Below are 56504 nucleotides of genomic sequence, written 5' to 3'. Positions count from 1 at the left end.
GGGAAGAAGCGAAGTACGCGGTACTCGGCGCCATGTACGGAGCGACGACCGGCGACAGCGGACGTCTCGTGCCGCAGTTGCGCAAGGTGTTCCCGCGCGCGATGGGACTCGTCGACGAGGCCGCTCGCACGGGCGAAGACGGCGGGCGCGTGTCGACGTGGCTCGGACGTTCGTCGCCCCGGCCTCCGGGGGAGTGGACGGCGTTGCAGGCAGCCGCGAGCTCGGCCGACGCCGACCCGGCGGTCGTGGCTCTCGCGCGTCGGCGGGCTCGGGACTGGGGCCGGTTCACCCGCAACTTCGTCGTGCAAGGGACGGCCGCGGAGTGGTCGCTCATCTGGTTGGCGGAGATCCGGCATCGGCTGCGGGCACTGCCGTCCGCCGCGCATCCGGCGCCCGCGTCCGGGCCGTTCGCAGGGGAGGCGCACCTCGCCTTCTTCCTGCACGACGAGGTGGTGCTGCACGTGCCCGCCGAGCAGGGGGAGGCGGCGGCGGCCGCGGTGCGGGAGGCGGCGGTCGTCGCGACGCACCGCCTGTTCGGGTCCTTCCCCATCGAGGTCCCCCTCGACCTGCGGATCGCCGACTCGGCGCAGAAGTGAGGGTCGCGCGCGTAGACTGGTGGACACGAATGGGTCGGCTGGACGGTCGCGTGGCGGGAGACCGCACCGAGGAACGTCCGGGCTCCACAGGGCAGGGCGGTGGGTAACACCCACCCGGAGCAATCCGCGAGACAGTGCCACAGAGAGTAGACCGCCTCGGGCCGAGAGGCCGCGGGGTAAGGGTGAAAGGGTGGTGTAAGAGACCACCGGGGGGCATGGTGACATGTCCCGCCAGGTAAACCTCGTCCGGAGCAAGGTCAGACAGAGGATGTTGACGCGGCTCGCCGAGTCCTCGGGTAGACCGCTGGAGCGGCACGGCAACGTGTCGCCGAGAGAGATGGCCGTCGAAGGGGCGAAGAACCCCGGAACAGAACCCGGCGTACAGGCCGGCCCATTCGCCCCAGACCATGACGAGGGCCCCGCGACCGGGATGGTCGCGGGGCCCTCGTTGTCTGTCGGGAGGTCAGTCGCCGGCGAGCGACGCCGCGCCGATGATGCCGGAGTTGTTGCGATGAATCGCCGGGACGATCGGGGTCTTGAGGTCGAGGAGCGGCAGGAAGTCGCCGGCGTTCTTCGACACGCCGCCGCCGACGACGAACAGGTCGGGGCTGAAGAGGAACTCGATGTGCGAGTAGAACGCCTGCAGGCGCTCCGCCCACTCCGACCAGGTCAGTCCCTCGCGCTCGCGCGCGGAGGTGGCCGCCCACTGCTCGACCGACTCGTACGTGCCGAAGTGGAGGTGGCCGAGCTCGGTGTTCGGAAGCAGCACGCCGTCGTAGAGGAACGCGGAGCCGATGCCGGTGCCGAGCGTGGTGAGCAGGGTGAAGCCCCGCACGTCACGGGCTGCGCCGTGCCGTGCCTCGGCGACGCCTGCGGCATCCGCATCGTTGACGAAGACGATGTTGCGACCCAGGCCGTCGCGGAAGAAGCGCTCGGCGTCGAAGTCGACCCATTCCTTCGAGACGTTGGCGGCCGAGAGCGTCTTCCCGCGCTTCACGATCGCCGGGAAGGCAACGCCCAGAGGCAGGGTGGAATCGTGCACATCCAGCGTCTTGAGGACGGTCTGCACGGCCTGCAGGACATCCTGGGGAGAAGCCCCCTCGGGGGTGGGGACGCGCACCCTGTCGGATGCCATGATGCCGTGCTCGAGGTCGACGATTCCCGCCTTGATCCCCGTGCCGCCGATGTCGACGCCGATCGCTTTTGCCATGATCCTCAGCATAGCGACAGGCTCTCGCGCCACTAGGATCGATGACATCAGACGAGGAAGGGACCGGCCATGTCCGACGGTGATGAGAAGTACTGGTACAACCTCGAGACGGGGGCGGTCGAGTTCGGCATGATCTCGCCGTCGGCGGACCGCGTGGGTCCCTTCGACACCGAGGCCGAGGCGGCCCGTGCCCCCGAGAAGCTGCAGGAGCGTGCGCGCGCCTGGGCCGACGAGGAAGCCGCCGAATCGGGCTGGGACCAGAGGAAGGGCCAGGGCGCCGAGTGAGCATGGACAAGCAGAGGGACTTCGTCCTGCGGACGATCGAGGAGCGCGGCGTCAAGTTCGTGCGCCTCTGGTTCACCGACGTCATCGGCACCCTGAAGTCGGTCGCGATTGCGCCGGCCGAGGTCGAGGGCGCGTTCGCCGAGGGGATCGGCTTCGACGGCTCCGCGATCGAGGGTCTGACCCGCAGCTACGAGTCCGATCTGCTCGCGCAACCCGACCCGACGACGTTCCAGACGCTGCCGTGGCGCGGGGAGATCGATCCGACCGCCCGCATGTTCTGCGACCTCACCACCCCCGACGGTCAGCCGGCCGTCGCCGACCCCCGTCATGTGCTCAAGCGCACGTTGGCGAAGGCCGCCGACGCGGGGTTCACCTTCTACACGCACCCCGAGATCGAGTTCTACCTGCTGAAGTCGTCGACCTACGGACCCGAGGGTCCCGTCCCGGTCGACTCGGCGGGCTACTTCGACAACGTGCCGGGAGGCACGGCGCACGACTTCCGTCGGCGTTCGGTCCGGATGCTCGAAGACCTCGGCATCTCGGTCGAGTTCAGCCACCACGAGGGCGGCCCAGGCCAGAACGAGATCGACCTGCGCTACGCCGACGCCCTGACGACCGCGGACAACGTGATGACGTTCCGCACGGTCATCAAGGAGGTCGCGATCGAGCAGGGCGTGTACGCCACGTTCATGCCGAAGCCGCTCAGCGGTCACCCCGGCAGCGGCATGCACACGCACATGTCGCTCTTCGAAGGCGATCAGAACGCGTTCTACGAGGAGGGCGCGAAGTACCAGCTCTCCAAGACGGGTCGCCACTTCATCGCGGGTCTGCTGCGCCATGCCAACGAGATCTCTGCGGTGACCAACCAGTTCGTCAACTCGTACAAGCGGCTGTGGGGCGGAGACGAGGCCCCGAGCTTCGTCACCTGGGGGCACAACAACCGCTCGGCCCTCGTGCGCGTGCCCATGTACAAGCCGAACAAGGGGCAGTCGTCGCGCGTCGAGTACCGCGCACTCGACTCCGCCGCGAACCCGTACCTCGCGTACGCCCTGATGCTCGCCGCCGGTCTGAAGGGCATCGAGGAGGAGTACGAACTGCCGCCCGAGGCCGAGGACAACGTGTGGTCGCTGAGCGACTCCGAGCGCCGCGCGCTCGGGTATGCCTCGCTGCCCGCGAGCCTCGACCACGCCCTGGAGTACATGGAGGAGTCCGAACTCGTCGCCGAGACGCTCGGCGAGCAGGTGTTCAACTACGTGCTCCTCAACAAGCGCAAGGAGTGGGAGGCGTACCGCGGCCAGGTCACGCCGCTCGAGCTGAAGAACAACCTCGAGCTGCTCTGAGCCTGCGCATGGCCCGTCCGGACGATTCCGTCTCGCTGTCCGCGCTGGCCCGGCTCGGCTTCGACGAGCTCGGTGAGGCCCGCGCGGCCCTCGCCGAGCTCGCCGAGCTGGTCGGGCGCGACCGTGCGACGCTGCTCGCCGAGGCGGATGCCGCCGATCCCGATGCGGCGGTGCGCGGCATGCTGCGCGTCGCGCGGCGCGATGCGGGGCCCCTCGCCGAGCTCCTCGACGGCGGTGCCGCGCAGCGGCGGGTGTGGCGGGTGTTCGGCGCCTCCGAGGGGCTCGCCGACTTCTTCCTCCGGCATCCGTCCGAGCTCTCTGTTCTGGCGGAAGCATCCGAGACGCTGCCGAGCGCCGAGGCCCTGCACGCGTCGCTGCTCGCCTCGGTGGGGGCCGTCGACGGGTTCGCGCGCGCGGGAGGCGACGAGGAGGTGGTCGCCCTCCGCGTCGCATACCGCCGCGCGTTGGCGGCGATCGCGGCATTCGATCTCACGCGCGCTGCGCCGGTCGAGGTCGTCGCCGGTGTCGCAGCGGCGCTCGCGGATGCCGCGGGTGCGGCCCTGGAAGCCTCGCTCGCCGTGGCTCGCGCGCGCGTCGCCGAGACGACCGATCGTGCGGAGGTGGCGGCGACGCGCCTGTCGATCATCGGGATGGGCAAAGCCGGGGCGCGGGAGCTGAACTACGTCAGCGATGTCGACGTCATCTTCGTCGCCGGCACGGCGGACGAGGAGGTGGTGAGCGAGGCGCGAGCCGTCGACCTCGCCACCCGACTCGCCCGGGAGACGATGCGCGGACTCAGCGGCATCGAGACCGAGCCGCCGCTGTGGGAGGTCGACGCGAACCTGCGCCCCGAGGGCAAGCAGGGCGCACTCGTGCGCTCCCTGGGGTCGCATCTGGCGTATTACGACCGGTGGGCGAAGAGCTGGGAGTTCCAAGCTCTGCTGAAGGCCCGGCCGCTGGCCGGCGACCCGGTCCTCGGAGGCGACTACATCGCGGCCGTGCAGCCGAAGGTCTGGTCGAGTGCCGCACGCGAGAACTTCGTCGACAGCGTGCAGCGCATGCGCGAGCGCGTCACCGAGCACATCGATCCGAACGACGCCGACCACCAGCTGAAGCTCGGCCGCGGGGGACTGCGCGACATCGAGTTCACCGTGCAGCTGCTGCAGCTCGTCCACGGCCTCACCGACCCGACGCTGCGCACGCGGGGCACACTCGACAGCCTCGAGGCGCTCGTCGAGGGCGGGTACATCGGTCGCGCCGAGGCGACGGCCTTCGCCGACGACTACCGCGTGCTGCGCCTGATGGAGCACCGACTGCAGCTGCGCGAGCTCAGCCGTACGCATCTGCTGCCCCGTACGCCCGACGGTCTGCGCGTGCTCGCCCGCGCGACGGCCCTCGCCGACGACGGCCCGGGGATCTGGGCGCGCTGGGAGGCGGTGCGCCGTCAGGTGCGCGACATCCATGTGCGCCTCTTCTACCGGCCGCTGCTGAGCGCGGTGGCGGCGCTTCCCGAGGGGGAGCGCTCGCTCTCGACCGCGCAGGCGCACGACCGTCTCGCGGCGATCGGGTTCCGCGACCCGGCGGGAGCGCTGCGTCACATCGGCGCGTTGACCACGGGGCTGAGTCGCAAGGCCACGATCCAGCGACACCTCATGCCGGTGATGGTGCGCTGGTTCGCCGACGGCAGCGACCCCGACTACGGCCTCATCGCCTTCCGTCGTATCAGCGAGCGACTGGGCAGCACCCACTGGTTCCTGCGGATGCTCCGGGACTCGTCCGGTGCGGCCGAGAGCCTCACCCGCCTGCTGTCGTCGTCGCGCTACGTGGGCGAGCTCATGGAGTGGATCCCGGAGTCGGTCGCCTGGCTCGACAGCGCCGAGCTGCTGCGGCCCCGGAGCGCGAGCGCTCTCGACGACGAGGCGCGTGCCATCCAGATGCGCCACGGCACGGTCGCCGACGCCCTGCGCGCGGTCCGGGCCCTGCGTCGTCGCGAACTGCTGCGCACCGCGATGGGGGGCGTGCTCGACGTTCTCACGATCGAACAGGTCGCCACGGCTCTCACCGACATCACCTCCGTGACCATCCAGGCCGCCCTGCGGGCGGTGCGTCGCGAGGTCGTTCCGCCCGAAGACGATGCGCTCGACTTCTCGGTCATCGCGATGGGCCGGTTCGGGGGTGCGGAGCTGGGCTTCGGATCGGATGCCGACATCCTCTACGTGTACGACCCGAACGGTGTCGAGCCGGAACGCGCCCAGGCCCTCGCCGCGAAGATCGTCGCCGGACTGCGCGAGCACCTCACCGATCACCGCCTGCCGCTCGAACTCGACGCCGGTCTTCGCCCGGAGGGGCGCAGCGGGCCGCTCGTGCGGTCGCTGGCGGCGTACGCGACCTATTACCGCCGCTGGTCCCTGTCGTGGGAGGCCCAGGCTCTTCTCCGCGCGCGGGGAGTGGCAGGGAGCACGAAGCTCATCGCGCGGTTCATCGAGCTCGCCGACAGCATCCGCTACCCGGCCGACATCGATCTGCAGGGCGTCCGCGAGATCAAACGGATCAAGGCCCGGGTCGAGGGGGAGAGGCTCCCGCAGGGCGCCGACCCTCGTCGCCACCTGAAACTCGGACCCGGCACGCTCAGCGACGTCGAGTGGCTCGTGCAGATCATCCAGCTGCAGCACGCGCACGCGGTTCCCGCTCTGCGGACCACGTCGACGCTCGATGCGCTGGCCGCCGCCGTCGACGCCGACCTGATCCCGTCGGAGGCGGCGGAGCGTCTGCGCGAGGCGTGGCTCCTCTCCAGCCGGCTCCGGTCGGCCATCACGATCCTCACCGGATCGACCAGCGACGTGCTTCCGGCCGATCGGCGCCAGCTCGATGCGATCGCGCGCATCCTCGGCTACCCCGATCGATCGGCGACGCAGCTCGAAGAGGACTTCCTCGGCGTCACGCGGCGTGCGCGCAAGGCATTCGAGCACGAGTTCTACGGCTGAGGCCGTGTCGACTTGCGGTGGCCGCCCCCGCGCCACAAGCTTGGCCTCATGAGCGTTTCGAGCATCGGCATCGTCTGGAATCCCTCGAAGATCGATGGGGAGGCGCTGCGGTCCGCGGTCGACCAGGTCTTCGGCGAGAACGCCCCGATCCGGTGGTGGGAGACGACGATCGAAGACCCGGGACAGGGCATGGCTCGGGCGGCCATCGCCGACGGGTGCGAGGTCGTGGTCGCCGTGGGCGGTGACGGCACGGTGCGCGCGGTGGCCGAGGGGCTGGCCGGAACCGAGGTCGCGCTCGGCATCGTGCCCCAGGGCACGGGCAATCTGCTCGCCCGCAACCTCGGCGTGCCCTTGACGACGATGACCGCCGCGCTCGAACGCGTGCGCGATGCGACCCCGCAGCACATCGACCTCGGCTGGGTCGAGCTCGACGGCGAGGAGCGCGCCTTCACCGTCATGGTCGGGTTCGGCATCGACGCGCAGATGCTCGTCGAGACCAACGACGACCTGAAGGACCGGGCGGGCTGGCTGGCGTACGTCGAGGCCATGGGTCGGGCCCTGCAGGGCACCGAGATGACCGACATGGTCATCGAGATCGACGGCGGAGAGCCCGAAGAGGTCCGCGGGCACACCATGCTGATCGGCAACTGCGGCATGCTGCAGGGCGGCATCCGTCTGCTGCCCGACGCGCAGCTCGACGACGGCCTGCTCGACATCCTGCTGGTGAGTTCCGAAGGCGCGCTGCAGTGGATGAGCACGCTCCGCACGGTCGTGTGGGACAACGGCATCCGCCGCGCCCTCACCGGCAGCGACGAGGCGGTCAGCACCGACTCCGCCCAGCACCTCGCGGTCGAGAGCATCTCGGTGCGGCTCGCTCAGCCCCTCGTCTTCGAGATCGACGGCGAGGAGATGGGCGAGGTCACCGAGTTCGCGGTGCGGGTGCAGGCGGGCGCACTCACGGTGCGGTGAGCGCGGGCGGCGCCTTCTTGCGGTCCTGAGCGGGGAAGACGACCTTCTGCACGATGATGATGATGCTCGCCGCGACGGGGATGGCGACGAGCGCACCGAGGATGCCGCCCAACGCGCCGCCGGCCACCGCGGCGATGACCACGAGGGCCCCGGGCACGGCGACGGCCTTGTTCATGATGCGCGGCGAGAGCACGTAGGCCTCGATCTGCATGTAGACGAGGTAGTAGATGATGGCGATGAGCGCCGTCACCGGACTGACGAACAGGCACAGCAGCGAGTTGATGATCGAGGCCGCCAGCGTTCCGACCAGGGGGATCATCGACCCGATGAAGGCGATCAGCGCCAGCAGGGCGGGTACCGGGGCACCGATGAGGGTCAGGAAGATGAGGCTCAGGATGCCGTTGACGAGCGCGAGGCTCGCCTGGCCCATGACGTAGCGGCCGACGGCGCCCGAGACGTCTTCGAGGATCTCGCGGAACGTGTCGCGCTGGTAGGCGGGCACGAAGCGCGTCGCGACGTTCTTCATGCTGCGCAGCGATGCCATGAAGTACAGCGTGAGGATGAGCACGATGGTCACACCCGTCACGCCTCCGGCGATGCCGGCGCCGACGGCGAACACCCCTCCGCTGATGTTGAGGATGTTCCCCGGGTCCTGCACGAAGGTGAGCACACCCTGCGCGGCGTCTTCGAGGGTCGAGCCGAACTGCGCATTCACGTCTTGGAACCAGTCGCTGGCCATGAAGTCCTGCACCATCTTCGGTCCGTCGTCGATGAGGTTCGTGACCTGCTCGACGAGCAGCGGGACGATCGAGAGGATGATGCCCACGAAGGCGAGCAGCACGACGGCCACCACGATCGCGATCGCGGCGGGACGGGGGAGCTTGCGTTCGATGAGCCGCACGATCGGGTCGAGACCGAGCGCCAGGAACACGGCGACGCCCACGTAGACGAGCACGGTGGCGAGCTGACCCACGATGCTGCCGATGAGCAGGGCGACCAGCACGCCGAGCGCGCCGAGCAGGCCGAACATGAAGGGGTTCGTGCGGGCGGCGGCCGTCACCGATTCGACCCGACGCGAGGTTCGCGCCTCGGGGGGACCCGTCTCGATGGTGGTCGTCTGTGCGAACAGCCTCTTGCGACGCATGTGGTTCCCTCCGTGATGCCGACCTCTCAGTGTGTCGACGCCGACGGCACCCGGTCAAGCCGGGAGCCGGGGCTTGCGCAGACGCCGTTGAAGGGGAACGTGATCGGACCTATTGCGACGAGGATGCCGGGGGAGGACGATCGACGTATGACGAAGTACCTCCTCTCCTTCCCCGCCGCGGCGATGCAGCTCACCGAGGAGCAGTTCCCGGAGGTGGTCGCCGACAGCCACACGGTCATCGAGGAGGCCAAGGCGGCCGGGGTGTACGTGTTCGGCGGGGGGATCGATGCGGAGGTCGCTCCCGTGCTCGTCACGGGCCGCGGCGCGGTGAGCGACGAGACCTATCCGGATGTTCGGATCGACGGCGGCTTCCTGGTGCTGGAATTGCCGAGCCGTGCCGAGGCGGTCGCCTGGGCCGCCCGCGTCGCTGCGGCGTGCCGCTGCCCGCAGGAGGTGCGGGAGTTCGGATACGACCCGGCCAGCTGAGCTCGGGCACGCGTCGGCATGGAAGGCTGGGGGCATGAGCTCCCTCGCCGATCCGCGCTCGTACGACCTCGACGACGTGCGGCGGCGCGTCCTGCACGAACGCGCCGGGGAGGTCGACGACAGCATCCCCGAGTTGGCGGCCGCCGATCCCGACCTCGTCGCCCTCGCTCTCGTCACCGTCGACGGTGACGTCAACGCCAGCGATCAGGCCGATGTGCGTGTGAGCATCCAGTCGGCGGTGAAGCCGTTCCTCTTCGCGCTCGCGTTGCAGGACACCGGAGGCGACGCCCTCGATCGCGTGGGTATCGAGCCCACGGGGGAGGCTTTCGACGCGATCAAACTCGAGAGCGGCACCGGGCGTCCGCCGAACCCGATGGTGAACGCCGGCGCGCTCCTCACCGCATCGCTTGTCGACGGCGCCGACGCCGAGGGCAGGGCCGAGCGCATCCTCACCGGCCTCTCGGCGTTCGCGGGACGTGAGCTCGACGTCGACGAGGGCATCGCCGAGAACGAGCATCTGCTCGGAGACCGCAACCATGCGCTCGCCCATCTCATGCGCGCCGAGGGCACGCTGGCCGAGAGCGCCGACGACGCGGTCGCCGTGTACGCCCGCGCCTGCGCCGTGCGTGTCGACGCGCGCGACCTGGCGCAGATGGGCGCCACCCTCGCCGGCGGTGGCCGCAACCCCGTCACCGGGGTGCAGGTGGTCGACCCCGCAGTGGCCCGTGATGTCGTCGCGGTCATGGCGACGTGCGGCGTGTACGACGGTTCCGGACGATGGATGCGCCAGGTCGGCGTGCCCGCCAAGTCGAGCGTCTCGGGCGCGATCGTGCTCTCCGCGCCCGGTGTGCTCGGAGCGGCGATCATCAGCCCGCCGCTCGACCCGCGCGGAACGAGCGTGCGCGGCCACATCGCGAGCGACATCCTCAGCGAGGAACTCGGTCTGCACGCCTTCCGGATGCCGCCGCCCGGCGCCCGGTGAACGCGAGAGCGCCCCGCCGGCCGAAGCCAACGGGGCGCTCTCGAGCGTGCGTGATCAGACGCCGAAGTACAGCTCGTACTCGAACGGGTGCGGACGCTGCGCGATCGGCAGGATCTCGTTCTCGTACTTGTACGAGATCCACGTCTCGATGAGCTCCTCGGTGAACACGCCGCCCTCGAGGAGGAACTGGTGGTCAGCGCGCAGCGCCTCGAGCGAGTCGAGCAGCGAGTTCGGCACCTGCGGGATGCCCTTGGCCTCCTCGGGCGGCAGCTCGTAGAGGTCCTTGTCGACGGGCTCGTGCGGCTCGATGCGGTTCTTGATGCCGTCGAGGCCCGCCATGAGCTGCGCCGCGAAGGCGAGGTACGGGTTGCCCGAGGCATCCGGCGCGCGGAACTCGATGCGCTTGGCCTTCGGGTTCGAGCCGGTGATCGGGATGCGGATGGCGGCGGAACGGTTCCCGGCCGAGTAGACCAGGTTGACCGGCGCCTCGAAGCCCTTGACCAGGCGGTGGTAGCTGTTCAGCGTCGGGTTGGTGAACGCGAGGATCGCCGGCGCGTGAGCCAGGATGCCACCGATGTACCAGCGAGCGAGGTCGCTGAGCTGGCCGTAGCCCGCCTCGTCGAAGAAGAGCGGCTTGCCGTCGTTCCACAGCGACTGGTGCGTGTGCATGCCCGAGCCGTTGTCGCCGTAGAGCGGCTTCGGCATGAAGGTCGCGACCTTGCCCCACTCCTCGGCGGTGTTCTTGACGATGTACTTGAACTTCAGGATGTCGTCGGCCGCGTGCACCATGGTGTCGAAGCGGTAGTTGATCTCCTGCTGGCCGGCGGTGCCGACCTCGTGGTGCGAGCGCTCCAGGATGAACCCGGCGTCGATCAGCTTGAGCGTGATGTCGTCACGCAGGTCGGCCGTCTTGTCGACCGGGCTGACGGGGAAGTAGCCGCCCTTGTACGGGGTCTTGTTGGCGAGGTTCCCGCCCTCCTCCTCGCGACCGGTGTTCCACGCGGCCTCCTCGGAGTCGACCTTGTAGAAGCTCTCGCCGGCGGTGACGGAGTAGCGCACGTCGTCGAAGATGTAGAACTCCGCCTCGGGGGCGAAGAATGCGGTGTCGGCGATGCCGGTGGAGGTGAGGTACTTCTCGGCCTTCTTGGCGACCTGACGCGGGTCCTTCGAGTAGATCTCACCCGTACGCGGGTTGTAGATGTCGAAGATCATCACCAGGGTGCTCGCCTCGCGGAACGGGTCGACGTATGCCGTCGTCACGTCCGGGATGAGCTGCATGTCGGACTCGTGGATGCTGGCGAATCCGCGGATCGACGAGCCGTCGAACAGCTGCCCCTCGGTGAAGAAAGCCTCGTCGACCGTCGACGCGGGGATGTTGAAGTGCTGCTGCACACCCGGGAGGTCGGTGAAGCGGATGTCGAGGAACTTGACGTCGTTCTCTTTGATGTACGCGAGAACCTCGGACGAATCTTTGAACATGTACGACTCCTGAGATGCGGATCGATGGCTTCGGGGCCACTGTGCACAGTACGGACGGGGGATTACCCCACGGTATCCGCATTGTTTCCGGCGTGTTACGGAGCCGCGCCGGTCGGGCCCATCCCGGGCGCTCGGTAGGCTGGGGGAGTGACGGATGCTGTGAACTCCTACCCCGGTGAACGACTCGGTCTGCCGGAGTCGGGTCCGGGGAGCATCGGCCGTCCCGGTCGTCGCATCGGCGCCCTCGTCATCGACTACGTCGCCGCCACGATCATCGCCACGGCCTTCTTGGGTTACGACCAGTTCGCCCTGCCGACCGAGGCGGGTCTCACCCAGTTCGCTCCGATGGCGGTATTCGCCGTCCTGCAGATCCTCTTCATCCCCACGGCCGGCGGCAGCCCGGGTCACCGCATCCTGGGTATGCGGGTCGTGCGGCTCGACGGGGGATGGGTCGGCCTCTGGCGTCCGATCGTGCGCACTCTGCTGCTGATCGTGGTGGTGCCCGCTGTCGTGTGGGACGCCGATCAGCGCGGACTCCACGACAAGGTCGTCGGTACGGTGCTCATCCGCGCCTGAGCGCCGGGCCTCGCGTTGAGCTCGAACCGGAGACGCTCAGAGCCGTCCGCGGTTGCGCCGGCGCGTCTCGCGCGGCGCCCGTGCGCCGAGGAACGACCGCGCCGGATCGACCGAGAAGCCCTGTCGCAGCGCCTCACGGCCGATGAGCATGCGGAAACCCATCTCGTCACGGTTGCTCAGCGTCACTTCGGCCAGCACCTCGCGGTCGACGAGACGGATGAGCAGCTCCACCACGAGCCGCTCCTGCGCGTGGCCGGACGAGCTGCGCACCTCTCGGCGGTCGTGGATCGGCAGCTCGACCACGACGGCATCCTCCTGGCTGTCCTGCCAGGGCTTGACCTTGAACCGCACCCACGGCTCGCCGTCCTGAGTGAACTCGTGCACGTCGAAGGCGTGCAGCGAGGAGGTGCGCGCTCCGGTGTCGATCTTCGCCTTGATCCAGTCGACACCGAGATCGGGCAGGCTGACCCACTCTCGCCACCCCGTAAGGGTGTTTGAATGGGATGTCGGCGTCACCCCACCATCCTGGCAGGAAAACCCCCGTGAAGATCGCAGTGCTCTCCCGTGCGCCCCAGGCGTACTCCACCCAGCGCCTCCGTGCGGCGGCCCTCCAGCGCGGACACAACGTGAAGGTGCTCAACACCTTGCGTTTCGCGATCGACCTGACCGCCGACGAGCCCGACCTGCACTACCGCGGTCGGCAGCTCAGCGACTACGACGCCATCCTGCCGCGCATCGGCAACTCGATCACGTACTTCGGCACGGCCGTCGTTCGTCAGTTCGAGCAGATGGACGTGTACACCCCGAACACCGCGAACGGCATCTCCAGTGCGCGCGACAAGCTGCGCGCGAACCAGATCCTCTCGCGGCACAACATCGCGATGCCTCCGACGGCGTTCGTGCGCAATCGTGCAGACGTGCGGCCGGCGATCGAGCGCGTGGGCGGCGCGCCCGTCGTGATCAAGCTGCTCGAGGGCACCCAGGGCATCGGCGTCATCCTCGCGCCGCAGGTGAAGGTGGCCGAGGCCATCATCGAGACCCTGCACTCGACCAAGCAGAACGTCCTGATCCAGAAGTTCATCGCCGAGAGCCGTGGCCGCGACATCCGAGCGCTGGTCGTCGGCGATCGGGTGGTCGCGGCGATGCGGCGCTCTGCGGCCGGCGACGAGTTCCGGTCGAACGTGCACCGCGGCGGCTCCGTCGAGGCGATCGAGCTCGATCCCGTGTACGAGCGTGCCGCCGTGCGCTCCGCCCAGATCATGGGCCTCCGTGTCGCGGGCGTCGACATGCTCGAGGGCGAGGACGGGCCGCTCGTGATGGAGGTCAACTCCTCTCCGGGGCTGCAGGGCATCGAGACGGCCACCAAGCTCGATGTCGCCGGCGCCATCATCGACTACATCGCCGGGCAGGTGGCGTTCCCCGAGATCGACGTGCGCCAGCGTTTGACGGTGTCAACCGGGTACGGCGTGGCGGAGCTGATGGTGCACGGCGCCGCCGATCTGGTGGGGAAGACCCTGGGCGAGGCCGGGCTCTGGGAGCGCGATATCACGGTGCTCACGCTGCATCGGGGCGTCAGCGTGATCCCCAACCCGCGCAAGCACATCGTGCTCGAGCCCGATGACCGCCTGTTCTGCTTCGGCAAGCTCGAGGAGATGCGGTCGATGGTCCCGGAGCGCCGTCGCCGCCGCGCGAAGGTGCGGCGCCTGCCGCGTCAGCCGCTCTCGGAGTGACAGACGCCCGCCGGGCGGGACACGGGAATGAGAAGAGCGCGGCCGCCTCGTGAGAGGTCGGCCGCGCTCTTCGTCGTCCGGAGTGTGGATCAGCGCGGACGCTGCGCGCGCACCTTCGTGGGGTCGATGCCCTTCGGAATCGGCAGCGAGGAGAGCGACTGCGAGACCGACTCGATGCGTCGGATGACCGCGGCCATCGTGGCCTTGTCGATCGCCTTCGGCAGCTTCTTGATGGTCTTCGCGAGGTCGGCGATCGCGACGTCGTCGTCACCGTGCCCGACGTAGAGCACGGTCACCGGCACGCCGTGGGCCACGCGCTGCGCCTTGCTTCGCTCCTCGTTGATCAGACGGGTGAGGCGCCCGCGGGCGCCCTCACCGACGACCACGATCCCCCCGCGGCCGACCGCGCGGTACACGGCTTCCTGGGTCTTGGGGTTGATGCCGACCGGGGTGTCGGAGGCCTGCCAGCTGCGGCCGAGGCTCGTGCTGATCACGTGGCCGGTGGCACCCGGCATGCCGTCGATCTTGGTGTACATCGCCGAGGTCGACAGGCGCGTCATGAGGAACATCGCGCCCAGCACGCCCGCCATCAGGCCCGTGAGGCCCCAGAGCAGGAGCGTCCACCACTGGAGCGGCGGGATCAGGTAGCCGACGACGAGTCCGATGAGCACGCCACCGACGAGGATCGCGAGCTGCGCCCACGGCAGCCAGGGGTAGGCCTCCTTGGTGAACCGGAAGAGGGACTTGATCTGGGAGAAGAACCCAGGACGCTTCTCGGGTTCGGGAGTCTTTGCCATGACATCCAGCCTACCGACTCGGCGGGGCGTGCACGTCGCCGTTCGCGCCGGGCGGAGCGGGTGTGCGGGGCGCTCACTCGTCCTGCACAGGGGACCACATTCCCGATTCGCTCTCACATCCGTCGTCGATCGTTCCGACGGATGCCCCGACCCCGTGTGATGGAGGCATGACAGACGTCCACCTCGGGGAGAAGGCGCTTCCGCTCCTGTCGGAAGCGCACCGGGTCGTCCGAGCGCTCGATGCGTCAGACGGCCCCTTCGTCGGGCTGCTCGTCACCCGTGGGGACGGTGTGGCGGTGCAGCTCGACGCGGGGCGCCTGGCGGGGTGGGACGGCTGGCGCTTCGCCGGAAGCGAGCACGTGCTTGGTCCGCTCGACCTCGTGCGTCGTTCCGACGGACACGACGTGCTGGTGCCCTGGTGCCCCGAGACGGTCGCCGCCTGGGTGGGACGATCCCTCTCCGGCGGCGTGCCGCTGCATGCCGGGCAGTGCGTGACGGTGGCCGCGAGTGTGCTGCGGGGAATCGACGAACTCGGCGTTGCAGCCGCCGAGACACGGGGGAACTGGTGGGTCACGAGCGACGGTCGTCCAGTGTTCGTGTTCGGTGAGGGTGACGACCCTCGCGTGGGTGGGGCACGCGTGCTGTCGGCTCTGGCCGACGGATGCCGCGACAAGGCGATGGGGCGCCTGCTCGCGGCCGTGAGGCTGGGCCTGGAGGAAGACCTCGAGCGCCCCGGCGTGCCACCCGCGCGCATCGAGCGGTGGGAGCGGGACCTGTTCGAGCTCGCGGCACCGCGTCCGCTCCGAGGGGAGGCGGGCGTCGCTGGGGAGGTGGCCGTCCGTGGGGAGGCGGTTGTCGGCGGGCTGAGGGGAATCGGTGGGGCGGCGGGTGCCGGTCGGGCGAGGGGCGACGGTGGGGCGGCGGTTGTCGGCGGGGTGAGGGGCGTCGGTGGGGCGGCGGTTGTCGGCGGGGCGAGGGGAATCGGTGGGGTGGCGGGTGCCGGTCGGGGTGCCGAGGCGGACAGGGACACCTCGGGGGCAGCACCCGAGACCTCCCGCCGCACGGAGGGGGCGCCACGCTGGGGAGGGATGGTGTCGCGTACGGGCGCGGTGCCGCGGGCGGGCGGGGCGCGGCGACCGGCGACGGTCGCCGCTACCCGCCGGACGGCGGCGCCGCGAAGTCGCCGCGCAGCGAGAAGGTCCGCCGGTCTCTCGCACCTTCGCGAGCGGGTGGCACGGGCGTGGTTCGAGCGTCGCGACCGTCTCGAAATCGTGCGAACGGGCCGGAGCTCGCAATCCTCCGTCGACGCGCGCGGGTCCGGGGAAGCCGGCCGACGCGGTCGACGTCGCCCCCGGCGACGGGTGCTCGTGCTCGCGGCGGGGGCGGCGGGCGCCGTTCTCCTCGTGGGGCTGCTGCTGCCGGACGGGGGGAGCGACGAGGCGTCCGCGACGCCGGACCGTCCCGTGTCGGTAACGGGCGCGCCCGCGCCCACCGCCGAACCTCCGTCGCCGCGGGCAGACCGCGAGGCATCCGTCGGGGATGCGGATCCGGCGGTGGCGGCGACGGCGCTTCTCCGCGAAGGTGACCGATGCCGATCGCAGACGCAGCCGACCTGCGACGAGTTGGTCGTCGATGGTGCGGCAGACACGACTGCTCTGCGTGAGGAACTCGGATCGGTGGGCGAGACGCTCCCGACGACGCAGCTGGTCGACGAGTACGGCGACATCGCGGTCATCCGTGCCACGGGATCGGGTGACAACTCATCAGCCGGATCGCCCGGGCATCAGGGCGAGTGGATCCTGGTGCTGGCGCGCACAGACGAAAAATGGCTGGTCCGCGACGTGTACGACGTCGCGGACCAGCCATAGGGTGCTGCGGGTCAGGCTCCGAGCTGCGCCGCGAACTCGGCCGACTCGAGGCGAGCCTTGACGGCGCCGAGGAAGCGGGCGGCGTCTGCACCGTCGATGATGCGGTGGTCGTACGACAGCGCGAGGTAGACGTACGAACGGATCGCGATCGCGTCGCTGCCGCCGACCTTGACCAGGCCGGGACGCTTGACGACCGTGCCGGTGCCCAGGATCGCCGACTGCGGCAGGAAGACGACGGGCGTGTCGAACAGCGCGCCGCGCGAACCCGTGTTGGTCAGCGTGAACGTGCCGCCGGCGAGCTCGTCGGGCTTCAGCTTGTTGTCACGCGTGCGTGCAGCCAGGTCGGCGATCTCGTGCGCGATCTGCGCGATGTTCTTCGACGCGGCGTCGCGCAGCACCGGCGTGAGCAGGCCACGCTCGGTGTCGACCGCGATCGACACGTTCTCGGTCGCCGGGTAGGTGATCTGGTCGCCGTCGACCGTCGCGTTGACGATCGGGAACGCCTGCAGGGCCTCGGCGGCCGCGAGAGCGAAGAAGGGGAGGAACGACAGCTTGTCGCCCGTCTTCTCGAGGAACGACGCCTTCACGCTGTCGCGGTAGTCGGCGAGAGCCGTGACGTCGACCTCGACGACCGTGGTGAGCTGCGCGGTCTGCTGCATCGACTCGACGGCGCGCGACGCGAGCACCTTGCGCAGACGCGACATCGGCTGAGTGGTGCCGCGCAGCGGCGACACCTCGAGCTTCGGGGCGGCCGGCGCCGCCTGAGCGGCGGCCGCCGGAGCGGACGGGGCCGACTCGGCGGCCTTCAGCACGTCTTCCTTGCGGATGCGGCCTCCGACACCGGTGCCCGTGACCGAGGCGAGATCGACACCCTGCTGCGCGGCGAGACGGCGAACGAGCGGCGTCACGTAGATCCCGTCGGAACCGGAGTCGTCGGCGGGAGCCGCCTGCTGCGCGGGAGCCGCCTGCTGCGCGGGAGCCGCCTGCTGGGCGGGGGCGGCCTGCTGTGCGGGAGCGGCCTGCTGAGCGGGTGCGGGAGCGGCCTGCTGCGCGGGAGCCGGCTGCTCGGCCGGCGCGGACTGCTCCGCAGCGGGCGCGGGAGCCGTCGCAGCGCCGGAACCGATGCGCGCGAGCACCGAGCCGACGGCGATCGTCTCGTCTTCGGCAGCGAGGATCTCCTGCAGCACACCGGCGATCGGCGAGGGGATCTCGGTGTCGACCTTGTCGGTCGAGATCTCGAGGAGCGCCTCGTCGACGGCGACCTCGTCGCCGACCTGCTTGAGCCAGCGGGTGACGGTGCCCTCGGTCACGCTCTCGCCGAGTTCAGGAAGGACGACGTCCTTCGCGTCGGCCTCGGGAGCCGACGTCGTGGGTGCCTGCACGGGAGCCTCGGGCTGAGCCGGGGCCTCGGCCTGCGCCGCCGGAGCGGGCTCGGCGGGGGTCTCTTCGGCGGCCGGGGCAGCACCTGCCGGGGCATCCGATGCCGGTGCTGCCGCGCTGCCGTCGCCGATACGGGCGAGCATGGCGCCGACCTCGACGGTCTCGTCCTCGGCGACGAGGATCTCCTCGATCACCCCGGTGACGGGGGAGGGGATCTCGGTGTCGACCTTGTCGGTCGAGATCTCGAGCAGGCCCTCGTCCGCCTGCACAGTGTCACCCACCTGCTTCAGCCAGCGGGTGACCGTACCCTCGGTAACGCTCTCTCCGAGCGGGGGGAGGATGACGGATGTGCTCATGACGGAGTCTCCTTCAGGAAGTTGTTCGACGCGTGTCTAGCTTAGTGACCCGCGTGGGGGTTGGTGTTCAGAGGGCGTGGAGGGGTTTGCCCGCGAGGGCCAGGAATGCTTCGCCGAGCGCTTCGCTCTGCGTCGGGTGGGCGTGGATGAGGGGTGCGATGTCTTCGGGGTGCGCTTCCCACGCGACCGCGAGCTGACCCTCGGTGATGAGTTCGCCGACCCGGTCGCCGAGCAGGTGCACCCCCACGACGGGTCCGTCCTTCAGACGTACGACCTTGACGAGACCCGCGGTGCCGATGATCTCGCTTTTGCCGTTGCCGGCCAGGTTGTACTCGTAGGCGACGACCGCATCTGCGCCGTGCGACGCGATCGCGTCGGCCTCGGAGATGCCGACGGAGGCGACCTCGGGGCTGGAGTAGGTGACCTTGGGGATCTGCGTGTCGGGAACGACCGCGGGCGAGAGACCCGCGATGCGTTCGGCGACCGCGATTCCCTGCTGGAAACCGCGGTGGGCGAGCTGAAGGCCGGGCACGATGTCGCCCACCGCCCACACGCCGGGAGCGCCGGTGCGGAGCCCCTCGTCCACGACCACATATCCGCGATCGAGCGAGACGCCGGCCTGCTCGAAGCCCAGGTCGGCGGTCACAGGGCCGCGTCCGACGGCGACGAGCAGGTAGTCCGCGACGAACTCCGTGCCGTCTTCGAGCGTCACGGTGACCGAGGAGGCGTCCTGAGTCGCCGACTGGAAGCGCGTTCCCAGCGAGTAACGAATGCCGCGGCGGCGGAAAGCACGCTCGAGACCCTTGCTCATGGCCGCATCCTCGTTGGGCACGAGGTGGGGCAGCGCCTCGACGATCGTCACGTCGACCCCGAAGGAGCGCCAGACGCTCGCGAACTCGACCCCGATCACTCCTCCGCCGAGGATGACGACGCGCTCGGGAACCTCGTCCAGTGCGAGAGCCTGCTCGCTGGTGAGGATCCGTCCGCCGATCTCGAGGCCGGGAAGCGTGCGACTGTACGACCCGGTCGCGAGGATCACATCGGTGCCGACGTAGACGTCGTCTCCGACGGCCACGCTGCGGTCGGGGTTCAGCCGCCCGGCGCCATGCACGGTCGTGATGCCGCGGGCCTTCACCAGGCCTTCGAGGCCCTTGAACTTCTTCGCGACGATGCCCTCGCGGTACGCGCGCACGGCGACGGGGTCGATGCCGTCGAACGTCGCGCCGACGCCGACCGATGCGGCATCGCGGACGTGATCGGCGACCTCGGCCGCGTGCAGCAGAGCCTTGGTCGGGATGCATCCGCGATGCAGGCAAGTTCCGCCGACTTTGTCCTTCTCGATGAGCGCGACCGACTTCCCGAGCTCGCTGGCGCGCAGCGCCGCCGCGTATCCGCCGCTCCCGCCGCCCAGGACCACGATGTCAAAGGTGTGCGTCGTCATGTCAGGCCCCCGTGACCGCGGACTCGGCGAAGGCGACGATCGAGCGCACGGTCGCGCCCGTCGGACCCTTATCGGTGAAGCCGTGGGCCCCGCCGCCGTTCTCGCCGGAACCGGCGATGTCGAGGTGTACCCACGGGATGCGCGGAGCGTCGTCCGCGTCGGACACCCGACCGACGAACCGCCGCAGGAACAGGCCGGCGAACGAGGCGCCGCCGGCCCGGTCTCCCATGTTCGCGTTGATGAGGTCGGCGATGGGGGACTCGAGCGTGTCTTCCATGTAGTCCGGCAGCGGCATCCGCCAGGCGGCCTCGTCGACCGACGCGGCCGCGTCGAGGTACCGCTGCACGGTCTCGTCGTCGCCCATCACGCCGGTGTGCCGGTGGCCGAGGGCCATCACGATCGCGCCCGTGAGCGTGGCCACGTCGAGGATGATGTCGGGGTTCTCGCGGCTCGCCGCGACCAGACCGTCGGCCATCACCAGGCGGCCTTCGGCGTCGGTGTTCACGACCTCGACGGTCGTTCCGTCGAGCATCCGCAGCACGTCGCCCGGTCGTGTGGCGCGACCGGAGGGCATGTTGTCGGCGATGCAGAGCCATGCGGTGACGCGCACCGGGAGGCCGAGCGTCGCGATCGCGCGCAGGGCCGCCAGGCTGGTGGCGGCGCCGGCCATGTCGAACTTCATGCCGACCATCGAGGCCGCTGGCTTGAGCGACAGTCCACCGGTGTCGAACGTGATGCCCTTGCCGACGAGCGCGATGTGCGTCGAGGCGTCGGCGGGTGCGTAGTCGAGGCGCACGAGACGCGGCGGCCGGTCCGAGCCCTGACCCACCCCGAGGATGCCGCCGAAGCCCTGCTCCGCCAGGTCGTTCTCGTCGAGGACCTGCACGGTGACGTCGAGGTCTGCCACGCTCTCGGCGGCACTCCGCGCGAGGTCGTCGGGGCTCTGCCACTCGGCCGGTACGTTCACGAGATCCTTGACCAGCGCGACGGCCTCGCCGAGGGTCTGCGCGCGGTGCACCGCGTCGTCGTCGAGGTCGGCGTGGAGGACCACCGACGTGGCGCGCGCGGGGGCCTTCTTCGTGCGGTAGCCGTCGAAACGGTGTCCGCCGAGCACGGCGCCCTCGGCAGCGGCGACCGCGAAGCCCTCGAGGCTCGGAGCGAGCCCGATGGCGACGGTGTCGAAACCGGTGAGGCTCCGCACCGCGGTGCCGACGGCGTTGCGCACCGCGTCGGACGAGGCGTCGTTGCCGATCCCGACCACGGCGAGCGGCACCGTGCTCACTTCGGGCGCATGCACCCGGGTGAACGACGAAGGGGATCCGGTGAAGCCCACGGCGGTGAGGGCGTCGGCGAGACCGGGGTAGCCGTCGAACGAGGCGGGGGAGCCATCGAGGGAGGGGACGACGAGCACTGCGGCGTCTGCAGCGCTCCCGGGGAATGAGTCGGTGGTGTGCGACAGCACGGGAAGCGTCATGCCCTCCATCCTAGGGATGCCGGGTGCGGCGCGGCGCGGCCCTCCATGGGCGTGTTCGCTCTCAGCAACATGAGCGCCGCCCCGCCCCGTGGCCGGACTCGTAGCATGGAGGAATGCCCTTCTCCGGTGACATCCACGAACGAGTCGCGAACGGCCCGGCGGTGCCCCCCGGTCTGCCCCTGGTGATGCTGCTGACCGGGTTCACCGACGCGGGCAACGCGGTGTCCGGTCTGATCGACCACCTGCGCGAGACGGCCGATCCGCAGCCCGTCGCGGTGTTCGACAACGACGTGCTGCTCGACTACCGGGCGCGTCGCCCGATCGTGTCGTTCGACCAGGATCATCTGACCGACTTCCGTCCGCCCCGGCTCGAGCTGTCCGTCGCCACCGATGCGCTCGGACAGCCGTTCCTGCTGCTCGCGGGCTACGAACCCGACTTCGCCTGGAACGCGTTCGCGCGCACGGTGCTCGACCTCGCGACCGAGTTCGAGGTCTCGGGCATGACGTGGGTCCACTCGATCGCGATGCCCGTGCCGCACACCCGCCCGATCGGCACGACGGTGAGCGGCAACCGCCGCGACCTGAGCGTCGTGCACTCGGTCTGGCGTCCGCGCACCCAGGTCCCCGCCACCGCGGGGCACCTGCTCGAGTACCGCTTCGTCGAGCAGGGCGAGCGCACCGCCGGATTCGTGCTCCTCGTGCCGCACTACCTCGCCGAGACCGAGAACCCCGAGGCCGTGATCACGGCCGCCGACAAGATCATGGCCGCCACGGGTCTCGTGCTCATGCTGGATGCGGTGCAGGATCGACGCACGGACTACCTCGCGAAGGTCGACGAGCAGGTGCTCGGCAACGACGAGCTGCAGCAGATGCTGCACAACCTCGAGCGCCGCTACGACGCGTACATGGCTGGCCGCGATCCCGAGGACGGCTCGTACGACGAGGGCGGATTCAACGAACGCGACCTCCCGAGCGCCGACGAGCTGGCCGCCGAACTCGAGCGGTACCTGGCATCGCGTCGGTCCGGAGACGACGACAAGTCGGGGCGCTCGGGAAGCTGAGCACGCCGGATCGGGCGGAATGCAGCCGTATCCCTCCACGTGTGCGATACTGGGTGTCTGACCCGTTGTCAATCCGTCTTCTCGAAGATCGGACTTGACAAGGGTCTTACTAGTGTCCGAAATGTCCCGGAGGGGCCCAGCCGCTCCGTGAAAGGCGAAACGTGACTCCTGCCACGACCAACAAATCCCGGACGAAGAAGACCGCCGCCGACGCCGACCCCGAGGTCACCGCGGTGGCGGCGGAGCCCGCTGCCCCCAAGACGGCCGCCAAGCGCGCCGCTGCGAAGCGCGCGCCGGTGAAGAAGAAGAAGGCCGACGACGTCGTCGAAGAGGACGAGACGCCGACCGCCGCGAACGATGAGGCGGCGGCCGACGAAGAGGACGAGGAGAGCAAGCCGGCGTTCACCGAGCCGCTGCCGACCGGTGCCATCGTCATCTCGTCGAACGACGACGAGGACGTCCCGGTCTACTCGACACAGATCACCGGCGCGACCGCCGACCCCGTCAAGGACTACCTGAAGCAGATCGGTAAGGTCGCGCTGCTCAACGCGGCCGAAGAGGTCGAGCTCGCGATGCGCATCGAGGCGGGCCTGTTCGCCGAGGAGAAGCTCTCGGCGATGTCCCCGGCAGAGAAGACGAGCCAGCTCGGACTCGACCTGCAGTGGGTCGCCCGCGACGGACAGCGCGCGAAGAGCCACCTGCTCGGCGCCAACCTCCGCCTCGTCGTCTCTCTTGCCAAGCGCTACACGGGTCGTGGCATGCAGTTCCTCGACCTGATCCAGGAGGGCAACCTCGGTCTGATCCGTGCGGTCGAGAAGTTCGACTACACCAAGGGCTTCAAGTTCTCGACGTACGCGACCTGGTGGATCCGTCAGGCGATCACGCGCGCCATGGCCGACCAGGCGCGCACGATCCGCATCCCCGTGCACATGGTCGAGGTCATCAACAAGCTCGCCCGTGTGCAGCGGCAGATGCTGCAGGACCTCGGTCGCGAACCCACTCCGGAGGAGCTGAGCCGCGAGCTCGACATGACCCCGGAGAAGGTCGTGGAGGTGCAGAAGTACGGTCGCGAGCCGATCTCGCTGCACACCCCGCTCGGCGAGGACGGCGACAGCGAGTTCGGCGATCTCATCGAAGACACCGAGGCGGTCGTCCCGGCAGACGCGGTCGGGTTCACCATGCTGCAGCGTCAGCTCGAGCAGCTGCTCGACTCGCTGTCCGAGCGCGAGGCCGGCGTGATCCGCATGCGCTTCGGCCTGGGCGACGGTCAGCCGAAGACGCTCGACCAGATCGGCGACACCTTCGGTGTGACGCGCGAGCGCATCCGCCAGATCGAGTCGAAGACGATGGCGAAGCTGCGTCACCCCAGCCGTTCGCAGTCGCTCCGGGACTACCTCGAATGATGCAGGCGAACGAGGGAAAGGCGCTCGAGACGAGCGTCGACGGAAAGACGTTCGCGCGTATCCCGCTGCGAACCCGCGTGGTCATGCCGGACGACGACCTCGACGCGGTCATCCGCGAGTACGCGGCGGATGCCGTGCGCCCAGGTGACCTGCTGTTCGTGACCGAGAAGATCGTGGCCATCACGCAGGGGCGCTCGTACCGGCTCGACGAGATCCACCCGCGCAAGCTGGCGCTCTTCCTGTCGAAGTACGTCACCCGCACGCCGTACGGCATCGGCCTCGGCATGCCCGAGACCATGGAGATGGCGCTGCGCGAGTGCGGAACCCCGCGCATCCTCTTCGCGGCTGCCGTGTCGGCCGTGACGAAGGCGTTCGGGCGTCGTGGCGACTTCTACCGCATCGCGGGTGACAAGGCGCGCGCGATCGACGGTCCGACAAAGCACACCATCCCTCCGTACAACGAGGCGGTCGTGCTCGGGCCGAAGGATCCGCGCGGCGTTGCGACGCACCTCAAGTCGCTGCTCGGCGGCGTCGTCGAGGTCGCCGTCGTCGACATCAACGACCTCGGCGGGAACATCCTGGGCTCGACGCTCGACAAGGGCGGCGAGCAGCGGCTCGTTCGTATCCTCGGCGACAACCCGCTCGGTCAGGGTCTCGAGTCGACGCCGCTCGGCATCGTCCGCGCCCTCTGAGACGCACCCCCGGGGCAGAGCCCCGACGATGAAGGCCCGGATGCTCGACGCATCCGGGCCTTCATCGTCTCGCGGGTCAGAACCCGATGACCTCGCGGTAGCGGGGCTTGTGGCCGGTACGGATGCCGGTCACGCTGGGCTTGTTCTCGTAGACGCCGGCGCCCCAGTTGCCCTCCACGAGGACGGGGCCGTCGGGCGAGACGACGACGTCCCAGCCGACGTACTGCACCTGCGGGACGACTCGGGCGACCTCGTCGATGAAGGCGCGGACCTCGTCCATGTACGGCAGTTGGAAGTCCGCGATCCGGAATCCGGAGTCCGGGTGGGTCTCGTGCACGTGACCGTGGGAGTCGTATCCCGGTCCCACGGCGTGGCCGTTCTCGTCGAGCATCGTGTAGAAGCCGCCGAACGTCATCTGGTCGCTCACCGCACCGCGGCCGAACTTCTGCGCCATGGCGAGGATGTGTGCCTTCTCACCGTCGAAGAAGGCCGTGATGCGCGTGGTGTTGACCGTGCCGGGGCAGACCGCCGCCAGGTCGTCGTGCTGACGGATGACCTCTTCGATCAGGAGCTCCCCGCGATGGAGCAGTCCACGGTGGAACTCGTCCCAGTCCTCGATGTCGGCGGCGTGATAGCGGTGCACGCCCGTGCCGGCCTGACCGACCGGCTCCTTGGTGACGATCGTGCCGAGACGCTGCGTCATCTCGCGCACCGCGTCGGCGTTGCCCTCTTCGACCACCATCCACTCGCGTCGCAGGAAGGCGGAGAAGTGCTTGTCGAACTCGACCTTGTCCTGGAAGATCCAGCGGAAGTCGGGGTGGTCGTACTTCTGCGAGAGCTGATTGGAGACCGGGTGGGTCATGTAGGTCTCGCGCTCGGCCCGCGAGAGCATCGCGAAGTCGTAGTCGATGTAGTCCTGGAAGCCCACGTTGTGCCGTGCCGCCGACCACAGCATGTCGACGACGATCCCGGGCACCGCCTTCCCGTGCTGGGCCGATGCCTCTTTGGCGCGCTCGATCACCGAGCCGACATCGATGCGGCGGGCGCGTCCCATCAGGTAGCGGACGCGGGGCGCGAGGGAAAGACGTGACATGAGGCTCCGAACGGTGTCTGGGGTTCTCCCCAGTCTACGGTGGCGGCCGGAGCGCCCCGGGGAGTCGGCGTAGGCTGGAGGGCGTGTGCGAGACGACTTCGAGTGCCCGTCCGAGGGCGATGATCTCTCGTTCGGCCCTGGCGGCTGCCGCGTCCGCGGCGGTCGATGCCGGCGGTCGGGTCGCCGATCTCCGCCGCGACGGCTGGGGGCACGGCGTGCTCGCCGTGGCGCAGGCGGTTACCCTCGCCGGCGCCGAATGCGTTCGCGTCGACGGGCCGGGCGTGCGCGACGCACTGGAACTCGAGGGCATCCGAGCTTCATTCGTCGACGAGCCCGACATCGACTCCGCGCTGCTCTACGGTCTGCCCTCGATCGACGCCCCCGGCACGCGGCGGCCGGTCATGCGTCTGCACGGCCGTGTGCTCGCGACGAAACCGTTGCGCCCGGGAGACGCCGTTTCCTACGGCTACACGTTCCGCACGACGAAGGAGACCACGGTGGCCCTCGTGACCGGCGGCTATGCGCAGGGGATCCTGCGCGCGCTCGGCAATCACGCCTCGGTCGAGATCGACGGAGTGCTGCGGCCCATCGTGGGTCGCGTGGCCATGGACGTCTGCGTGGTCGATCTCGACGGCTCGACGGCCGACCTCGGCGCCGAGGCCACCTACTTCGGAGGGGCGGGACCGGCGTCGCAGGCTCTCGCGCAGTGGAGCAGCGTGACCGGACTCGCGACTTCGGAGCTGGTGGCGGTCGCGGGGGCGCATGCGCAGCGGGGGTGGGAGTCGTGATCCGCGCCGAGCTGCACCTCGACGTCGGGGCCTTCCGCGCGAACGTCGCGGCGGTCCGGGAGCGGATCGCGCCGTCCGACCTCATGCTCGTGGTGAAGGACGATGCGTACGGGCACGGTATGTCCTGGGTGGTCGAGACGGCCGTCGAGATAGGCGTGCCGTGGATCGGCGCCTTCGACATCCCCACCGCTGTCGCCGCGCGTCGGATCGGCGGAGCAGGCCCGCGGGTCTTCGCCTGGGCGACGTCGACCGACGCCGAAGTCGACGACGCCCTGCTGCACGACGTCGACCTCGGGGTGGGGTCGGCGGAGTATCTGGAACGCGTGATCGCCCGCGCCTCGGCGATGGGCGTCAGAGCGCGCGTGCATCTGAAGATCGACACGGGCCTGCATCGCAACGGCATCCTGCCGGACGACTGGCCGGATGCCGTCGCGCGCGCCCGCGAGGCCGAACGGGCCGGCACGGTGCATCTCGTGGGCGTCTGGAGTCACATCGCCGAAGCCAGTGACGCCGAGGACGACGATGCGCAGTCGGTCTTCCTCGAGGCCGTCCGCGCGACCGGCGACTCGGGCGCCGTGCCCGAGCTCCTGCACCTCACGGCCTCCGCCGCCTCCTGGTGGCGCCCGGAGCTACGTGGATCCGTCTCGCGCATCGGCGCGTTCTGCTACGGCGTGCGGTCGGCCGACGGCCCGGAGCTCGAGGGCATCCGGCCGGTCGCCACCCTCGTCGCCCCGGTCGTCCGTATCGACGGCGACGACGTGGTGATCGCGATCGGGTCGTTCGACGGGCTGCCCTCCACCTTGGCCGGTGCGCCGGTCGGCACGCCGGTAGGTGCGCGCTCGGTGCGCGCGATCCGCCCCACGGAGACGGTCGTCGAGGGGTGGCCCGGCGCCTCGATCGGTGATCTCGTGCGCGTCTTCGGGCCGGGGGAGCAGGGGGAGGTCAGCGCCACCACCCTGGGCGAGCGCATCGACACCGTGGGCGAGGAGATCCTCACGCGGCTCACCGGGCACGTGCGCCGCGTCGTCATCAACTGACCGCTGCTCCGGGCGATCGGTCTCGCAGCGTGCCGCGCGCCGTGATCGACATGACGCCAGTGACGGTGACGGTGACGGTGCGCAGGAACGCGAGAAGGCCCCGGCGCTGTCGCGCGGGGGCCTTCCGGGGAGTCGTGGGTGAGACCGCGGCGGGTTCCGGGTCAGACCGTCTCGACGAGGCGCGAGGTCTCGTCGTGCCAGCTCGTCGCGATGGAACGGAGCTTCTCTTCGTACTTGCGTCCGTGGTGGGCGCAGAAGAGCAGCTCGGAGCCGTTCACCTCGGCGGCGATGTAGGCCTGTGCGCCGCACGAGTCGCAGCGGTCCATGGCGGTCAGTCGGAACTCGACCTCGGAGGTCTCACGTTCGGTCGTTGCGTTCATCTCGGTGCCTCCTCGATTTCGGGTTCGCTGGGGAGCGTGCTCAATACAACCACGCCACGGCTGGGTGCATGCCCGGATCGCGGCGTGTTTCGCTCAGCGCGTACGCGCGGGGCACGGGGTCGCGCGCACGGGGGAGTGTCGGACGGCCCGCGGCCCCCCACGCGAATAGACTCGGAGATTGTGACCGCCGAGTATTCCGCCCATCATCTCCAGGTGCTCGAAGGGCTGGAAGCCGTTCGCAAGCGCCCCGGCATGTACATCGGCTCGAACGGATCGCCCGGGCTCATGCACTGCCTCTGGGAGATCATCGACAACTCGGTCGACGAGGCCGTCGCCGGCAACGGGTCGAAGATCGACATCCTGCTGCACGCCGACGGCAGCGTCGAGGTGCACGACCGCGGGCGGGGAATCCCCGTCGACGTCGAGCCGCGCACGGGCCTCACGGGCGTCGAGGTCGTCTTCACCAAACTCCACGCCGGAGGCAAGTTCGGCGGGGGCTCGTACGCAGCGTCCGGTGGTCTGCACGGTGTCGGCGCATCCGTCGTCAACGCCCTCTCCGAGCGCCTCGACGTCGAGGTCGACCGTGGCGGCAAGACCTACGCCATGTCGTTCCACCGCGGCGAGCCCGGGCTGTTCGCCGACGATGGCGAGAAGCGTCCCGACGCGCCCTTCACGCCGTTCCGCGAGAAGAGCGAACTGCGGGTCGTCGGCAAGGCGCCGCGCGGGTCGAGCGGTACGCGCATCCGATACTGGGCCGATCGTCAGATCTTCACGAAGGATGCGGCGTTCCAACTCGGAGACCTCGAGACCCGCGCTCGTCAGACGGCCTTCCTCGTCCCCGGACTCGAGATCGTCGTGCGAGATGAGCGGGCCGACGAGCCGGTCGAGACCACCTACCACTACGACGGCGGAATCTCGGAGTTCGTCGACTTCCTCGCCTCCGACCCGCCCGTGACCGACACCTGGCGCATCCAGGGCGAGGGCACGTTCCGTGAGACGGTCCCGGTGCTGCAGGCCGACGGCCACATGGTCGCCACCGAGGTCGAGCGCGTGTGCGCGGTCGACATCGCGCTGCGATGGGGCACCGGTTACGAGACGACGACGCGCTCCTTCGTCAATATCATCTCCACCCCGAAGGGCGGCACGCACCAGCAGGGCTTCGAGCAGGAGCTGCTCAAGGTGCTGCGCGCCCAGGTCGACCAGAACGCGCGACGACTGAAGGTCGGCAACGACAAGCTCGAGAAGGACGACGTTCTCGCCGGGCTCACCGCGGTGCTCACCGTCAACGTTCCCGAGCCGCAGTTCGAGGGTCAGACCAAGGAAGTGCTCGGTACGCCCGCGGTCAAGCAGATCGTGGCGCAGGTCGTGCGCAAGGACCTGCAGGCGCGGTTTACCTCGACCAAGCGCGATGACAAGAGTCAGGCGACGCAGCTGCTCGACAAGATCGTCGCCGAGATGAAAGCGCGTGTCTCGGCGCGCGCCCACAAGGAGACGCAGCGTCGCAAGACGGCGCTGGAGTCGTCGACCCTCCCGACCAAGCTCGTGGACTGCCGCACGAACGAGGTCGAGCGCAGCGAGCTGTTCATCGTCGAGGGGGACTCGGCCCTGGGGACGGCGAAGAACGCACGGAACAGCGAGTTCCAGGCCCTCCTGCCGATCCGCGGCAAGATCCTCAACGTGCAGAAGGCGTCGATCGGCGACATGCTGTCGAACACCGAGTGCGCGTCGATCATCCAGGTCATCGGTGCGGGCTCGGGGCGCAGCTTCGACATCGATGCGGCGCGCTACGGCAAGGTCATCCTGATGAGCGATGCCGACGTCGACGGCGCGCACATCCGCACGTTGCTCCTCACGCTGTTCTTCCGCTACATGCGTCCGCTGATCGAGCACGGCCGCGTGTTCGCCGCCGTGCCGCCGCTGCACCGGGTGGTCGTCATGAACCCCGGGTCGAAGCCGAACGAGACCATCTACACCTACAGCGAGCAGGAGATGCACGCGCTGCTGGCGAAGCTGCGCAAGGCGGGCAAGCGCTGGCAGGAGCCCATCCAGCGGTACAAAGGCCTCGGTGAGATGGATGCCGAGCAGCTGGCCAACACGACCATGGACCGCTCCGGTCGCCTGCTCCGCCGTGTGCGGATGGAGGATGCCGAAGCCGCCGGTCGTGTGTTCGAGCTGCTGATGGGGAACGAGGTCGCCCCGCGGCGCGAGTTCATCATCGACTCGTCCGACCGCCTCTCGCGGGAGTCGATCGACGCCTGACCGCGTCGCCCGCCGTCAGACGAGCGGGCGGCCGATGCTGCCGATCACGCCCTCGGTGGGCTGCCCGGAGGCGTCGCGACGCGCACCGGGCTCCGGCAGCCGGCGCACGGCACCGGTGGGATCCACGGCCTGCGCCGGTGCAACGCCCACCCACGCGACCGTGAGGCGGTCCTCGCCCTTCAAGAACGCGTGCGCGCGCACACCACCGGTCGCGCGTCCCTTCGCGGGGTACTCCGCGAAGGCGGTCACCTTGGCGCGCCCCGGGTCGGTGCCCGGGAGCAGGCTCTCCGAACCGGAGACGGTGGCGACGACGGCATCCGCGTTGTCCGCGACCGCACCGAAGAAGAGGACGGATGCTCCGCCACCGAGCTTGATGCCGGCCATCCCGCCCGCCGCCGCTCCCTGGGGTCGAACGGCGGATGCCGAGAACCGGAGGAGCTGCGCATCGGTGGTGACGAAGACGAGCTCGTGCGCGTCGGAGGCCTCTGCCGCGCCGACGACGGTGTCTCCGGCCTTGAGGGCGATCACCTCGACATCGGGGCGGACGGGCAATGCCGACGGCACCACGCGCTTCACGGTTCCCTGCGCGGTACCCAGGGCGATCGGGGTGTCGCTGTCGAAGCGGACGAAGCCGACCACGCGTTCCGACCGGTCGGTGAGACCGAGGTAATCGCGCAGCGGGGTGCCGGCGGCGAGCTGCACGGACGAGCCGGGCACGGACGGCAGATCGACGGGGGAGAAGCGCACGACACGTCCGGTGCTCGTCAGCGCCCCGAGTTCTGCGCGAACGGTCGTCTCGACGGTGGCGAGGATCGCGTCGTGCTTGCTGCGTCGTGCGGGAGCGACGAGCTCCTGCCCCTCGGCGAGATCCACGCGTACCGCGCGGCCGGTGGTCGAGAGGGCGATGACGGTGGGGGCGTCGGCGATCTGCAGATCGACCGCGCCCTTCGTCGCACGCGGCTTCGGCGGCGCGGCGTTCATGAGCAGGGTGCGACGCGGCGTGCCGTAGGCGTCTGCGGCGGCGTCGAGCTCGGTCGCGACGGCTGCGCGCAGCAGGGCGTCGCTCGCGAGCAGCTCGCGCAGCGCCGCGATGTCGGCGAGCAGGGTGTCCCGCTCGGCCTCGAGTTCGATGCGCGAGAACTTGGTCAGCCGGCGCAGCCGCAACTCGAGGATGTACTCGGCCTGCAAGTCGCTCAGGTCGAAGACGTCGCGCAGTTTCGTGCGCGCCTGCTCCGAGTCGTCGGATGAGCGGATGACCTGGATGACCTCGTCGATGTCGACGATGGCGATGAGCAGACCCTCGACCAGGTGCAGACGCTCCTCGCGGCGTGCGAGACGGTAGCGGCTACGGCGCGTGATCACCTCGATGCGGTGCCCGACGTAGACGCTGAGCATCTCCTTCAGGCCGAGGGTGCGCGGCTGCCCGTCGACGAGGGCGACGTTGTTGATGTTGAACGAATCCTCGAGGGGCGTGAGACGGTACAGCTGTTCGAGGATCGCGTTCGGGTCGAAGCCGGTCTTCACGCCGATCGCCACGCGGAGACCGTGGTTGCGGTCGGTCAGGTCGGTGACGTCGCTGATGCCCTGCAGCTTCTTCGACTGCACGGCGTCGCGGATCTTCTCGATCAGGCGCTCGGGGCCGACCATGTACGGCAGTTCCGAGACGATGATGCCCATGCGGCGCGGGCCGAGGGGCTCCACCGAGACCCGGCCGCGCACCTTCAGGGCGCCACGTCCCGCCGTGTACGCGTCTTTCACGCCGTCGAGCCCCATGAGCACACCGCCCGACGGGAAGTCGGGTCCGGGGACGAACTCCATGAGCTCTTCCGTCGTCGCGTCGGGGTTCTCGAGCAGATGGGTCGCGGCGGCGACGACCTCGATGAGGTTGTGCGGAGCCATGTTCGTGGCCATGCCGACCGCGATGCCGCTGGCACCGTTCACCAGCAGGTTCGGGAACGCGGCCGGCAGCACGGCGGGCTGCTGGAACTGCCCGTCGTAGTTCGGCACGAAGTCGACGACGTCTTCGTCGAGGTTCTCGGTCAGAGCGAGGGCGGAGGCCGCCAGTCGTGCCTCGGTGTAGCGTGCCGCGGCGGGGCCGTCGTCGAGCGAGCCGAAGTTGCCGTGCCCGTCGACGAGGGGCACCCGGAGTGCGAAGTCCTGGGCGAGGCGCACCAGCGCGTCGTAGATGGCGGAGTCGCCGTGCGGATGCAGCTTGCCCATCACCTCGCCGACGACGCGGGCGCTCTTGACGTGGCCGCGGTCGGGTCGGAGGCCCATCTCGGCCATCTGGAACAGGATGCGCCGCTGCACGGGCTTGAGTCCGTCGCGGGCATCCGGCAACGCACGCGAGTAGATGACGGAGTAGGCGTACTCGAGGAACGACCCCTGCATCTCGCTGGAGAGGTCGATGTCCTGGATGCGCTCTTCGACGGGCTCGGGCGGCGGCGTTTTCGGCATGGACTTCCTGAAGGCGTGCGGGAGCCTGTGTCAGACTGGCTCGGGTGTCCCTCATGCTACCGTCCGAGTCCGCTGCAGCCCGGAGCGTCGTCGGGGTGGCGGACGACCTCTTCTCGGCGCTGAACGGGGGCGGAGGCACCCTCCCGGCGGCATCGTCGGTCGTGCTCGTGGTGATCGACGGGCTCGGTGCGCTCTCCTTACGGGCGCATTCCGGCCACGCGCGCACGCTCTCGACGGCCATGACACGGAAGAGCGTCGCCACGTCGGTGTTCCCGTCGACCACCGCGGCAGCGCTGACGAGCATCCTCACCGGTGCCTGGCCGGGGGAGCACGGGCTCGTCGGCTACCAGGTGCGCGACCCCGAGCGCGACGTCCCGGTCAACCAGCTCTCCGGATGGGAGTCCGCCGGCGTCGACCCCGTGGCCTGGCAGACGGCCCCCACGATCTTCGAGCGCGCGGTCGCCGAGGGCCGCGGCGCGTTCGCCGTCGGGTTGGCCGCCTACGCGCACAGCGGGTTCAGCCGCGCGACCCTCCGCGGCTCGACGTTCTCGTCGGCGGGAACCGCTCGCGATCGCGTGGGTGCCGCGTACGAACTCGCGGAGCGGAACCCCGGGTCGGTCGTCTACTGCTACCTGCCGGAGGTCGACAAGGCCGGACATCGCCACGGCGTGGCCTCCGGCGAGTGGGTCGCCGCCCTCGAAGACATCGATGCGGCGCTCTCGCGATCGGTGCCGGCGGGAGTGGGAGTGCTCGTGACTTCGGATCACGGGATGCTCGACGTGCCGGCCGATCGGCAGCTCATCCTCGACGAGACGCATCTGCGCGGAGTGCGGTGGCTGGCCGGGGAACCGCGCATGATCCACGCCTACGTCGAACCGGATGCGTCGCCCACCGAGGTCGCCGATCGTTGGCGCGCCGATCTCGACGGTCTCGCCGATGTGGCGACCCGCCAGGATGCCGTCGATGCGGGGCTGTTCGGCCCGCGCGTGACGCCGGACTCCGCCGCGCGCATCGGCGACCTCATCGCGGTGCCGAGGGGCAACCGGGCGATCTACGACGGCACGGCCGCAGACCAGAGGGCGCGGGGCATGATCGGCCAGCACGGCGGTCTGACGCCCGAGGAACGTCAGGTGCCGTCGATCGCTCTCGGGGCGTTCGCCCGCTGAAGTGGCTGCCGGGGATGCCCGGCAGCAGGTCGACCGCGGAGGTCACTCGTCGGTGCGGGCTCCGAAGACGATCTCGTCCCACGAGGGCATCGCGTTGCGGCGGCGGCGGCGGTTCGACGAGTCGGTCGACTCGCCGCCCGACTCGGTGCGGGCAGGACGAGTGTCGTCGGATTCCGCGTCATCGTCTTCGAACGCCGCGTCGAAGATCGCGATGGGGTTCGTCTCCTGCCGCGCGGGAGGCGCGGAGGGTGCAGGTTGCGCCCGCTCCACCGGGGCGTCGACCATCGGCGCGCTCTCGCGCTGCCCGCGGCGGCGCCGCAGCGCCTCCAGCAGGTCGGCCGTCTCGGGAGTGGTGGTGGGCGTCTCCGGAGCGCGCTTGATCGCGGCGTCCTGCGCCGCGGCGTTCGAGCGTTCCGGGAGGTCGGGTTCCTCGACCTCCGCCTCGGGGGCGGGCACGAGCCGGGGGCCGAAAGCGCCAGAGTCGAACCGGCTGTCGTCCTTGTAGGGCGATGCGGAGCGCTCGGGCTCGACGGCGCGCAGCCGAGGGATGAGCCCCTCCGGCAGCGACCCCTGGCGCGACAGCTGAGCGGCATCGGAGTTCAGTGGTGACAGGGCACTCCGGCGCGGGTCGAAGCTCCAGCGCGCATCATGCTCGACGTCGTTCGCGCTGAACTCGAGCTTGATGATCCAGCCGCTCTCGTCCTTCCAGCTCGCCCACCGCTCGGCGGTGGCTGCGACCTCGACGAGCTTGGCGCGGATGGCCGTGCCGAAGGTCGGCTGGGCGTCGGGTTCGACCTCGCTGCCGATGAGCACGGGGACGGCCAGGGCCTGACCGATGACGTGCTCGCGTTCGGCGAGAACGGGCCCCTCGAAGCGTGCGACGTCTTCGACGGCGATGCCCAGGAGCTCGGCCACCTCGGCGGTCGTGAGTCCGGCGCGGATCTGCGCCTGGATGTCGCGCGGGCTGGCGGCGAGGCGCGCAGCCGACGGCTCCGTCTGGCGGGTGGCTCGCCGCAACTCGCGGCGCAGCACGTCGTCGATGGCCAGCGCGAACCGCTCGCCCGACTCTGTCGCGAGCACGAGGACCCCTGCCTCCGTGCCGACGATGGTGACGTTTTCCATGCGAATGCCCCTCTGATGGGTGTGCGTTCATGGTGTCACGCGACTCCCGGTCCGAGCGGGAATAACGTGGGCGCGCCGCGAGTTTCGTCAGGCGATGCGGGCGCATTTGCTAAATGTTTCCCCGTCATGCAAACTATGGCCGCCGATTACCCGACGGCGCACCACCACTCGCACCATGAATGTGGAGATCTACCGCATGGCAACCGACTACGACGCCCCCCGTAAGAGCGAAGACGACTCCGAGTCGATCGAAGCCCTGAAGGAGCGCGTTCCCGACAAGCTCGCCGGCACCACCGGCGACGAGGACTCCGACAACCCGTCCAGCTTCGACCTGCCCGGCGCCGACCTCTCCGACCTCGAGCTCGATGTCGTCGTGCTCCCGGCTCAGCAGGATGAGTTCACGTGCATGAACTGCTTCCTCGTGAAGCACCGTTCGCAGCTCGACCACGAGGACGCCTCGGGTCCGATCTGCAAGGAATGCGCGGCCTGAGTCCCGCGCGACGAATCACGCGCCCCGACCTCCGAGGTCAGGGGCGCGTTGTCGTCTCTGGGGCGGCGTCGAGGACCGCGGCCTCGGCGCGGGCCGCACGCAGCGCGACGGCCAGACGGTCGGGCGTACGGCTCGAGATGGTCCACGCCGCGACGGGATCGGCGTCGTCGTCGTTGGGAACCACCACCAGCCCGTCGATGCCGCCGCGGATCAGATGCCACCCCCGAGCGGGGAGTCCCGGCCCGCGCGCTTCCTTCGCCTCGGCGCCGGTGAGGGCGACGGGATCGCCGAGGAACGAGACGTCGATGTGGGCGCGGCCGGCGCGGAGTTCCCGGTGGGAGACCTCGACGACGGGTGCGAGCAGCACGATCAGGGTCACGAGGATCGCGGCGACGGCCGCTCCGACGACGAGCGCGACGGTCGATCCGACCGGCACGAACACGAGGGCGACCATCGGGCCGGCGAGCGCGACCGTGACGAGCATCCGGATGCTCGGCGACAGCCTCTCGCGGTAGCGGGGGCGGGCGTCCGTCGTGGTGTTCTGCATTAGCCTCATGGGGTGACCGATTCCGTTGATGTCCCCATTATCGCCGCTCGCGTTCCCACGTACGCGCACCCGGGCGACGCGGGGGCGGACCTCACGGCTGCGGAAGCGGTGCGTCTGGAGCCCGGGGCCCGCGCCCTCGTCGGCACCGGCGTACGCATCGCGCTGCCCGAGGGGTACGCCGCGTTCGTCGTTCCGCGCAGCGGGCTCGCCGCGAAGCACGGAATCTCGATCGTCAACTCCCCGGGCACGGTGGACGCGGGCTACCGCGGCGAGATCAAGGTGAGCCTGATCAACACCGACACCGAGAGCGCGTACGATGTGGCCGTCGGAGACCGCATCGCGCAGCTCCTCGTCATGCCGGTGACACGTGCCGTGTTCCACCCGGTCGACGAGCTCCCCGAGAGCGTGCGCGGCGAAGGCGGCTTCGGATCCACCGGCTATCAGGCAGGGAAGAGCAATGACTGACATCACCCCCACCCCCGACAAGTCCGCGCCGTCGAACCGTGCGACCGAGGGGCCGTTCGACGATTCCGAGGCGAACCCCGTCCGGCCCTACATCGACCTCGGCGGCATCAAGATCCTCCCGCGCGAAGGCCTCAATCTGCGGCTCGAGGTCGAGGAGCAGTCGAAGCGCATCGTCGCGGTCGGCCTGGACTACGCCGACTCGTCGCTGCAGGTGCAGCCGTTCGCGGCACCGCGCTCCGGCGGCCTCTGGGACGAGACCCGCGTGCAGCTGCGCGATCAGGTGAAGGCGCAGGGCGGCCGCGTCGAGGAGCGCGAGGGCGCGCTCGGCAAGGAGCTGCTCGCCGAGGTTCCCGCCGCGGCGGCCGAGGGCTCGACACTCCGGCTCGCCCGCTTCGTGGGCGTCGATGGTCCGCGCTGGTTCCTGCGCGGGGTGATCGGCGGCGCCGCCGCCTCCGACCCGGATGCCGCCGAGAAGGTGGAGGACCTCTTCCGGTCGATCGTGGTCGTGCGCGGCGGAGCGCCGATGCCGCCGCGCGACCTGATCCCGCTGAAGATGCCCGCCACGCCGGGATCCGCGTGAGCGACACCGACCGTCGCGGCGAGGGAGAGCAGTCGGCCTCCGAGATCTTCGGCGCCGCGATCAGCGGTGCCGCGCGGCGCGCGGGCGTGGACGCGTCCGATGGTTCCCGCGCGCACACCGTGGTGTGGTCGGCGATCGGCGGATGGCGCGGCATCCTCGAGTCGGTCCTGCCGAGCCTCGCGTTCGTGGTTCTCTTCACTCTGCGCCCTGAGCCCCTGCTGCTCTCGCTCGGCGTGTCGGTGGGACTCGCCGCGGTGTTCACGATCATCCGGCTGCTGCAAAAGTCGCCGCCGTCCGCCGCGATCGGCGGACTCGTGGCGGCGGGCGCCGCGGCGGGCCTGGCGCTGTGGACCGGTCGCGCGCAGGACAACTTCGTCCCCGGCCTCATCACGAACGCCGCGTACGGCACGGTGCTCCTGGTGACGGCCCTCGTCGGCTGGTCGCTGATCGGCGTGGCCGCTGGCTTTCTGATGGGGGAGGGCACCGCGTGGCGGCGGGACCGTCGCAAGCGGCGCGCCTTCCTCTGGCTGGGCGTGGCGTGGTCGGCGCTGTTCTTCGCGCGGCTCGCCGTGCAGTTGCCGCTCTACCTCACCGAGCAGGTCACGGCGCTCGGCACCCTCAAGCTCGTCATGGGTCTGCCGCTGTTCGCCCCGATGGTCGCGGTGACCTGGCTCGTGGTGCGTGCGCTCTATCCGTCGAACACGGCAGCCGCGCCTGCGGAGACCACGCAGCGGCCGTGATAGATTTATCTTGATATCAAGATAAATCGAAGGGCTTCTGCTCGGAGGTTCGCAGGGCGCAGACTGGTTAGGTCCGCCTTGCTAGCCGCGGCGCCTTCGAGGCGAGCAAGATGGAAGCGCCTGTCGCGCCCCTCAGATCAGAAGGAGACGGAATCGTGTCCACGGTGAACAGCTTCGGTGCCCAGAGCACCCTGACGGTCGGCAGCACCGACTACGAGATCTTCCGCATCGACACGGTGCCCGGTTTCGACAAGCTCCCGTTCAGCCTCAAGGTGCTGCTCGAGAACCTTCTCCGCACCGAAGACGGTGCGAACGTCACGAAGGCCCAGATCGAGGCACTCGGTTCGTGGGATGCCGCGGCCGAGCCGAACACCGAGATCCAGTTCACGCCAGCTCGCGTCGTGATGCAGGACTTCACGGGTGTTCCGTGCATCGTCGACCTCGCCACGATGCGCGAGGCGGTCACGGCCCTCGGCGGAGACGCCAACAAGATCAACCCGCTGTCGCCGGCCGAGATGGTCATCGACCACTCGGTGATCGCCGACCTCTTCGGCTCGGAGAACGCCCTCGAGCGCAACGTCGAGATCGAGTACGAGCGCAACGGCGAGCGGTACCAGTTCCTCCGCTGGGGACAGACGGCATTCCAGGACTTCAAGGTCGTGCCCCCCGGCACCGGCATCGTGCACCAGGTCAACATCGAGCACCTGGCCAAGGTCATCTACGACCGCACCAACGGCGGCGTCCTGCAGGCCTACCCCGACACCTGCGTCGGCACCGACTCGCACACCACCATGGTCAACGGCCTCGGCGTGCTCGGGTGGGGCGTGGGCGGCATCGAGGCCGAGGCCGCGATGCTCGGCCAGCCCGTGTCGATGCTCATCCCGCGCGTGGTGGGCTTCAAGCTCTCCGGCGACATCCCCGCCGGCGTCACCGCGACCGACGTCGTGCTCACGATCACCGAGATGCTGCGCCAGCACGGCGTGGTCGGCAAATTCGTCGAGTTCTACGGCGAGGGCGTCGCATCGGTGCCGCTCGCGAACCGTGCCACGATCGGCAACATGAGCCCGGAGTTCGGCTCGACCGCCGCCATGTTCCCGATCGACGACGTCACGCTCGACTACCTGCGTCTCACCGGTCGCAGCGAGGAAGCCGTCGCGCTCGTCGAGGCGTACGCCAAGGAGCAGCAGCTCTGGCACGACCCCTCGCACGAACCCGTCTTCAGCGAGTACCTCGAGCTCGACCTCGGCACGGTCGTGCCGTCGATCGCCGGCCCGAAGCGCCCCCAGGACCGCATCCTGCTGTCCGAGGCCAAGACGCAGTTCGAGCAGGACATCCTCAACTACGCCGGCGCCACCGAGGACACCGTCGAGGTCGAGGGCACCTTCCCGGCATCCGACCCCGGCACCACGCCGGGTGTGGAGCACGAGCACATCTCGGAAGAGGGCGTCTCGCACCAGCACGAGCACGCCGCCGGCACTCTGCTCGCGTCGGGTGGAGCCCACTCGGCGTCGAACCCGGTCAAGGTCACCACGCCCTCGGGGGAGCAGTACCTCCTCGACAACGGCGCTGTCACCCTCGCGGCGATCACCTCGTGCACCAACACCTCGAACCCGTCGGTGATGATCGCCGCCGGTCTCGTCGCCCGCAAGGCGCGTGAGAAGGGCCTGAAGCAGAAGCCGTGGGTCAAGACCACGCTCGGCCCGGGCTCGAAGGTCGTCACCGACTACTACGAGAAGTCCGGCCTCGACAAGGACCTCGAGGGCCTCGGGTTCTACACCGTGGGTTACGGATGCACCATCTGCATCGGAAACTCCGGCCCGCTGATCGAAGAGGTCTCCGAGGCGATCAACGAGCACGACCTCGCCGTCACCGCCGTTCTCTCGGGTAACCGCAACTTCGAGGGGCGCATCAGCCCCGACGTGAAGATGAACTACCTCGCCAGCCCCCCGCTCGTCATCGCGTACGCACTGGCCGGGTCGATGCACTTCGATTTCGAGTCGGATGCTCTGGGCAAGGGTTCCGACGGTCAGGACGTGTTCCTCAAGGACATCTGGCCGACCCCGGACGAGGTTCAGGAGATCGTCGACTCGTCGATCTCGCGCGAGCAGTTCATCAAGCAGTACGCCACGGTGTTCGAGGGCGACGAGCGCTGGAAGAGCCTCCCGACCCCCGACGACGCCACGTTCCAGTGGGACGAGAACTCGACGTACGTGCGCAAGGCCCCGTACTTCGACGGCATGACGATGGAACTCACCCCGGTGAAGGACATCGAGGGCGCCCGTGTCATGGCGACGCTCGGCGACTCGGTCACCACCGACCACATCTCGCCCGCCGGCAACATCAAGCCGGGCACGCCCGCGGCCCAGTACCTCACCGAGCACGGCGTCGACCGCAAGGACTTCAACTCCTTCGGCTCGCGTCGCGGCAACCACGAGGTGATGATCCGCGGCACCTTCGCGAACATCCGGCTCAAGAACGTCATGGTCTCGGCCGTGAACGACGGCCAGGTCGTCGAGGGCGGTTACACGCGCGACTTCACGAAGCCGGGCGGACCGCAGTCGTACATCTACGACGCGTGCATGAACTACCAGGAGCAGGGCACCCCGCTCGTCGTGTTCGGCGGCAAGGAGTACGGCTCGGGCTCGTCGCGCGACTGGGCGGCCAAGGGCACCAGCCTGCTGGGCGTCAAGGCGGTCATCACCGAGAGCTTCGAGCGCATCCACCGCTCCAACCTCATCGGAATGGGCGTCGTTCCGCTGCAGTTCCCCGCGGGCGAGAGCTGGGAGTCGCTCGGCCTCGACGGCACCGAGATCGTCTCGATCTCGGGCCTGGAAGAGCTGAACAACGGCGTCACGCCGAAGACGGTGCGCGTCACCGCCGCTCCGAGCGAGGACTCGCCCGAGGGCAAGCAGACGGTCGAGTTCGACGCGGTCGTGCGCATCGACACCCCCGGTGAGGCGGACTACTACCGCAACGGCGGCATCCTGCAGTACGTTCTGCGTTCGCTCGTCTGATCGGACATCGAACGGAGGGGCCCGGCGGATCATAGCCGGGCCCCTTCCGTCGTTCCAGGGGGTGTGCCTCACGGGGCTTTCATCGGTGGGAGCGGTACGATCGATCAGGCGGCCGCGACGCGGGCGGAACGCATCCGACGAACAGGTGAGGGAGTGCCGATGCCCATTCTTCCGAGCATCTCCGGACCCAGGGACCTCGATGGTCTGACCGAGAAGCAGCTGATCGAGCTCGCACAGGAGATCCGCGAGTTCCTCGTCGAGAACGTCGCCCGCACCGGCGGTCACCTCGGGCCGAACCTCGGCGTCGTCGAGCTCACCGTCGCTCTCCATCGCGTCTTCTCGTCGCCCGACGACCCCTTCATCTTCGACACCGGTCACCAGTCGTACGTGCACAAGCTCCTGACGGGGCGGCAGGACTTCTCCCACCTGCGCGTCAAGGGCGGCATCGCGGGCTACCCGCAGCGGGCGGAGAGCCCGCACGACGTCGTCGAGTCGTCGCACGCGTCGAGCTCGTTGAGCTGGGCCGACGGGGTCTCGCGCGCACTCACCGCCACGGGACGCGGCGACCGGCACGTGATCGCCGTCGTCGGCGACGGTGCCCTCACCGGGGGGATGACCTGGGAGGCGCTCAACAACATCTCCGACGACAACGACCGCAACCTCGTCATCGTCGTGAACGACAACGGGCGCTCCTACGCCCCGACCATCGGCGGCATGTCGCGCTACCTCAACCGCGTTCGAACCGCCGCCGCCTACAAAGACCTGCACCACAAGTCCGACCGGCTGTTCCGGGCGTTCGGGCCGATCGGCCGCGCGGTCTTCCGCGGTGTCCGGGGCGGGACGCACGGCTTCCTGTCCCGCTTCACCAACAACGAGGCGCTGTACTCCAACCTCGACATCAAGTACCTGGGCCCGGTCGACGGTCATGACCTTCCCGCCCTCATCGAGACGCTCGAACTCGCGAAGTCGTACGGTGCACCCGTCATCGTGCATGCGATCACCGAGAAGGGCCGCGGCTATCAGCCCGCCCGGGACGACGTCGCCGACCAGTTCCACGCGGTCGGCAAGATCGACCCCGTGACGGGCGAGACGCTCGGCGCCGGAGGTCGCGGCTGGACCGACGTGTTCTCGGAGTCGCTGGTGGCGGTCGGCGAGCGCAAGCCGGAGGTCATCGCGATGACCGCCGCGATGCTGCGTCCGACCGGTCTCGCCCCGTTCGCCGAACGTTTCCCGACGCGCGTCTACGACGTCGGCATCGCGGAGCAGCACGCGGTGGCGTCCGCGGCAGGTCTGGCCTTCGGCGGCCTGCACCCCGTGGTCGCGGTGTACGCCACCTTCATGGGCCGCGCGTTCGATCAGGTGCTCATGGACGTCGCCCTGCACCGCGCCGGCGTGACCTTCGTGCTCGACCGTGCGGGCGTGACGGGTCCCGATGGTCCCAGTCATCACGGCATGTGGGACCTCGCGATGCTGCAGATCGTTCCGCACATCCGCATCGCCGCGCCGCGCGACGGCGTCCGCCTGACCGAGGCGCTCGACGAGGCCGTCGAGGTCGATGACGCGCCGACCGTGATCCGTTTCCCGAAGGGCGAGGTCGCGGCCGAGCTGCCCGCCCTCGAGCGACTGCACGACGGCGTCGACGTGCTCGCGCGCGGCGAATCGGAGGACGTGCTCATCGTCGCGATCGGCCCGTTCGCGGAGCTCGCGATGGATGTGGCGAACCGTCTGCGCGCCCAGGGGATCGGTGCGACGGTCGTCGACCCGCGCTGGGCCATTCCGGTCCAGCCTTCCGTGGTCGCCCTCGCCGCTCGCCACCGTCTCGTCATCACGCTCGAGGACGGCATCCGTGTCGGTGGCATCGGCACGCGCGTGCGACAAGTGCTGCGCGAGGCTGGGATCGACACCGCGGTCGACGAGCTCGGTCTGCCCGACGAGTTCATCGATCACGCATCCCGCGACCAGATCCTGACCGAGGCCGGCCTCACGGCACCGAAGATCGCCCAGGACGTGGTCTCGCAGGTGCTGGGTACGCGCATCCCGGTGGCGCGCAACGCCGCCGAGACCGGCGCGGTCGACCTTCCGCTGCACGAGCGCTCCTGACACCGACGCTCGTCGGTTCCTTCGGCGCTAGGAAGGGCGTCAGCAGACAGGTCCGTCAGACCCGCCGTCGACGGCGGCGCCGGGGTCGCGCTGAGCGGCGCCGACCGCCCGCAGGGCGCGAGCGTCATCGCGCCGTGCACGACGCATCGTCAGCCACCAGCCGAGCGGAACCGCCACTGTGGCTGCCAGAGCGGGGGAGACGGTGAGGAAACCCCAGGGCGGGGAGTCGACGACACGAAAGACACTCCCGCCCGTGGCGACAGACAGATAGAGCGCGCCGATGAGCAGCCCGAGAGACGTGTACACGGCGAGGTGGACGGGGATCGACCGAACGCGTCGCATCGCCGTCGCGAGAGGGCGCACGCCGAGCATGCCGAACACCATCACGACGCCGGCCGGTATTCCCGCGAAGATGGCGACGACGATCGGAGCGGTGAGCAGCCAGGGGTCGAGATCGGTGGGGCTTGCCCCGTTCAGTACCGACGACGCGACCGCCGAGACGAGCACGGCTGCGCTCAGCAGCAGCACGAAGATCAACCAGACGGTGCCCCCGCCCCGGAGCAGCTCATCGGGAGTGAACGCCATCGGCTGCTGCGGCGTGCGGAGAGTACGCGGGTCCGGGTCGACTCTGGGCTCAGCGCCGTCGCTCATGACCGCACCTCCGCCTGCGTCCGCGGCTCTTGTTGAACATGGTCAGAACATAACGGACGCCGCTCGCACGCAGAAGGGGCCGCGCCTGTCGGCACGGCCCCTTCCGTCGTTCGGGTGCGTCAGCGGTGAGCGACGCCGCGGATCTGCGGGGTGTGGAACGAGCCCCCGAAGGCCCGCTCGGATGCGCCCTCGCGGTCGAGGTAGGGCGACGCCCCGCCGTCGATGAACGGCCAGCCCGCCCCGAGGATGAGGCACAGATCGATGTCCTCGACCTCGGGAACGACGCCCTCGTCCAGCATCCGCTTGATCTCGTCAGCCAAGCCGTCCTGCACGCGCTGCAGGATCGTCTCGTTCGAGGCCGGCGACGTGCCGACCGCGGGCTTCAGGATCTTCTCCGCCTGCTTCGTCCACCCGGTGACCCGGCCGCCCTTGTCCTTCTCGACCACGGCGTCCAGCTCCGCGAGCGCATGAAAGTTGTCGTTCGCGTAGAACCGGTCGGGGAACGTCGACGCCATCGTGTCCTGCACGTGCGCCGCCACCTTCCAGCCGACGAGGTCGATGAGTTGGAACGGCCCCATCGGGAGCCCGAGGGGTGCGAACGCCTTCTCCACATCGACGATCGGGGTGCCCTCGTAGACGGCTCGCGCGGCCTCGCCCATCACCTTCGCCAACAGGCGATTGACGACGAAGCCGGGCGCGTCGGCCGTGAGCACGGCGTTCTTCCCGAGCCCGCGCGCCACCACGAACGCCGTCGAGAGGGCAGCGTCTGACGTGGTCGGCGTCTTGACGATCTCGATGAGGGGCATGACGGCGACCGGGTTGAAGAAGTGGAACCCGACCAGGCGCTCCGGATGCGCCAGCTTCGCGCCGATCTCCTCGACCGACAGCGAAGACGTGTTGGTGGCGAGGATCGCGTCGTCGGCGATGATCGTCTCGATCTCGCCGAAGACCTGCTGCTTCACGCCGACCTCCTCGAACACCGCCTCGATCACGAAGTCGCAGTCGGCGTAGAGCGTCTTGTCGGTCGTCCCGGTCACGAGTCCGCGCAGCTTGTTGGCGGTGTCCGCGTCGACGCGGCCCTTGGCCTCGAGCTTCCCGATCTCGTCATGGATGTACGCCACGCCCTTGTCGACGCGCGCCTGGTCGAGGTCGGTGATCAGCACCGGCACCTGCAGCTTGCGCACGAACAGCAGAGCGAACTGGCTCGCCATCAGACCGGCGCCGATGATGCCGACCTTCGTCACCTTCTTGGCGAGCTGCTTGTCGGGAGCGCCCACGGGCCGCTTCGCTCGCTTCTGCACGAGGTCGAAGGCGTACATGGACGCCGCGAACTGATCGCCCGTGACGAGGTCGGCGAGCGCCTCGTCCTCCCGCGCGAAGCCCTCGGCCTTCGTACCGCTCTTCGCCTTGTCGAGCAGGTCCAGCGCGACGTACGGCGACTTCGGCACACTCCCGATCTTCGACTCGAGCATGCCGCGGGCCATCTTGATGGCGATGGGCCACTTGGTGAGGCGCTCGATCTTGCCGGGCTGATTCTTGCGTTCGACCTTCCTGCCGCCGAGCACCTCGTCGGCCCACGCCAGCGAGTCCTCGAGGTAGTTCGCGGCCGGGAAGATCGCGTCGACGATCCCCAGATCGAACGCCTGCTGCGGCTTCAGCATGCGGTTCTGCTTGAGCGGGTTCGAGATGATCACCTCAAGGGCGTTCTCGATGCCGATCAGGTTCGGCAGGAGGTACGCGCCACCCCACCCCGGGATGATGCCGAGGAAGACCTCCGGCAGGGCGATCGCGGCGGCGGAGGCGTCGACCGTGCGATAGGTGGAGTTCAGAGCGATCTCGAGCCCGCCCCCGAGCGCGAGCCCGTTCACGAATGCGAAGGTCGGCACACCCAGCTCGCCGAACCGCCCGAGCACCGTGTGGCCGAGCTGTGCGATGAGCCGCGCGTGGTCGCGGGATCCGACCTTGCCGATGTCGGAGAGGTCGGCGCCCGCGGCGAGGATGTACTGCTTGCCCGTGACGCCCACGGCGTCGATCTCGCCGGCCGCTGCGCGGGCGGCGAGCCCGTCGAGCGTCTCCCCGAGCTGCGTGAGCGTCGCGGGTCCGAGGGTGTTGGGACGGGTGTGGTCGCGCCCGTTGTCGAGCGTGATCAGCGCGAGCACCTTGCCCGAAGGCAGGCGGATGTCGCGGACGGGGGACTGCGTGACGACCTCGCCGTCGGTCAGTGCCCGAATGGGGGAGAAGTCGACGTTCGCGTACTGCTCGGAGACCGTGTTCGCCATGCTGCTCATCACTTCCGCTTCTTGCCGTTGTAGTGCGGGTTCTCCCAGATGACCGAACCGCCCTGACCCAGGCCGACGCACATCGCGGTGAGGCCGTAGCGCACGTCCGGGCGCTCGGCGAACTGCGCCGCGAGCTGGATCATCAGCCGCACACCGGATGCGGCGAGAGGGTGACCCACGGCGATCGCGCCGCCCCACTGGTTGACCCGGGGGTCGTCGTCGGCGATGCCGAAGTGGTCGAGCAGGGAGATGACCTGAATCGCGAAGGCCTCATTGAGCTCGAACAGGCCGATGTCGGAGATGTCGAGTCCGGCCTTGCGCAGCGCCTTCTCGGTGGAGGGGATGGGTCCGATGCCCATGATCTCGGGCTGGACCCCGGCGAAGGCGAAGGAGACCATCCGCATCTTCGGTGCGAGGCCGAGCTCCTTCACGGCGCGTCCGCCCGCAAGCAGCGACATGGTGGCGCCATCGGTGAGCGGCGACGAGGTGCCCGCCGTCACGCGCCCGTGCGGACGGAAGGGGGTCTTCAGCGCGGCGAGGTCTTCCATCGTGGTCTGCGGTCGACGTCCCTCGTCCTCGGTGGCGAGGCCCCAGGCGCCGTCGGCGCCCTTGATCGCGACCGAGACGAGGTCGGGCTGGATCTTGCCGGCGTCGTAGGCCGCCTGCACCTTGTGCTGGCTGAGCATGCCGTAACGGTCCGAGCGCTCCTTCGTGAGGTGCGGGAAGCGGTCGAAGATGCGCTCGGCGGTCACGCCCATGTTGAGCGCGCCGGGGTCGACCATCTTCTCCGCCACGAAGCGCGGGTTGGGGTCGGCGTTCCCGCCGATCGGGTGGTGACCCATGTGCTCGACTCCGCCGGCCAGGGCGAGGTCGTACATGCCCACACCGATCGACGCGCCCATCGTCGTCACGCTCGTCATCGCGCCCGCGCACATCCGCTCGACCGCGAGGCCCGGTACCGTCTGCGGCAGGCCGGCGAGGATCGCCACGGAGCGACCGAGGGTCAGCCCCTGGTCGCCGGTCTGGGAGGTCGCCGCGATCGCGACATCGTCGATGCGGTCGGCCGGCACGGCCTGATTCCGCTCCATGAGACCGATGGTCGCCTTCACGGCGAGGTCATCGGCTCGGGTGTTCCAGTACATGCCCTTTTCGCCGGCGCGCCCGAAGGGGGTGCGCACTCCATCGACGAAGAAGACGTCCGAGATCTCGGCCACTCTGCCTCCAAGTTTGTGCGGTGGCCTCAGTTTATGGAGGCCCCGAAACGGGGAGGAATCGGTTGGATCGAACCTACGAAGCGGTGGCGGACGCCTCGTCGGGTCGTTGCGCGGCCTCTACAAAAGCATCCGCGATCTTCTGTGCGGTCTGTGCAACCTGCCACGGGCGGGCGCCGAGCAGGGCGAGGTCGTGCGCGATGTCGTCGACCGAGTCTCCCGACGGTGACCACGCCACTCGACGCAAGTATTCGGGCGTGAGCAGATTCTCGGTGGGCATGTGAAGCCCCTCGGCGATCTGCTCGACCACCGGCCGCGCCGCCTTCAGCCGTGCGTCGGCCTCGGGGTTGCGATCGGCCCAGGCGCGCGGAGGCGGGAGGGCATCGCTCGGCACCCGTTCCCGGGGCAGTTCCTCGCTCGCGCGCCCCTCGACGATCGCCTGCCACCAGCGGTCGAGCTGCGAGCGGCTCGCGCGCCCCTGGAAGTCCTTCACACCGGCGAGAGCCTGCTTGCTCTGCGGGTTGGCGAGCACCGCCGCGACGAGCGAACGGTCGGGAACGAGACGCCCGGGGGAGACGTCCTGCTGCTGAGCGAACAGCTCGCGCGCGTGCCAGAGCGATCGTGCCACTGCGAGATTGCGCGCCCCACGCACCTGATGCAGGCCGCTCAGGCGCCGCCACGGGTCTTCTCGGGGCGCTTTCGGGAGACGCGCGAGCGTCGCCTGGAACTCCTCCGCGGCGAAGGCGGTCTTCCCCTGCTCCTCGAGCTCGGCGACGAGGGCGTCGCGGACGTCGACGAGGTGCAGCACATCGAGGGCGGCGTACTCGAGCCAGGCGTCCGGAAGCGGTCGCGTCGACCAGTCGGCGGCCGAGTGCTCTTTCTTGAGTGTGATGCCCAGCGTGTGCTCGACGACCGCAGCGAGCCCGACGCGCTCGTGCCCGAGCAGCCGCGATGCGAGCTCGGTGTCGAAGATCGTGTGCGGATCGAGTCCGAGCTCGCGCAGCGACGGCAGGTCCTGGCTGGCCGCGTGGAGCACCCATTCGAGGTCGCCGATGGCGTCGGCGAGTGGCGAGAAGTCTCCGATCGCGGGCGGATCGAACAGGAACACCCCGGCGTCGCGACGGAAGACCTGGACCAGATATGCGCGCTGCGAGTATCGGAAACCGGATGCGCGCTCGACATCGACCGCGACGGGCCCCTCGCCGTTCGCGAGGGTGGCGCAGGCGGCGCGGAACTCCTCGACGTCGGAGATCACGGAGTATTCAGTCACGTACAGCCTTTCGCGCGCCGATCACGGCGATGCCCTCGGAGCCGGGCGGAAGTCCCGCCAGCATCCCGACCAGTTCGGCCCATGCCTCGACGTGCGGGGGGAAGGGTCCTTCGGGAGACCAGGACGCCCGCAATTCTATCTGGGCGCCATCGCCTTCGAGGGCGAGGCCCCCGAAGCCCTTCGAAAGGGTCTTGGTCGAGGTTCCCGATGCGGCCGCGTAGACGGCGTCGCGAGAGTCGAGCGCGTCGATCAGCCACGACCACGTCACATCCGCGAGAAGCGGATCGGTGCCGATCTCGGTCTCCAGCGGGGCTTGCGCGAAGATCACGATGCGCCACGCACCGCCCCAGCCGGCCGGCTCGTCCGGATCGTGCAGGAGGATGAACCGCCCGGTGCCGTAGGCCGACTCGCCATTGGCGTCCGGGCGCACATCGGCGGCCAGGGCGATCGCGAACGGGGCGAGCCCGGTCGGCGCGGGAATCTCTCGGACGGCGATGTCGTCGCGGAACACCGTCGTGCGCAATTCTGCCGTGGCGCTGTCGAAGGGGCTCCCGGCATCGGGGGGTGCGGTCACGGCAACAGGCTAGAGTCAGGAGGCGATGAAGAGTCTCAGGCACGCCGTCGCGCTCGTCCTCCCGATCTTCGCGCTGCTGGGTGCGGCCGCGTCGTTCCTCGTGCTCGGCGTCGCCCGCCGGGTGGTCGTCCCGTCGTCGGGCCGCCCCAACACCCGCATCCTGTCGATCGACACCGGGTCGCAGACCATCGAGCTCGCCCGCACACTCGACACCGAGCTTCCCGGGCGATACGGCCTGTACACGACCGGGACGTACGGCTACGTGAAGCTGGGCGCCGTGCTCAGTGCCGACGCCACGACCGTCCGGCGGAAACTGCTCACGCAGATCGAGCCCGGCGCGCGCGTCGACGCGGAGGCGGGTTTCAGCGGGTGGTACTACGCCGCTCCCGCCGAACTGCACCTTCCCTGGCAGAACGTCCTCATCGGGTCGCCCGCGGGCCCCTGCCCCGCCTGGTTCTTCCCCGCCGCGTCACGGACCTGGGTCATCCAGGTGCACGGTCGCGGCACCACCCGGGGCGAGTGCCTGAGGGCCGTGCCGGTGCTGCATGCGGCGGGCCTGCCCACCCTCCTCGTCTCCTATCGCAACGACGGCGAGGCCCCGCGCAGTCGCTCGGGCGCCTACGCGCTCGGTGCCGCGGAGTGGCGCGACGTCGATGCGGCCGTCGCCTACGCGCTCCGTCACGGTGCCGACCAGGTCATCCTCATGGGCTGGTCCATGGGTGGGGCGATCGCGCTGCAGACGGCCGTGAACTCCGGTCACCGCGACCGGATCGCCGGACTCATCCTCGATTCGCCCGTGGTGGACTGGCGCAGCGTGCTGCGCTTCCAGGCCGGCCAGATCGGCCTGCGCGCTCCGCTGCCCACCCTCGCGATGCGCGCCCTCATGCATCCACTCGGCGCGCGGTTGAGCGGCGCGGAGGAGGCGATCCCGTTCGATCGGCTCGACATGGTCGCACGGGCGGATGACCTCACCGCGCCCATGCTCATCCTGCACAGCGACGATGACGGATACGTGCCCTCCGCGCCGTCGCGCGCCCTGCACGACGCACGCCCCGACATCGTCACGATGCCGCGCATCTCCGGAGCGCGGCACACGAAGATCTGGAACCACGACGAGGCGGGATGGTCGTCGGCGATCACCGACTGGCTGCGGGCGCGAGGCTTCAGCGCTTCTGCCTGACCTGCTTCTTCGCCCGCATGAGCATGCCCGTCATGCCCCCGATGCGCAGCGGGGAGACGGCCTTCGTCAGGCCGATCGACTGCGGGTAGTCGTCGGGGATCGCCAGAACCTCGTCGGGAGTGAGGCCCGTGATGCCCTGGGCGAGGATGCTCGCGAACCCGCGCGTGGTCGGCGCCTCCGGGGGAGCCGTGGCGTGCATGACGACCCGGTCGTCGATGACCTCCACGTAGATGTAGACGGGGGACTGGCACTCGGCCACCCGCTCGCACATCTCCGGATGCTCGGCCACGTTGGGGGAGACCGGGGGCAATTCGTCGGCGAACTCGAGCAGGAGCAGCAGACGATCGGCCTCCGGCGTCTCGAGGAACGAGTCGCGGATCTCGGCGAGGGTGTCGGGAACGTGGGTGTCGCTCATCCCCGCCATTCTCACACGCTCAGAGTGTGCCGGGCTCGGATCCGGTGGCGATCGGCACACGCACCGCGCTGCCCCACTCGGTCCACGATCCGTCGTAGTTGCGCACGTTCTCGAATCCGAGCAGGTGCTTCAGCACGAACCACGTGTGGCTCGACCGCTCCCCGATGCGGCAGTATGCGACGACCTCGTCGCCGTCGGTCAGCCCCGCACCCTCGCGGTAGATCGCGTCGAGCTCCGCACGGCTCTTGAACCCGCCGTCCTCGGCCACGGCCTTGGCCCACGGAACGCTCTGCGCGGTGGGGATGTGGCCGGCGCGCAGAGCGCCTTCCTCCGGGTACGCGGGGGCGCTCGTGCGCTCTCCGCTGTACTCCTCCGGCGAGCGCACGTCGATCAGCGGCTTGCCGATGTGGGCGAGCACGTCCTCCTTGTAGGCGCGGAGCAGGGAGTCGTCGCGCTCCACGACCGGATACTCGGTCGCGGGCCGGGTCGTCTTCTCACGTGTGATCTCGCGTCCCTCCGCGATCCAGCGGTCGCGGCCGCCGTCGAGCAGACGCACGTCTTCGTGGCCGAAGAGCGAGAAGACCCACAGCGCGTACGCGGCCCACCAGTTGTTCTTGTCGCCGTAGATGACGACGGTGTCGTCGCGGGAGATGCCCTTGCTGCTCAGGAGGGCGGCGAACCCCTCGCCGTCGACGTAGTCGCGCACCACGGGGTCGTTCAGCTCGGTGTGCCAGTCGACTTTCACCGCTCCCGGGATGTGTCCCGTCTCGTAGAGCAATACGTCTTCGTCGGACTCCACGACGACGAGTCCCGGTTCACCGAGGTGCTCGGCCAGCCACTGGGTGCTGACGAGACGTCCGGGCTCGGAGTACTCGGCGAACTTGGCGGACGACGTGTCGAACTCGATGGTCACGGGACGCTCCTCGGGGGTGTGCGGGCGAAGGGTGGGCCGACGACGGCGTAGTGTGGATCCGTCGCTTCGACGATAGTTCCCCTCGGTGCCCCCGATGCCCGATTCGTAAGACTTCGACACAGGAAACGAATGACCGACACGAAGAGCACCCCGGGCGTCGTGCGCCTCAGTGATCGACAGCCCGCGGTCAGCGGTCCCGAGATGCTGGCCAGCCTCGTGCCGCCGCCGCAGTTCGACGGAGCGACCTTCGACAGCTACCGCGCGGACCCGGAGTACCCCTCGCAGGAGGAGGCGAAGCAGACACTCCTGCAGTTCTCGGGTCGCGGTGCCCCCGCCAAGCGGGGCGGGCTGTTCAGCCGGGCGAAGAAGGAACCGGAGGTCAAGCCGGGTGTGTACCTCGACGGCGGATTCGGCGTCGGCAAGACGCACCTCCTCGCGGCGATCTACCACGCGATGCCCGCGCGGAGGAAGTACTTCGGCTCGTTCATCGAGTACACGGCTCTCGTCGGGGCTCTCGGCTACAAGAACACCGTCGCCCTCCTCCGCGGAGCCGACCTGCTGTGCATCGACGAGTTCGAGCTCGACGATCCGGGCGACACCATGGTCATGACCCGGCTCCTGGGCGAGCTGGTCGCCTCGGGATCGAAGCTCGCGGCGACGTCGAACACTCCGCCGAACGCGCTGGGCGAGGGGCGATTCGCCGCGCAGGACTTCCTTCGCGAGATCCACCAGATGGCCGACAGCTTCCGCACGATGCGCATTGACGGCGTCGACTTCCGGCAGCGCGCGATCGACGGCCACGCCGTCGTGCTCACCGACGACCAGTACGCGGATGCCGTCGCCACCGCATCCGCATCGTCGTCGGTCTCGGACGACGCGTTCGACGACGTCATCTCCCACCTCGCTCGCGTGCACCCCTCGCGCTACATCCGGCTGATCGACGGGCTCGAGGTCGTCGGCCTCCGCGATGTGCGCGTCCTCACCGATCAGTCGGAGGCGCTGCGCTTCGTCGCCTTCGTCGATCGCGTCTACGACGCGCAGATCCCCATCCTCGCGACCGGGGTCGGCCTCGACCGGGTCTTCGCCGAGGAGATGCTCGGCGGCGGATACCGCAAGAAGTACCTCCGCGCGATCTCCCGGCTGAATGCACTGACGCATTCCAGCCCCGCGTAACGCGATGGTTACACGCCGACGCCGCGTGTAACGCCGGGGAAACACACCTCGCCCGTCCCTGAAACCGAGCCTCGCCACACTGAAGCTCTCAGTTACTCGGATGTGAGGTATTCCATGGATGCTCCCGGCAACATCTCCTGGGCGATCACCGCGACCGCCCTGGTGCTGCTCATGACCCCCGGCGTCGCGTTCTTCTACGGCGGACTCGTCAAGGCGAAGAGCGTCGTCAGCATGATGATGATGAGCTTCGGCTCCATCGGACTGGTGGCGGTGCTCTGGATCCTGTTCGGCTTCTCGATGAGCGCGGTCGAAAGCCCGACCCAGTTCGCGGGCAACCCGTTCGCCGACTTCGGTCTCGCGGGCCTCGCCGAAGGCCCGGACGCCAACGTCGCGCTCCTCGGTGTCGCCTACGGCGCGACCTTCGCGATCATCACCGTCGCCCTGATCTCGGGCGCGATCGCCGACCGGGCCAAGTTCGGCTCCTGGCTGATCTTCGCCGGCATCTTCGCCACGGTGGGCTACTTCCCGATCGCCGCCTGGGTGTGGGGCGGCGGCTGGATCATGAACCTCGGTGAGACGCTCTTCCCCGGGGGCGATATCGCGGTCATCGACTACGCCGGCGGCACCGCGGTGCACATCAACGCCGGAGCGGCGGCGCTCGCCCTCGCGATCGTCCTCGGCAAGCGCATCGGCTTCCAGAAGGGCATCCTCAAGCCGCACAACGTGCCGCTGACGCTGCTGGGCGCCGCGCTGCTGTGGTTCGGCTGGTTCGGTTTCAACGCCGGCGCCGAGTGGCTCGCCGAGGACATGGGCGGTGTCGGCCTCATCGGGATCAACACCCTCGGTGCGACGGCGGCGGCCATCCTCGGTTGGATCCTCATCGAGAAGATCAAGGACGGCAAGCCCACGTCGGTGGGCGCCGCCTCCGGTGCGGTCGCCGGTCTCGTGGCCATCACCCCCGCCTGCGCGAACCTGACCCCCGGATGGGCGCTGCTGCTGGGCGCCGTCGCCGGTGTGCTCTGCGCGCTGGCCGTCGAGCTGAAGTTCCGTCTCGGGTTCGACGACTCGCTCGACGTCGTCGGCATCCACCTGGTGGGCGGCCTGCTCGGCACGATCTACCTCGGATTCTTCGCGACGGGCCAGGGCCTGTTCGTCGGCGGCGACTGGCGCCTGCTGGTCGTGCAGGTCATCGCCGCGGGCGGCGTGCTGATCTACTCCTTCGTGGTGGCGTTCATCATCGGCTTCGCGATCGAGAAGACCATCGGCTTCCGCGTCACGAGCGAAGACGAGATCGCCGGCGTCGACTCGGTCGTGCACGGCGAGGAGGGCTACGCCCTCACCGGAGCCTGATCCCGGATCGAGCAACTAGGGTGACCGTGTGAGTTCAGCCCGGAGCATCCTCGTCACGATCACCCGGAGAGTGCTCGACGCACTCTCGCCCCGAACGTCCCGGCCCCGCACGGCGCCGGGACGTTCGGCCGTGCTGCGCCCGCAACCCGCTCGTGACACGTCGGGGCGCGAGGCGCAGACGGAGACGAGACGACTCGACCCGCGCGCGGTCGGCAGCCTGGTCGTCGAGTACTCCCCGAACCGCGATGGGGCCCCGGATGCGGGCGAGATCGTGTGGACGTGGGTGCCCTACGAGGAGGGCGACGGGCGAGGGAAGGACCGTCCGGTGCTCGTCATCGGCCGCGCGTCGGCGGACCGGGTCTACGCGGTGCGTCTGACATCGCGCCCGCACGACGGCGATCGGGACTACCTGTCCATCGGATCAGGGGCGTGGGATGCCCAGGGGCGAGAGTCGTGGGTCGACATCGAGCAGCTCTACAGCGTGCACGAGCGGGGCCTTCGGCGGGAGGCCGCGGTACTCGCCAGGTCGCGATTCGACCGGGTGGCCGCGGCGCTGCAGAAGCGATACGGATGGCGCGCGACACGCCCGTCGTGAGCGTTCGAGCAGATCGGGGCAATCCGATCGCGCGCGGGTGCCGAACCTCCTGTGAGCCGCTCCCGCGGTTCCCGCACAAGGAGGCATCATGCGTTTCATCCCCACCAAGGTCCACGGCATCCTCGACTACGTCGTCGGCATCGCCCTGATCGCAGCCCCCTGGCTGTTCGGCTTCGCCGCCATGGGCGGGCCCGCCGTCATCATCCCGGTCGTGCTCGGCATCGGCCTGATCGTCTACAGCCTGTTCACGAAGTACGAGTGGGGCCCCTTCGGATTCATCCCGATGCCGGTGCACCTCGTCTTCGACATCGTCGCGAGCCTGTTCCTCGCCCTCTCGCCCTGGATCTTCGGATTCTCGACCGAAGCCCCGAACGTGTGGCTGCCGCACGTCGTCGTCGGCATCGCGGTCATCGTCGTCGTGCTGTTCTCGAAGCCGCAGCCGGCGAGCACGCCTCGGACCGCCCGAGCCTGATGCGTGCAGAAGGCCCCCTCCTGTCCTGGCAGGAGGGGGCCTTCGTGCGTGCGGGGGAGCGATCACTCCCCGTCGATGTCGTCCTCGTCGAGCGGGTCGGTGACGTCGACCTCGGAATCGTCCAGGCGCTGGTCCTGCGCTGGGGGCAGATCCTGCAGGAAGGCGCGGTCGCTGTTCGGGTCTCCGCTGCCGTCGCCGGCGATCCGGTCGTCCTCTGCTCCGGCGATCGGGTTCTGGTCCTCGATGTCGCTCATCGCTCACTCCTCTCGATCGGGCCGCCCCGGTATGGGTGGCCGCTGCCCTTCGATGCTCTCCGGTCGAGCGCGCTGGGCCGAGGGGGTGGTGCGGGAAGGAGCCGCGTGTTAGACGGAGCGAGCGGCCTCATCATCCCAGAGTGCGTCGATCGGCAGGGGCCTGCCGACGACACGCTCCGCCGCGCGGTGGCCGGAGAGCAGCGCCGCCGACACCGTCGCGGGGTCGTCGGTCCACGTGGCCTCGCCCGCGAGGTGCAGCCGGTCGCCGATGGGCGAGGCGAGGTCGTCGTGATCGGCGGTCGTCGAGCCGGGGAGCATGAAGGCGTACGAGCCGCGCGACCACGGGTCGTGCTGCCAGGCGGTCCGGTGGATCGCCGTCGGGGCGGGAACGCTGTCGCCGTACAGGCGGCGCAGTTGAGCGAGCACCGAGGCGACGAGCCGTTCCTCGTCCCAGTCCGCCGTCTGCTCGGCGGCGGGTCCGGCGGCGAAGGTGAGCAGAGTCGGCTCTCCGTCGAGGCGGGTGAGGTCGTACCACGAATGCCACCACCGGCCCTCCGGACCCTGCTGGCGGATCGCGTAGACGTCTCGGTCCCAGAAGCGCTCGGGGAAGCGGAGGAACACCTTCTCGAAGCGGTTCATCGCCAACCTCGACAGTGCGGCGGCGTGCGCGTCGGGAAGAGCGGGGGAGAACACGAGGTCACCGGACTGCAGCACCCCGACCGGAACCGTGACGATCGCCTGCTGTGCGCTGAAGACCTCGTGCTCGGTGAGGACGACCACGCCGTCCGTCGACCACTCGACGCGCGTCGACGGTGTCGACAGGCGCACGTCGAGGCCCTCCGCGAGGTGCGCGGGCAGCTCGTCGTACCCGTCGGGGAACACGACCTCGTCGCCATCGATCGCATCGTCGTCGAGCCCGTGCGCCGCCAGGTCGTCGATCCCGGCGCCGTACTGCTCCTCCGAGCGGTGCTCGAGGTACTCCCGTACGCGCTGCGTTCGCACCGCATCCCATCCCTGTGCGGCCAGTGCGGCCTCGGTGACGTCGCGATACGAATCATCGGGGCCGGATGCGGCGATCGTGCCGAGCAGCGCGGCGTCGACCGCTCGAATGTCGTCGATGTAGCGCCGCGCCTCGTCTTCGCTGAGCCGGTCGCCGTCCGGGCCGTAGTGGGCGATCGGGCGGCTGTCGGGCTGATATCCGCCGACGGTGAACTCGACGGTTCGCAGACCGAACGCCCCAGCGGCGGCGGCGACCGGGCTGTCGGTGATGCCATGGATCCACGACGCGCCGAGGTCGGTCACCCGGCCGCCGGAACGATCGGTGTGCACTCGACCGCCGATGCGGTCACGCGCTTCGAGGAGAACGCATCGACGCCCGGCGATCTCGAGCAGTCGAGCCGCGGTCAGACCCGCCACGCCCGCTCCGACCACGATGACGTCGACATTCTCCATGCGCATTTTCCTCACCGGAGCCGCGGCGCAGCCCCTCCGCTCCGACGTTAGCGAGGTCGGGGGAGCGGGAGGAAGGGAGAGCGCGGAGAGAGTGGGCGCGATCTCAGCGCAGCCACCACTCCGGCGAGGCCGCGAGGATCCGAGCGACAGCGCGGTCGGTGTCGTCGTCTCCGGAGCGCAGCCACTGCTCGATCGCTCCGACGGTCCCCGCGGCCGCGTACGCC

Annotated in this window: 51 protein-coding genes and 1 other RNA gene (2 of these 52 only partly in view); 29 read left to right on the top strand and 23 right to left on the bottom strand. The window is 69.5% G+C overall.

Translation table 11 applies throughout. The features are described 5' to 3' along the window. Both RWS82_RS05625 and rnpB read left to right on the top strand, forming a co-directional pair. Positions 1-596, top strand: partial view of a bifunctional 3'-5' exonuclease/DNA polymerase gene (locus RWS82_RS05625; RefSeq protein ID WP_314647700.1) — the final stretch only. The gene continues 1105 nt to the left of window position 1, outside the view; only the last 596 of its 1701 coding nucleotides appear in the window; the start codon falls outside the window, past its left edge; the stop codon is at positions 594-596. A gap of 30 nt (positions 597-626) precedes the next feature. Continuing rightward, positions 627-994: RNase P RNA component class A (gene rnpB, locus RWS82_RS05620), an RNA gene on the top strand. Positions 995-1059: 65 nt separating this feature from the next. On the opposite strand, the gene ppgK is transcribed toward rnpB, so the two are convergent. After that, a complete protein-coding gene (ppgK, locus tag RWS82_RS05615) occupies positions 1060-1806 on the bottom strand; it encodes a polyphosphate--glucose phosphotransferase (RefSeq protein ID WP_314647698.1) in 747 nt (248 codons plus the stop codon). Positions 1807-1875: 69 nt separating this feature from the next. On the opposite strand from ppgK, the gene RWS82_RS05610 reads away from it, so the two are divergent. Genes RWS82_RS05610 through RWS82_RS05595 form a run of 4 tightly spaced genes read left to right on the top strand, consistent with a single transcriptional unit; the run spans position 1876 to position 7384 of the window. After that, positions 1876-2091 carry an SPOR domain-containing protein gene (locus tag RWS82_RS05610; RefSeq protein ID WP_314647697.1) on the top strand — a complete coding sequence of 72 codons (216 nt, stop codon included), beginning with the start codon at positions 1876-1878 and terminating at the stop codon, positions 2089-2091. Between the two features lie 2 nt (positions 2092-2093). Further along, complete coding sequence (locus tag RWS82_RS05605; RefSeq protein WP_314647696.1) at positions 2094-3431, top strand: glutamine synthetase family protein; 1338 nt, start codon at positions 2094-2096, stop codon at positions 3429-3431. A gap of 8 nt (positions 3432-3439) precedes the next feature. Further along, the gene (locus RWS82_RS05600; protein ID WP_314647695.1) at positions 3440-6415 is read left to right on the top strand and encodes a bifunctional [glutamine synthetase] adenylyltransferase/[glutamine synthetase]-adenylyl-L-tyrosine phosphorylase; all 2976 of its coding nucleotides are present in this window, start codon (positions 3440-3442) and stop codon (positions 6413-6415) included. A gap of 48 nt (positions 6416-6463) precedes the next feature. Further along, the gene (locus RWS82_RS05595) at positions 6464-7384 is read left to right on the top strand and encodes a diacylglycerol kinase family protein (RefSeq protein ID WP_314647694.1); all 921 of its coding nucleotides are present in this window, start codon (positions 6464-6466) and stop codon (positions 7382-7384) included. Here RWS82_RS05595 and RWS82_RS05590 read toward each other — a convergent pair. Continuing rightward, positions 7371-8528, bottom strand: a complete 1158-nt coding sequence (locus RWS82_RS05590; RefSeq protein WP_314647692.1) for an AI-2E family transporter — start codon at positions 8526-8528, stop codon at positions 7371-7373. The two genes, RWS82_RS05595 and RWS82_RS05590, sit on opposite strands and share 14 nt — an antisense overlap. Before the next feature lie 147 nt (positions 8529-8675). On the opposite strand from RWS82_RS05590, the gene RWS82_RS05585 reads away from it, so the two are divergent. Both RWS82_RS05585 and glsA read left to right on the top strand, forming a co-directional pair. Beyond that, on the top strand, positions 8676-9014 hold the full coding sequence (locus RWS82_RS05585) for a YciI family protein (RefSeq protein ID WP_314647690.1): 339 nt from the start codon (positions 8676-8678) through the stop codon (positions 9012-9014). Positions 9015-9048: 34 nt separating this feature from the next. Further along, positions 9049-9996, top strand: coding sequence for a glutaminase A (gene glsA, locus RWS82_RS05580; protein WP_314647689.1), 948 nt, complete (start codon positions 9049-9051; stop codon positions 9994-9996). Between the two features lie 54 nt (positions 9997-10050). Here glsA and glnA read toward each other — a convergent pair whose 3' ends face one another. After that, positions 10051-11475, bottom strand: a complete 1425-nt coding sequence (glnA, locus tag RWS82_RS05575; RefSeq protein ID WP_314647687.1) for a type I glutamate--ammonia ligase — start codon at positions 11473-11475, stop codon at positions 10051-10053. 147 nt (positions 11476-11622) lie between these two features. Here glnA and RWS82_RS05570 point away from each other — a divergent pair, with 147 nt between their 5' ends. After that, positions 11623-12051 (top strand): RDD family protein, encoded by a 429-nt coding sequence (locus tag RWS82_RS05570; protein WP_314647686.1) that lies wholly within the window; start codon positions 11623-11625, stop codon positions 12049-12051. Positions 12052-12087: 36 nt separating this feature from the next. Here the strand turns inward: RWS82_RS05570 and RWS82_RS05565 are convergent, their stop codons facing one another. After that, a complete protein-coding gene (locus tag RWS82_RS05565; protein ID WP_314647685.1) occupies positions 12088-12567 on the bottom strand; it encodes an ATP-dependent zinc protease in 480 nt (159 codons plus the stop codon). A 26-nt stretch (positions 12568-12593) separates the two neighbouring features. Between RWS82_RS05565 and RWS82_RS05560 the strand changes: the two genes are divergently transcribed. After that, positions 12594-13781 (top strand): RimK family alpha-L-glutamate ligase, encoded by a 1188-nt coding sequence (locus RWS82_RS05560; RefSeq protein WP_314647684.1) that lies wholly within the window; start codon positions 12594-12596, stop codon positions 13779-13781. Between the two features lie 89 nt (positions 13782-13870). Here the strand turns inward: RWS82_RS05560 and RWS82_RS05555 are convergent, their stop codons facing one another. Further along, a complete protein-coding gene (locus RWS82_RS05555) occupies positions 13871-14578 on the bottom strand; it encodes a DUF4191 family protein (RefSeq protein WP_314647683.1) in 708 nt (235 codons plus the stop codon). 167 nt (positions 14579-14745) lie between these two features. Here RWS82_RS05555 and RWS82_RS05550 point away from each other — a divergent pair, with 167 nt between their 5' ends. Then, a complete protein-coding gene (locus tag RWS82_RS05550; RefSeq protein WP_314647682.1) occupies positions 14746-16446 on the top strand; it encodes a hypothetical protein in 1701 nt (566 codons plus the stop codon). Positions 16447-16457: 11 nt separating this feature from the next. Here RWS82_RS05550 and sucB read toward each other — a convergent pair whose 3' ends face one another. The 3 genes from sucB to RWS82_RS05535 all read right to left on the bottom strand — a co-directional run bounded on the left by sucB (position 16458) and on the right by RWS82_RS05535 (position 21097). Next, the gene (sucB, locus tag RWS82_RS05545) at positions 16458-18182 is read right to left on the bottom strand and encodes a 2-oxoglutarate dehydrogenase, E2 component, dihydrolipoamide succinyltransferase (protein WP_314647680.1); all 1725 of its coding nucleotides are present in this window, start codon (positions 18180-18182) and stop codon (positions 16458-16460) included. Between the two features lie 67 nt (positions 18183-18249). Next, positions 18250-19623: a dihydrolipoyl dehydrogenase gene (gene lpdA, locus RWS82_RS05540; RefSeq protein WP_314647679.1), complete on the bottom strand. Its 1374-nt coding sequence runs from the start codon at positions 19621-19623 to the stop codon at positions 18250-18252. A gap of 1 nt (position 19624) precedes the next feature. Then, positions 19625-21097: a leucyl aminopeptidase gene (locus RWS82_RS05535; protein WP_314647676.1), complete on the bottom strand. Its 1473-nt coding sequence runs from the start codon at positions 21095-21097 to the stop codon at positions 19625-19627. A gap of 113 nt (positions 21098-21210) precedes the next feature. Here RWS82_RS05535 and RWS82_RS05530 point away from each other — a divergent pair, with 113 nt between their 5' ends. From RWS82_RS05530 to RWS82_RS05520, 3 genes are all read left to right on the top strand, one after another. Next, entirely contained in the window at positions 21211-22158 is a 948-nt protein-coding gene (locus RWS82_RS05530; RefSeq protein WP_314647674.1) for a PAC2 family protein, read from the top strand. A 161-nt stretch (positions 22159-22319) separates the two neighbouring features. After that, positions 22320-23561 (top strand): RNA polymerase sigma factor, encoded by a 1242-nt coding sequence (locus RWS82_RS05525; RefSeq protein WP_314647672.1) that lies wholly within the window; start codon positions 22320-22322, stop codon positions 23559-23561. Next, positions 23558-24253 (top strand): coenzyme F420-0:L-glutamate ligase, encoded by a 696-nt coding sequence (locus RWS82_RS05520; RefSeq protein WP_314647671.1) that lies wholly within the window; start codon positions 23558-23560, stop codon positions 24251-24253. The genes RWS82_RS05525 and RWS82_RS05520 overlap by 4 nt, the downstream gene beginning before the upstream one ends. Before the next feature lie 76 nt (positions 24254-24329). Here the strand turns inward: RWS82_RS05520 and RWS82_RS05515 are convergent, their stop codons facing one another. After that, positions 24330-25346 (bottom strand): sugar-transfer associated ATP-grasp domain-containing protein, encoded by a 1017-nt coding sequence (locus RWS82_RS05515; RefSeq protein WP_314647669.1) that lies wholly within the window; start codon positions 25344-25346, stop codon positions 24330-24332. A 119-nt stretch (positions 25347-25465) separates the two neighbouring features. On the opposite strand from RWS82_RS05515, the gene RWS82_RS05510 reads away from it, so the two are divergent. Together RWS82_RS05510 and RWS82_RS05505 are read left to right on the top strand one after the other, a co-directional pair. After that, positions 25466-26134 carry an alanine racemase C-terminal domain-containing protein gene (locus RWS82_RS05510; protein WP_314647668.1) on the top strand — a complete coding sequence of 223 codons (669 nt, stop codon included), beginning with the start codon at positions 25466-25468 and terminating at the stop codon, positions 26132-26134. Beyond that, entirely contained in the window at positions 26131-27171 is a 1041-nt protein-coding gene (locus RWS82_RS05505) for an alanine racemase (protein ID WP_314647666.1), read from the top strand. Before RWS82_RS05510 ends, RWS82_RS05505 begins: the two co-directional genes overlap by 4 nt. A gap of 161 nt (positions 27172-27332) precedes the next feature. On the opposite strand, the gene RWS82_RS05500 is transcribed toward RWS82_RS05505, so the two are convergent. Further along, complete coding sequence (locus tag RWS82_RS05500; protein ID WP_314647664.1) at positions 27333-27551, bottom strand: hypothetical protein; 219 nt, start codon at positions 27549-27551, stop codon at positions 27333-27335. Between the two features lie 180 nt (positions 27552-27731). Here RWS82_RS05500 and RWS82_RS05495 point away from each other — a divergent pair, with 180 nt between their 5' ends. After that, positions 27732-29810 carry a type IIA DNA topoisomerase subunit B gene (locus tag RWS82_RS05495; protein WP_400190060.1) on the top strand — a complete coding sequence of 693 codons (2079 nt, stop codon included), beginning with the start codon at positions 27732-27734 and terminating at the stop codon, positions 29808-29810. Between the two features lie 15 nt (positions 29811-29825). Here the strand turns inward: RWS82_RS05495 and RWS82_RS05490 are convergent, their stop codons facing one another. Then, positions 29826-32267 carry a DNA topoisomerase IV subunit A gene (locus tag RWS82_RS05490; RefSeq protein ID WP_314647662.1) on the bottom strand — a complete coding sequence of 814 codons (2442 nt, stop codon included), beginning with the start codon at positions 32265-32267 and terminating at the stop codon, positions 29826-29828. A gap of 53 nt (positions 32268-32320) precedes the next feature. Between RWS82_RS05490 and RWS82_RS05485 the strand changes: the two genes are divergently transcribed. Further along, positions 32321-33433: an alkaline phosphatase family protein gene (locus RWS82_RS05485; protein ID WP_314648203.1), complete on the top strand. Its 1113-nt coding sequence runs from the start codon at positions 32321-32323 to the stop codon at positions 33431-33433. A 42-nt stretch (positions 33434-33475) separates the two neighbouring features. Here the strand turns inward: RWS82_RS05485 and sepH are convergent, their stop codons facing one another. After that, positions 33476-34555: a septation protein SepH gene (gene sepH, locus RWS82_RS05480; RefSeq protein ID WP_314647661.1), complete on the bottom strand. Its 1080-nt coding sequence runs from the start codon at positions 34553-34555 to the stop codon at positions 33476-33478. A gap of 196 nt (positions 34556-34751) precedes the next feature. On the opposite strand from sepH, the gene RWS82_RS05475 reads away from it, so the two are divergent. After that, entirely contained in the window at positions 34752-35045 is a 294-nt protein-coding gene (locus RWS82_RS05475) for a DUF4193 domain-containing protein (RefSeq protein WP_314648202.1), read from the top strand. A gap of 37 nt (positions 35046-35082) precedes the next feature. Here the strand turns inward: RWS82_RS05475 and RWS82_RS05470 are convergent, their stop codons facing one another. Continuing rightward, positions 35083-35592 (bottom strand): DUF3093 family protein, encoded by a 510-nt coding sequence (locus RWS82_RS05470; RefSeq protein ID WP_314647659.1) that lies wholly within the window; start codon positions 35590-35592, stop codon positions 35083-35085. 12 nt (positions 35593-35604) lie between these two features. On the opposite strand from RWS82_RS05470, the gene dut reads away from it, so the two are divergent. The 5 genes from dut to dxs all read left to right on the top strand — a co-directional run bounded on the left by dut (position 35605) and on the right by dxs (position 42491). After that, on the top strand, positions 35605-36057 hold the full coding sequence (gene dut, locus RWS82_RS05465) for a dUTP diphosphatase (protein ID WP_314647658.1): 453 nt from the start codon (positions 35605-35607) through the stop codon (positions 36055-36057). After that, on the top strand, positions 36050-36637 hold the full coding sequence (locus RWS82_RS05460) for a DUF3710 domain-containing protein (RefSeq protein WP_314647656.1): 588 nt from the start codon (positions 36050-36052) through the stop codon (positions 36635-36637). Before dut ends, RWS82_RS05460 begins: the two co-directional genes overlap by 8 nt. Continuing rightward, positions 36634-37377 carry a DUF3159 domain-containing protein gene (locus tag RWS82_RS05455; protein ID WP_314647655.1) on the top strand — a complete coding sequence of 248 codons (744 nt, stop codon included), beginning with the start codon at positions 36634-36636 and terminating at the stop codon, positions 37375-37377. The genes RWS82_RS05460 and RWS82_RS05455 overlap by 4 nt, the downstream gene beginning before the upstream one ends. 155 nt (positions 37378-37532) lie before the next feature. Further along, complete coding sequence (locus RWS82_RS05450) at positions 37533-40391, top strand: aconitate hydratase (RefSeq protein WP_314647653.1); 2859 nt, start codon at positions 37533-37535, stop codon at positions 40389-40391. Positions 40392-40550: 159 nt separating this feature from the next. After that, a complete protein-coding gene (dxs, locus tag RWS82_RS05445) occupies positions 40551-42491 on the top strand; it encodes a 1-deoxy-D-xylulose-5-phosphate synthase (protein ID WP_314647651.1) in 1941 nt (646 codons plus the stop codon). Positions 42492-42530: 39 nt separating this feature from the next. Here the strand turns inward: dxs and RWS82_RS05440 are convergent, their stop codons facing one another. The 5 genes from RWS82_RS05440 to RWS82_RS05420 all read right to left on the bottom strand — a co-directional run bounded on the left by RWS82_RS05440 (position 42531) and on the right by RWS82_RS05420 (position 48476). Then, positions 42531-43142, bottom strand: coding sequence for a hypothetical protein (locus tag RWS82_RS05440; RefSeq protein ID WP_314647648.1), 612 nt, complete (start codon positions 43140-43142; stop codon positions 42531-42533). Positions 43143-43261: 119 nt separating this feature from the next. Further along, positions 43262-45430, bottom strand: a complete 2169-nt coding sequence (locus tag RWS82_RS05435) for a 3-hydroxyacyl-CoA dehydrogenase NAD-binding domain-containing protein (RefSeq protein WP_400190059.1) — start codon at positions 45428-45430, stop codon at positions 43262-43264. After that, positions 45430-46635, bottom strand: a complete 1206-nt coding sequence (locus RWS82_RS05430) for a thiolase family protein (protein ID WP_314647646.1) — start codon at positions 46633-46635, stop codon at positions 45430-45432. The genes RWS82_RS05435 and RWS82_RS05430 overlap by 1 nt, the downstream gene beginning before the upstream one ends. Before the next feature lie 73 nt (positions 46636-46708). Continuing rightward, entirely contained in the window at positions 46709-47902 is a 1194-nt protein-coding gene (locus tag RWS82_RS05425; RefSeq protein ID WP_314647645.1) for an HRDC domain-containing protein, read from the bottom strand. Continuing rightward, a complete protein-coding gene (locus RWS82_RS05420; protein ID WP_314647642.1) occupies positions 47895-48476 on the bottom strand; it encodes a DUF3000 domain-containing protein in 582 nt (193 codons plus the stop codon). Before RWS82_RS05420 ends, RWS82_RS05425 begins: the two co-directional genes overlap by 8 nt. A 25-nt stretch (positions 48477-48501) precedes the next feature. On the opposite strand from RWS82_RS05420, the gene RWS82_RS05415 reads away from it, so the two are divergent. Next, positions 48502-49656, top strand: a complete 1155-nt coding sequence (locus RWS82_RS05415) for an alpha/beta fold hydrolase (RefSeq protein ID WP_314647640.1) — start codon at positions 48502-48504, stop codon at positions 49654-49656. On the opposite strand, the gene RWS82_RS05410 is transcribed toward RWS82_RS05415, so the two are convergent. Together RWS82_RS05410 and RWS82_RS05405 are read right to left on the bottom strand one after the other, a co-directional pair. After that, entirely contained in the window at positions 49640-50071 is a 432-nt protein-coding gene (locus RWS82_RS05410; RefSeq protein WP_314647638.1) for a SufE family protein, read from the bottom strand. The genes RWS82_RS05415 and RWS82_RS05410 overlap by 17 nt on opposite strands. Positions 50072-50090: 19 nt before the next feature. After that, positions 50091-50984, bottom strand: a complete 894-nt coding sequence (locus RWS82_RS05405) for a sulfurtransferase (protein ID WP_314647636.1) — start codon at positions 50982-50984, stop codon at positions 50091-50093. A gap of 129 nt (positions 50985-51113) precedes the next feature. On the opposite strand from RWS82_RS05405, the gene zapE reads away from it, so the two are divergent. From zapE to RWS82_RS05385, 4 genes are all read left to right on the top strand, one after another. Continuing rightward, positions 51114-52157 (top strand): cell division protein ZapE, encoded by a 1044-nt coding sequence (gene zapE / locus RWS82_RS05400; protein ID WP_314647635.1) that lies wholly within the window; start codon positions 51114-51116, stop codon positions 52155-52157. 114 nt (positions 52158-52271) lie between these two features. Continuing rightward, positions 52272-53507, top strand: coding sequence for an ammonium transporter (locus RWS82_RS05395; RefSeq protein ID WP_314647633.1), 1236 nt, complete (start codon positions 52272-52274; stop codon positions 53505-53507). A gap of 28 nt (positions 53508-53535) precedes the next feature. Next, positions 53536-54102, top strand: coding sequence for a type II toxin-antitoxin system PemK/MazF family toxin (locus RWS82_RS05390; protein WP_314647632.1), 567 nt, complete (start codon positions 53536-53538; stop codon positions 54100-54102). 88 nt (positions 54103-54190) lie between these two features. After that, a complete protein-coding gene (locus tag RWS82_RS05385; RefSeq protein WP_314647631.1) occupies positions 54191-54574 on the top strand; it encodes an SPW repeat protein in 384 nt (127 codons plus the stop codon). 62 nt (positions 54575-54636) lie between these two features. Here RWS82_RS05385 and RWS82_RS05380 read toward each other — a convergent pair whose 3' ends face one another. The 3 genes from RWS82_RS05380 to RWS82_RS05370 form a co-directional block, all read right to left on the bottom strand. Next, positions 54637-54828: a hypothetical protein gene (locus RWS82_RS05380; RefSeq protein ID WP_314647630.1), complete on the bottom strand. Its 192-nt coding sequence runs from the start codon at positions 54826-54828 to the stop codon at positions 54637-54639. A gap of 108 nt (positions 54829-54936) precedes the next feature. Continuing rightward, positions 54937-56280 (bottom strand): NAD(P)/FAD-dependent oxidoreductase, encoded by a 1344-nt coding sequence (locus RWS82_RS05375; RefSeq protein ID WP_314647629.1) that lies wholly within the window; start codon positions 56278-56280, stop codon positions 54937-54939. Positions 56281-56383: 103 nt separating this feature from the next. After that, a protein-coding gene (locus RWS82_RS05370; RefSeq protein WP_314647627.1) for a TetR/AcrR family transcriptional regulator crosses the window boundary here: on the bottom strand, positions 56384-56504 show its final stretch. Its footprint extends 431 nt past the window's final position; 121 of the gene's 552 nt are visible here — the last part of the coding sequence; its start codon lies beyond the right edge, outside the window; it ends in the stop codon at positions 56384-56386.

The sequence above is a fragment of the uncultured Microbacterium sp. genome (assembly GCF_963528945.1).
Lineage (GTDB): Bacteria > Actinomycetota > Actinomycetes > Actinomycetales > Microbacteriaceae > Microbacterium.
Note: the sequence above shows the minus strand (reverse complement) of the source record. Positions and strands in the feature narration are given on the sequence as shown.

What these genes read in the sequence shown, in the direction of transcription:
- ppgK (WP_314647698.1), bottom strand. Translation starts at nt 1,806, where the DNA reads ATGGCAAAAGCGATCGGCGTCGACATCGGCGGCACGGGGATCAAGGCG.
- RWS82_RS05610 (WP_314647697.1), top strand. Translation starts at nt 1,876, where the DNA reads ATGTCCGACGGTGATGAGAAGTACTGGTACAACCTCGAGACGGGGGCG.
- RWS82_RS05605 (WP_314647696.1), top strand. Translation starts at nt 2,094, where the DNA reads ATGGACAAGCAGAGGGACTTCGTCCTGCGGACGATCGAGGAGCGCGGC.
- RWS82_RS05600 (WP_314647695.1), top strand. Translation starts at nt 3,440, where the DNA reads ATGGCCCGTCCGGACGATTCCGTCTCGCTGTCCGCGCTGGCCCGGCTC.
- RWS82_RS05595 (WP_314647694.1), top strand. Translation starts at nt 6,464, where the DNA reads ATGAGCGTTTCGAGCATCGGCATCGTCTGGAATCCCTCGAAGATCGAT.
- RWS82_RS05590 (WP_314647692.1), bottom strand. Translation starts at nt 8,528, where the DNA reads ATGCGTCGCAAGAGGCTGTTCGCACAGACGACCACCATCGAGACGGGT.
- RWS82_RS05585 (WP_314647690.1), top strand. Translation starts at nt 8,676, where the DNA reads ATGACGAAGTACCTCCTCTCCTTCCCCGCCGCGGCGATGCAGCTCACC.
- glsA (WP_314647689.1), top strand. Translation starts at nt 9,049, where the DNA reads ATGAGCTCCCTCGCCGATCCGCGCTCGTACGACCTCGACGACGTGCGG.
- glnA (WP_314647687.1), bottom strand. Translation starts at nt 11,475, where the DNA reads ATGTTCAAAGATTCGTCCGAGGTTCTCGCGTACATCAAAGAGAACGAC.
- RWS82_RS05555 (WP_314647683.1), bottom strand. Translation starts at nt 14,578, where the DNA reads ATGGCAAAGACTCCCGAACCCGAGAAGCGTCCTGGGTTCTTCTCCCAG.
- RWS82_RS05550 (WP_314647682.1), top strand. Translation starts at nt 14,746, where the DNA reads ATGACAGACGTCCACCTCGGGGAGAAGGCGCTTCCGCTCCTGTCGGAA.
- sucB (WP_314647680.1), bottom strand. Translation starts at nt 18,182, where the DNA reads ATGAGCACATCCGTCATCCTCCCCCCGCTCGGAGAGAGCGTTACCGAG.
- lpdA (WP_314647679.1), bottom strand. Translation starts at nt 19,623, where the DNA reads ATGACGACGCACACCTTTGACATCGTGGTCCTGGGCGGCGGGAGCGGC.
- RWS82_RS05535 (WP_314647676.1), bottom strand. Translation starts at nt 21,097, where the DNA reads ATGACGCTTCCCGTGCTGTCGCACACCACCGACTCATTCCCCGGGAGC.
- RWS82_RS05530 (WP_314647674.1), top strand. Translation starts at nt 21,211, where the DNA reads ATGCCCTTCTCCGGTGACATCCACGAACGAGTCGCGAACGGCCCGGCG.
- RWS82_RS05520 (WP_314647671.1), top strand. Translation starts at nt 23,558, where the DNA reads ATGATGCAGGCGAACGAGGGAAAGGCGCTCGAGACGAGCGTCGACGGA.
- RWS82_RS05515 (WP_314647669.1), bottom strand. Translation starts at nt 25,346, where the DNA reads ATGTCACGTCTTTCCCTCGCGCCCCGCGTCCGCTACCTGATGGGACGC.
- RWS82_RS05510 (WP_314647668.1), top strand. Translation starts at nt 25,466, where the DNA reads ATGATCTCTCGTTCGGCCCTGGCGGCTGCCGCGTCCGCGGCGGTCGAT.
- RWS82_RS05500 (WP_314647664.1), bottom strand. Translation starts at nt 27,551, where the DNA reads ATGAACGCAACGACCGAACGTGAGACCTCCGAGGTCGAGTTCCGACTG.
- RWS82_RS05490 (WP_314647662.1), bottom strand. Translation starts at nt 32,267, where the DNA reads ATGCCGAAAACGCCGCCGCCCGAGCCCGTCGAAGAGCGCATCCAGGAC.
- RWS82_RS05485 (WP_314648203.1), top strand. Translation starts at nt 32,321, where the DNA reads ATGCTACCGTCCGAGTCCGCTGCAGCCCGGAGCGTCGTCGGGGTGGCG.
- sepH (WP_314647661.1), bottom strand. Translation starts at nt 34,555, where the DNA reads ATGGAAAACGTCACCATCGTCGGCACGGAGGCAGGGGTCCTCGTGCTC.
- RWS82_RS05475 (WP_314648202.1), top strand. Translation starts at nt 34,752, where the DNA reads ATGGCAACCGACTACGACGCCCCCCGTAAGAGCGAAGACGACTCCGAG.
- RWS82_RS05470 (WP_314647659.1), bottom strand. Translation starts at nt 35,592, where the DNA reads ATGCAGAACACCACGACGGACGCCCGCCCCCGCTACCGCGAGAGGCTG.
- RWS82_RS05460 (WP_314647656.1), top strand. Translation starts at nt 36,050, where the DNA reads ATGACTGACATCACCCCCACCCCCGACAAGTCCGCGCCGTCGAACCGT.
- dxs (WP_314647651.1), top strand. Translation starts at nt 40,551, where the DNA reads ATGCCCATTCTTCCGAGCATCTCCGGACCCAGGGACCTCGATGGTCTG.
- RWS82_RS05440 (WP_314647648.1), bottom strand. Translation starts at nt 43,142, where the DNA reads ATGAGCGACGGCGCTGAGCCCAGAGTCGACCCGGACCCGCGTACTCTC.
- RWS82_RS05435 (WP_400190059.1), bottom strand. Translation starts at nt 45,430, where the DNA reads ATGAGCAGCATGGCGAACACGGTCTCCGAGCAGTACGCGAACGTCGAC.
- RWS82_RS05415 (WP_314647640.1), top strand. Translation starts at nt 48,502, where the DNA reads ATGAAGAGTCTCAGGCACGCCGTCGCGCTCGTCCTCCCGATCTTCGCG.
- RWS82_RS05410 (WP_314647638.1), bottom strand. Translation starts at nt 50,071, where the DNA reads ATGAGCGACACCCACGTTCCCGACACCCTCGCCGAGATCCGCGACTCG.
- zapE (WP_314647635.1), top strand. Translation starts at nt 51,114, where the DNA reads ATGACCGACACGAAGAGCACCCCGGGCGTCGTGCGCCTCAGTGATCGA.
- RWS82_RS05395 (WP_314647633.1), top strand. Translation starts at nt 52,272, where the DNA reads ATGGATGCTCCCGGCAACATCTCCTGGGCGATCACCGCGACCGCCCTG.
- RWS82_RS05385 (WP_314647631.1), top strand. Translation starts at nt 54,191, where the DNA reads ATGCGTTTCATCCCCACCAAGGTCCACGGCATCCTCGACTACGTCGTC.
- RWS82_RS05380 (WP_314647630.1), bottom strand. Translation starts at nt 54,828, where the DNA reads ATGAGCGACATCGAGGACCAGAACCCGATCGCCGGAGCAGAGGACGAC.
- RWS82_RS05375 (WP_314647629.1), bottom strand. Translation starts at nt 56,280, where the DNA reads ATGGAGAATGTCGACGTCATCGTGGTCGGAGCGGGCGTGGCGGGTCTG.